Origin of the sequence: Micromonospora chaiyaphumensis, assembly GCF_900091435.1 — a bacterium.
In the GTDB taxonomy this organism is placed as follows: Bacteria; Actinomycetota; Actinomycetes; order Mycobacteriales; family Micromonosporaceae; genus Micromonospora; species Micromonospora chaiyaphumensis.
Genome location: NZ_FMCS01000001.1, coordinates 827,936 through 885,606, shown reverse-complemented (window position 1 = coordinate 885,606; position 57,671 = coordinate 827,936). Strand labels below are relative to the sequence as shown.

The following is a 57,671-nucleotide window of genomic DNA, read 5'->3' as shown; positions in this document are numbered from 1 at the left end:
ATCGAGTCCCGGTTCTGGTCGACGTGATCCCACGAGTCGTCGACCATCTCCTGGAGCTGATCGGCGATCTGCTTGCGCGCCTTGGCGATCTCCTCCAGGCTCTTCGGGTCGTGCTTGTCCAGCTCCGGGTCGTTCTGGGGGCGCTGCGCGTCGGCGTCGCCCTCGGTGGGCTTGCCGTCGGTGGACCTCGGCCCGCCGGGCCGGCCGCTCTCCGCCGCCTCGGTGACGGCCCGGTGGGTCTCGGCGACGGTGGTCGGCCGGCTGTGCTGCCCGCCGCCCCGCTGCCGGGGCACACCGCCGTCGCCGACCTCCCCGCCGTCACCGGCATGCCCGCCGTCGCCGACGTTCCCGCCGTCGCCGGTGCTGCCGTGCGGTCCCTTGGGCTTCGCCACGATCCCCCCGGTCAGCCGTTGACGAGCTTGGACAGGTTGGTGAGGCTGGTGACGAGCGCCGTGGTGTAGCTCAGGATGCGGCCCGCCCACTTCAGCACGGCGGCGGTGATCTGGGCGGCGATCACCGGGATGGTCACCACGAAGATCGCCTCGACCGCCCAGACGATGACCCGCGCGACGAGGTCCGCGATGAGGTCCCGCACGATGTCGCGGGTGAACGAGACGAGGTTCCCGGCGGCCTGCGTGGCGGCCGCCATCGCGGCGGACGCGCCGCCCAGACCGGCGATGGCGTCCACGTTGTTCTTCATGAGCGACTGGTACGCCTCGGCGGCGTGCCCCCGCCAGTCGGGCAGGTCGCCGGCCAGGTGGGCCTGGAGGTCGGCCGCCATCCGCTGGAGGTGGCCGGCCATGTTGTCCCAGGTCGCCGCGTGCGAGGCGACCACGTCGGGCATGCCGGTGAGCCAGTCGAGCATCTCCCGCAGCGGCTCGAAGTATTCCATCGCCCAGCCGATGCCGTTGGCCAGCAACGCGCTGAACGGGTCCAGCACCGTGGCGGCGACATCCAGCCCGAAGGCCGCCCCGGCGAGCAGGTCGTCGACCCAGCCCTCGCTGCGGATCGCGTCGACCAGGCCCTCGACGCCGTCGGCCAGCGACGAGCCCGTCCACACCTCCCGGGTGGACCGGACCTCCGCGACCAGCGACTCGTCGGTCATGCCCGCAACCGCCGGCTGATCGCGTCCAGCGAACTCGCCGCCTCGCCGTCGACACCGTCATAGCCGTCGGCGGTGCGCCGCAGGCCGTCGGCCACCAGCTTGAGGTTCTCGTCGACGTACGCGACCAGCTCGTCCTGGCGGGTGTGCCGGTCCTCCAGGATCGCCGAGATCCATCCGCACAGCAGCCCGTACGCCTGGTCGTCCCGCGCGATGTGCGCACTCGCGCCGCGCACCGCCTCGAACCGGGCGCGCAGCCCCTCGACGTACGCGGCGTGTGCCCGGATCTGCTCGGTGTCGGCCGCCCAGCCGGCCGGGCCGCTCATCGCTGCCAGCCGGAGGAGCCGGGTCCGCCCCAGCCGGGCTCCGGGTCGGGGCGCAACTGCCGGCCCACCCGCTCGGCGATGGCCCGCGCCGCCGCGGACTCGGTGCCGACGGTCTCCGCGATGATCTCCTGCGACCGCTCGGCCAGCTGCTCCTTCGCCCGCCGGATCGCGTTCATGACCGCCTGCGCCACCACCTCGGGGGAGACCCGCTGGATCTGGCGGCTCAGGCGCAGGTCCAGCAGGGCGCCGGCGGAGTCGACCGTCACCTCGGCCAGCCCGTGGTCCTCCTCGACCGTGACCCGCAGCTCCTGGAGGCGGTCACTCATCACCTTCGTGTCCGCGGCGAGCTTGTCGATGCGGCCCTTCCAGGCCCGCATCCGGTCCATGGCGCCGTCCGGATCCAGCACGCCGCCGTCCAGAGCCCCGCTCACCATGCGCCTCCCCCGAGTAGGCCCGGAGCCCGGGAGGACCGCTGATGGGCGGCACCTCGCAGGGCGGCGTCGATTGTAGAACACACCGTCACGTCCGGGGAGCACGCCGAAACCACTGTGGACCGGCCGGGCCGTCAGCCGGCCGGGCGGGTGCTCTCCCGCGGCAGGATCGCGTGCGGCGCGGTGATCCGGGTGGGCGGTGCGTCCGGGCGATCCAGCCGTGCCGTGACCAGGGTGACCGCCTCCCGGGCGAGGAGCGCGGGGTCGGCGGAGACGGAGGTGAGCGTGGGTCGCGAGTAGCCGCCCTCGGCGCTGTCGCCGAACCCGATCACCGCCACATCCCCGGGCACCCGCAGCCCGGCGTCGGCGGCGGCCCGCAGTGCACCGACGGCGAGCCGGTCGGAGTGGCAGACGACGCCGTCCGGGCGGTCCTCGCGCGCGAAGAGCCAGCGGGCGGCCCGGTAGCCGTCCTCGTGCCGGTCCTCGGCGATGGGCCGCACGTAGCCGGTGGGTGGATCGAGTCCGGCCCGCCGGAGCGCCCGCCGGTAGCCGAGGATGCGGGGCTGCGCCGGCGCGGAGGCCAGGCCCGGCCGGGCGCCGATGGCGGCGATCCGCCGTCGTCCCGTGCGCACCAGGTGCTCGACGGCGTCCGCCGCGGCACGGGTGCCGTCGACGCAGACCTGGTCGCAGCGTGGATCCCCACTCTCGCCGAGCAGGACGAGCGGGGTGCCGGTGCGGAGGTGCGCGTCGACCAGCCCCGGCGGCACCGGGTCCGCGCCGAGCAGGACGGCGTCGACGCCCGGCGGGGCGCCGGACCGCGATGGCGCGGGACGCCCGGTGCCGGCGCCGAGATGCTCGACGACGACCCGGAAGCCCTGGCTCGTCGCCGCGCGGACGACCTCCCGCACCAACCCGTGCAGGCCGGGCGCCTCGACGTCGGGAACGACCAGCGCGAGCAGGCCGGTGCGGCCGGTGCGCAGGGTCCGGGCCGCGAGGTTGGGCCGGTAGCCGAGCGCCCCGAGGGCCTCCCGGACGCGGCGGCGCATCTCGTCGCTGACGTGCGGATGGTCGTTGACGACGTTCGAGACCGTCTTCACCGACACGCCGGCGTGCCGCGCCACGTCCCTGAGCGTGGTGGTCACGATCCGTCCTCTCGCCGCGGCGCACGCCGGCCGGGACCGCCCTTTCACACCGGCCATCCGCTTTCGCTGGTGTACACACCGGACGATCCCAGAGACGGCTACACCGGTCAAGGCCTTACGCTGGTGTGGACGGGAGGAGGACGCCGGTGAGTGACGAGCGACCGGTACCGGCCGCCGTGGGCCTGGTGCGCGACTTCGTCAACACCTTCGAGCCGCAGGTCGACGAGGAGTCGCTGGCCACGCCGGACGCGCTGCGCGACTGGTTCACCGAGCGCGGGGTGCTGCCCGCCGGTGCGCGGCTGGGCCCGGCGGACCTCGCGGCGGCCCGCACGGTCCGCGAGGGCCTGCGGGCGGTGCTGCTCGGCCACGCCGGCCACCCCGCCGACCCCGACGCGCTACGGCGCCTCGACGACGCCCTGGCCGCGGTGCCCGTGCGGCTGACCCTCGCGGACGGCGGACCGCGCCTCGTCGCCGCCGGGACCCGTCCGCTCGACGTGGCGCTGGCCGCCCTGGTCGACGCGATCCGCCGGTGCGCGCAGGACCAGGTGTGGACCCGGCTCAAGGTGTGCGACCGGGACACCTGCCGGTGGGCCTACTACGACGCCTCCCGCAACCAGGCGCGCCGCTGGTGCTCCATGGCCGGCTGCGGCAACTACGTCAAGATGCGCCGCGCCTACGCCGTCCGCCGGTCCCGGACGCCGGGCGCCGGCCGGGACCGCTGACCCGGCAGCCGCTCGACCGGCCCGGCCGGACGCATGTGCCCCGCCGTCCCGGGAATGTCTCCCGCATGGCCAGGTACACGAAGCCCGAACTCCGGGAGCAGCTCAAGGAGGAGATCCAGGCGTCCGACAAGGGCGGCCGGCCGGGGCAGTGGTCGGCGCGCAAGTCGCAACTGCTCACGAACGAGTACAAGAAGCGCGGTGGCGGCTTCGAGGGCCCCCGGGACCAGCGGCAGCGGTCGCTGCAGCGGTGGGGCGCCGAGGAGTGGCAGACCCGGTCCGGCTCCACGCGGGCGCGCCGGAACGGCGAGACGGCTCGCTACCTGCCGAAACGGGCGTGGCAGCAGCTTTCGGACGAGCAGAAGCGCGACACCGACACGAAGAAGCGGCAGGCGTCCCGGTCCGGGCGGCAGTTCGTGTCCAACACGGGGCCGGCGAAGCAGGCCCGCCGGGCGGCCAGTGCGGCCGGGCCGTTGTCGGACCTGCCGGTCACCGAGGCGATCAAGCTGGTCCGCGGCCTCGACGCGCGCCAGCTGCGGACCGCGCTGCGCCGTGAGCGCGACGGCAAGGCCCGCAAGACCCTCCTCCAGCGGCTGGAGTCGGAGCTGGCCCGGCGCTGACGAGCCGGCGGTCCGTCAGCCGTCGCGCCGGAGCCGCCCCGTCTCCGTTCCCCGGGCGTTCACGAGCACCAGCACGTCGCCGTCCAGCCCCGCCCGGGACGCCGCGGACAGCCACCCCGCCACCGGGATGTTCGCGCAGCCGATCAGCGTGCAGGGTCCGGCCGTGGCGAGCAGGGCGCCCTCCGCCCCGGAGACCCGCCGTCCACCCTGGCCGTTCGCTGAGGGTGCCCGCGCTCGTGGCCGGCGGGCCGGTGGGAGCGGCCACCTCCGGGCCGGCCGTCCCGGCGCAGCCGGTCAGCAGGGCGCCCACCGCCACGGCCGCCACCAGGTGTCTGCTGCGCCGCATCGTCCCGCCCCCTCCGCCGGCCCGATCGTTCCGCACGTCGGTTCTTGGACGAGGCGGCGGGACCGCCGGTTCCGCCGGCGGGACGGCCCTCGGGGCGCGCCGCCTCCGCCGCCGGCCGGGAGGGGCGGCCTGGCGGCGGAGGCGGCGAGCTGCGCTACGGCGTCGTGAGACCCAGGCTGATCGTCCTGGTCAGGGTGGCGTTGTCGTCGTCGCCGTCGAGCGACCAGACCATCGCCCCGGCCAGGCCGGCCCGCCGGATGTAGAGCGTCTTCTGGAGCACGACCAGCGGATCGTCGTACGTCCAGAGGGTCGTGCCGTCGAACAGCCAGGCGTGTCCGGCGCGCAGGTCGCGGTGGACGGTGAAGCCCTTGCCGGGCAGGGTCTTGAGCTGCTTGTAGTCCTCGGAGCCGGCCTCGAAGGTGGCCGGCGCGGGACCGGCCGCGGGCTGGAACAGCCCGTCGCCGCCCCCGGTCACGCCGGTCCAGCCGCGGCCGTAGTACGGGATGCCCAGGACCAGCTTCCCGCGCGGCGCGCCGCGGGCCAGCCAGCCGTCGATGGCCACCTCGGCGGAGAAGTCCGGGTCGTCCGGCGCCCCCGCCGGCACGCGCAGCGCCGACTGCTGGTTGGTCACCGCATCCCAGGAACCGTGGAAGTCGTAGCCCTGCACGGTGGCGAAGTCGAGGTACCGGAAGATCTTCCGGCCCTCGTACCCGGCGTCCATGGCGGCCGGGTTGGCCGGCAGGAACGCGGTCAGCGCGTAGTGCCGGTGGGCCTGCCGGCCGTAGGCGTCGAGCTGCCGGCGGAACTCGGCGAGCAGCTTGGTGAAGTTCTCCCGGTCCTCGGTGCGGATCACGTTGCCCGGTTCGCCGGGCCAGTTCGGCCACTCCCAGTCCAGGTCGATGCCGTCGAAGACGCCGGCGGCGGAGCCGGGGCCGCCGCTGCCGCCGTCCAGGACCGGCAGGTTGCCCTTGAGGTAGAGGTCGATGCAGGAGGCCACGAACGCCCGGCGGGACGCGTCGGTGCGGGCGGCGTCGGAGAAGTACGTCGACCAGCTCCAGCCGCCCAGCGAGATGAGCACCTTGAGGTCGGGGTGCTCGGCCTTGAGCTTGGCCAACTGGCCGAAGTTGCCGTTGAGCGGCTCCCCCCAGGCGTCGGCGACTCCGTCGACGCTCTCCTCGGCCGGGACGGGCCGCTGGTAGTCGGCCCAGGCGTCGCCCTCGCCGGGCCCGCCGTCCACGTAGCAGCGTCCGTCCTGGCTGACGTTGCCGAAGGCGTAGTTGACGTGGGTGAGGCGGCTGGCCGCCCCGGAGGTGTCGAGCTTCTTGACCGGGAAGGCCCGGCCGTAGATGCCCCACTGGGTGAAGTAGCCGACCCGGTGGTACCCGTCCCGGCGGGCCGAGTTGTCCGCCGCGCTCGCGGCGCTCGGTGGGGCGGCGGTGACCAGCAGGGTCGACAGTGCGACGAGGGCGGTGAGGCGGCGGTGGCGGAACGGTCGCATCGGCACTCCCACGGAGCCGGATTAGTTAAGAGACCTTTCTGATCGATGAAGCTAAGCCGGTCGTGATTCGCGGTCAAGTGCGCCCGGCGGAGTTGCTAGGCTGGTGGGTGCGCGCGCCGAGAGACCGCGTGCCGACTCGAAGGAGACAGACATGACGGGCGACGACGACATCTCCGGGTGATCCCGGCCCACCTCGTCGCATCCCCGTCTCGTCATCCGGGCGGCCGTGCCCTGCCCGGCTCACACCCCGAGGGTCTCTTCGATGTCCGACACCTGTGTCGTGTGCACCAACCTCTCCTTCTCCTGGCCGGACGACACCCCGGTCTTCCAGGACCTGTCCTTCACCGTGCCGCCCGGCCGCACCGGCCTGGTCGCGCCGAACGGCGCGGGCAAGACCACCCTGCTGCGGCTCATCGCCGGTGACCTCACCCCGACCGGCGGCGCCGTGACGGTGGACGGCGTGCTCGGGTACCTGCCGCAGAACCTGCCGCTGGCCGGCGACCTGACCGTGGCCCAGGTGCTGGGCGTCGACGCGGTGCTGCGGGCGCTGCACGCCATCGAGGCCGGCGACGCCGCCGAGGAGCACTTCACCACCGTGGGCGACGACTGGGACGTGGAGGAGCGCAGCCGCGCCGAACTCGACCGGCTCGGTCTGGGCGACGTCGCGCTCGACCGGCGGCTGGCCACCCTCAGCGGCGGTCAGGTGGTCTCCCTCGGCCTGGCCGCGCAACTGCTCCGCCGCCCCGACGTGCTGCTGCTCGACGAGCCGACGAACAACCTCGACCTCGACGCGCGGCAGCGCCTCTACACGGTGCTCCAGGAGTGGTCCGGCTGCCTGCTGCTGGTCAGCCACGACCGGGCCCTGCTGGACCGGATGGACCGCATCGCCGAACTGGACCGCGGGGAGCTGCGCCTGTTCGGCGGCAACTTCACCGCCTACGAGGAGGCCTCCCGGGCGGCCCGGGAGGCGGCCGAGCGCACCGTGCGCGGCGCCGAGCAGGAGGTGAAGCGGGAGAAGCGGGAGATGCAGCAGGCCCGGGAGCGGGCCGAACGGCGGGCCGGCAACGCGGCGCGCAACCTCGACAGTGCCGGCCTGGCCCGGATCGTCGCGGGCGGGCTCAAGCGCAGCGCCCAGGAGTCGGCCGGCCGGTCCCGGCAGCTGCACGCCAACCGGGTGAGCGAGGCCCAGTCCCGGCTCGACGAGGCCAGCCGGGCGCTGCGCGAGGACCAGACCCTGACCCTCGACCTGCCGGAGACCACGGTCCCCGCCGGACGGACGGTCGTGGCGGGGGAGCGGATGCAGGTCCACCACGACGGCCGGGCCGTCTTCGCCACGGCCGGGGTGGACCTGACCATCCGGGGCCCCGAGCGGATCGCCCTGACCGGCCCCAACGGCGCCGGCAAGTCCACGCTGCTGCGGCTGCTGCAGGGGGACCTCGACGCCGACGGCGGCGAGGTGCGCCGGGGCGAGGGCCGGGTCGCGTACCTGTCGCAGCGGCTGGACCTGCTCGACCCGGAGCGCACCGTGGCGGAGAACTTCGCCGCCTACGCGCCGGACCGGCCGCAGGCCGAGCGGATGAACCTGCTGGCCCGGTTCCTCTTCCGCGGTGCGCGGGCGCACCTGCCGGTCGGCGTGCTGTCCGGCGGCGAGCGGCTGCGGGCCACCCTCGCCTGTGTCCTGTACGCGCAGCCGGCCCCGCACCTGCTGCTGCTGGACGAGCCGACGAACAACCTCGACCTGGTCAGCGCGGGGCAGTTGGAGAACGCCCTGAGCGCGTACCGCGGAGCGTTCGTGGTGGTGAGCCACGACGAGCGGTTCCTCGCCGAGATCGGCGTCCAGCGGTGGCTCCGCCTGGACGGCGGCCTGCTCCGCGAGGTGCCCGCGCCCGACCCCGCGTGAGGCTGACCGTTCCCTGACGTCCACTTTGTCCCCGAGAACCTGCTCGGGTCGACGGCATCGAAGGAGGTATTGCGCCAGCCTTCGTATACAACATACGCTCCCCGAGTCGCCGACCCGAGGAGCTACCAATGACGTACCTCTCCTTCAGCGGAACGAGCCCCCGAAGGCGCCGCCTGCTCCGGGCAGCGGTGGCGGCGGTCGCTGTCGCCTGCACCGTCGCAGCCTGTTCACCGGTGTCGGACAGCGGGGACGACAGCAAGACCGACGAGAACCAGGCGGCAGGTCAGGACTCCTTCGGTACGCCGGCGGACCCCGCCGCGGTGAAGAACGGCGGCAAGCTGGTCATCGCCCTCTCCGCGGAGCCCGACGCGCTGGACCCGACCCTGTCGCGCAGCCTCTACTCGCGCTACGTCTTCCAGGCGATCTGCCAGAAGCTCTACGACGTGGACGAGAAGGCGCAGGTCGTGCCGCAGCTGGCAACCGCCCTCCCCACCACCAACAGCGACGGTAGGACGGTCACCATCCCGCTGCGCCAGGGCGCGCGCTTCGCCGACGGAACGCCGTTCGACTCCGCCGCGGTCAAGACCACTCTGCAACGGCACCTCACCAACGCGCGGTCCGGACGCAAGAGTGAGCTCGGCCCGGTCGAGAGCGTCGACACGCCCGACGCGCAGACCGTCGTCGTCCACCTGAAGCAGCCGTTCGCGCCGCTGGTCGGGGCGCTGGCCGACCGGGCCGGCATGATCATGAGCCCGAAGGCGCTGCAGAGCCTGGGCGACAACTTCGCCTCGGCGCCGGTCTGCGTCGGGCCCTTCAAGTTCGCCAAGCGGGTGCCGCAGAACTCCATCGACGTCGTCAAGGACCCGAACTTCTACGACGCCGACAAGGTCCACCTCGACGCCATCTCGTGGCACATCCTCAGCGACGCGAGCATCCGTGCCGCCAACCTGCGCTCCGGCGACGCCCAGGTCGCCGACAGCATCTCCACCCAGGACGTCGCCGCGCTGCGCTCGGACGCCTCGGTCGCCGTCCTGCAGTCCCAGTCTCTGGGATACCAGGGGCTCACGTTCAACATCGGCAACGTCGACGGCGTCGGCGCCACGCCGAAGCCCATCAACCGCCCCATCGCCCAGAACGCCAAGATCCGGCAGGCCTTCGAGTACGCGATCGACCGGAAGGCACTGGTCCAGGCCGTCTTCAACGGGATCCACGCCGTCGCCTGCTCGCCGGTCTCGCCCGCGAGCCCGTTCTCGTCCCCGGAAGCGCAGGCGTGCCCGGCGCACGATCCGGCCAAGGCCAAGCAGCTGCTGGCCGAAGCGGGCGTGCAGACTCCGTACCCGGTGACGATGCTCGCGTCGAACACGCCCGACACGCTGCGCCTCGCGCAGGCGCTGCAGGCCATGGTCAAGGACGGCGGATTCGACCTCAAGATCAACCCGGTGGAGTACTCCTCGCTCCTCGACGAGCAGGACCGCGGCAACTTCGAACTCCTGCAGCTGGGCTGGAGCGGGCGGATCGACCCGGACGCCAACATCACGAACTTCGTCGGCAGCGGCGGAAGCCAGAACGTCGCCGGTTACAGCAACCCGCAGCTCGACGCCGTACTGACCCAGGCCCGCCAGTCGAACGACGTCGAGGAGCGCAAGAAGCTGTACGGGCAGGCGGTGACGATCCTCCAGCAGGACGACGCGCTGATCTACCTCTACCGGCAGCGGAACCTGACCGCCGTCTCCACGAAGATCCAGGGCCTGCAGGTCTTCCCGGACGGCGTGCTCCGCGCGGCGTTCGCCGGCTTCACCAAGTAGCCGCTCATGGCCCGGTATCTGCTCACGCGCGCCTGGCACTCAGCGCTGACGCTGCTGTTGTCGACGGTCGTGGTGTTCCTCGGGGTGCGGGCGCTCCCCGGGGACCCGGCGCTCGCCCTGGCCGGGGAGGACCGGTCCCCGGAGGCGCTGGAGGCCATCCGGCACCACTACGGCCTGGACCAACCGCTGCCGCTGCAGTTCGCGCAGTACGTGGAACGCGTGGCGCAGGGCGACTTCGGCGAGTCCATCCGCACCGGGGTGCCGGTCTCGTCCATGCTCACCACCGCCCTGCCCGTGACGGTCGAGCTCGCCCTCCTGGCGATCCTCATCGCCGCGGCGCTGGGCGTCGGCGCCGGGGTGCTCGCGGCAGTGCGCCGCGGGCACCCGGCGGAGTGGCTGGCCAACGGACTGGCCCTGGTGGGCCTGTCGGTGCCGCACTTCTGGCTCGGACTGCTCGCGATCCTCTACCTCTCCGTGGCGACGGGACTCTTCCCGGCCTCCGGATTCGTGCCGCTGCTGGAGGACCCGGTGGACAACCTGCACCACATCGTCCTGCCGGCGGTGATCCTCGGCACGGGCCTCGCCGCCATCATCATGCGGCAGACCCGTTCCGCCATGCTGGACTCGCTCTCCTCCGACCACGTCCGTACGGCGAAGGCGAAGGGCCTGCGGCCCCGCGCCGTCATCACCCGGCACGCGCTGCGCAACAGCCTCATCGTGGTGGTGACGATCGTGGGCCTCCAGCTCGGTGGGCTGATCTCGGGAGCGGTCGTCACCGAGCAGATCTTCGGACTTCCGGGCTTCGGCAAGATGACCATCGACGCGGTGTTCCAGCGCGACTACCCGGTCATCCAGGCGGTCGTCCTGCTCACCGCGACGGCGTACATCGTGATCAATCTGCTGGTGGACCTGCTCTACTCGGTCATCGACCCACGCATCCGAGTGACGGGGGACCCGGCATGACCGTCCTCACCGTGCCGCCGGCGGACGTGGCCGGCACCCCGGGCATCAGCCGGCGCAGCCGGGTCCTCAGACGACTGAGGCGGAACCCGCTCGCCGTCGTGAGCTTCGTCGTGCTCGCGCTCGTGGCGGTCGCCGCTCTGCTGTCGCCCTGGATCGCCCCCTACTCGGTGGACCAGCCCGACTTCGCCCACACCTTCGGGCCCCCGGGCACCCCCGGCCACGTGCTGGGGACCGACGACCTGGGCCGCGACGTCCTGTCCCGCATCATGCTGGGGGCACGGGCCTCCCTGCAGGTGGCACTCCTCGCGGTGGCCACCTCCCTGGTCGTCGGCGTGCCGCTCGGACTGGCGGCCGGCTACTTCCGGGCCTGGGACGCCGTGATCTCACGCTTCACCGACCTGCTGCTCGCGTTCCCGTTTCTGATCATGGCCGTGGGGCTGGCCGCCATCCGGGGCGCCAGCCTCGCCAACGCCGCCGTGGCCATCGGCATCGCGCAGATCCCGGGCGTGATCCGCGTGGTGCGCTCGGACACCCTGCGGCTCAAGTCGCTGGACTTCGTCGCCGCCGCGGTGGTGGACGGCGCGAGCGACCTGTGGGTGCTCTCGCGGCACGTCCTGCCCAACGCGACGTCGGTGATCCTGGTGCAGGCCACGGTGGCGATCCCGGCCGCGATCCTGGGCGAGGCGGTGCTCTCGTTCCTGGGCCTCGGCATTCAGCCCCCGGCCCCCAGCCTCGGCACCATGCTCGCCACCGCGCAGCAGTTCGCCGCCCGCGCGCCGTGGGCGGCGGTCCTGCCCGGTCTCGTGATCATGGGCCTGGCGTTGGCGTTCAACGTCTTCGGCGACGCCCTCCGGGACGCCCTCGACCCGAAGGGAGACCGGCGATGACCACTGTCGAACGGGCGGACACCGCATCCTCCGCGGTCGGCACACCCGTCCTGGCGGTACGCGACCTCTCCGTCTCGTTCACCACCGAGGGCGGAACCGTCTCGGCGGTCGACCGGGTGAGTCTCGAGCTGGCCCCCGGTGAGATCGTCGGGATGGTGGGCGAGTCCGGTTGCGGCAAGAGCGTCACGGCGATGAGCATCGCGGGCCTGCTGCCCGACAGCGCCCGGATCTCCGGCTCGGTGCGGCTGGAGGGAACCGAGCTGGTCGGCACCCGCGAGCCGGTGCTCCGCCGGGTGCGCGGCAAGGAGATCGCCTACATCTTCCAGGAACCGATGACGTCGTTGAACCCGGTGCTCACCGTCGGGCGACAGATCGGCGAGGTCCTGCGGGTGCACGAGCGGATGTCCCGCCGGGCCGCCCGGGCCCGCGCCGTGGAGCTGCTGTCGCTGGTCGGGATCCCGTCCGCCGGGAAGCGGGTCGACAACTACCCGCACCAGCTCTCCGGGGGCATGCGCCAGCGCGTGATGATCGCGATGGCGGTGGCCTGCGGCCCGAAGGTGCTCGTGGCCGACGAACCCACCACCGCCCTGGACGTCACGGTCCAGGCGGGCATCCTCCAGGTGCTCCGGGACCTGCGGGACCGGCTCGGCACGGCGATCCTCATCATCACCCACGATCTCGGCGTGATCGCCGACATCGCGGACCGCGTCGTCGTCATGTACGCCGGGCGGGTGGTGGAGCGGGCACCGGTCACCGACCTGTTCGCGCATCCCCACCACCGGTACACGGCCGGACTCCTGTCGGCGTCACCCACCCCCGGCGTGCACGCCGGCACCCAGCGGCTGCAGGAGATCCCCGGCCTCGTGCCGGTCCTGTCGACCCAACCCGACGCCTGCACCTTCGCCGACCGCTGCCCGGCCGCCGACGCGACGTGCCGGGAATCCGCCCCGCCGCTGGCGGCGGTCGGGGCGGCGGTGACACATCACCTCGCGGCCTGTTGGCATCCCTGCCCGGCACCTCGGACGGAGTCCCCGGAGGCGACCCCATGACGCCGCAACCGAACGCCCTCGAACTCGAGGACCTCGTGATGCACTTCGGCCCGGTCCGAGCCGTGGACGGGGTGTCCCTCACGATCCCCAGGGGCCGCGTCACGGCGCTGGTGGGGGAGAGCGGCTCGGGGAAGTCGACCGTGGGCCGCTGCGTGGTGCGGCTCGAGAAGCCCACGGCCGGCGCGGTCAGGATCGCGGGGACGGATGTCACCCACCTGTCCCGCCGACAGCTGCGCCGGCACCGCAGCGACGTCTCGATCGTCTTCCAGGACCCCGCCGGCTCGCTGGACCCGCGCATGCTGGTGGGCGAGATCGTGGCCGAGCCGTTGCGGCTGTCCGGTCGGCGGATGTCCCGGCGCGACCGGGAGGCCCGCATCGCCACGGAACTCGGCAAGGTGGGCCTGCGAGCCGAGGTGGCGCGTCGCTATCCGCACGAGCTCTCCGGAGGGCAACGCCAGCGGGTGAGCATCGCCCGGGCGCTGATCTCCGGGCCCAAGCTGCTCATCGCGGACGAACCCACGAGCGCGCTCGACGTGTCCGTGCAGGCGTCGGTGCTCAACCTCCTCGCCGACCTGCAGCGGGACATCGGGTTCGCCTGCCTCTTCATCACCCACGACCTGTCCGCGGTCGAGTACCTGGCGGACGACATCGCCGTCATGTACCTCGGCCAGCTCGTGGAGAAGGGGTCGCGCGAGCAGATCTTCACGCGCCCGGCCCACCCCTACACGCAGGCGCTGCTGGCGGCCGCGCCGGTGGCCGACCCGATCCGCCAACGGCAGCGTCAACCGGTCCTGCTCGGCGACGACCTGCCGTCCGCGCTGGACCCGCCGTCCGGCTGCCGCTTCCGCACCCGGTGCCCGCTCGCGTTCGACCGGTGCGCGGCGGAGGTGCCGGCGCAGGTGGCGGTCGGCGGCGGCATGGCCGCATGCCACCTGGTCCAGCCCGACGGAACACGGCCCGACGTCCGGGCCGCCGGCACAAGTGAGGTGTTGTCATGACGTTCACCACCAGGCCGACCCTGCAGGGGACCTTCGGGATGGTCTCCTCGACGCACTGGCTCGCGAGCCAGGCGGCCATGGGCATCCTCGAACGCGGTGGGAACGCCTTCGACGCCGCGACCACCGCCGGGTTCGTCCTGCACGTCGTCGAACCACACCTCAACGGGCCGGGCGGTGAGGTGCCCGCCATCGTGGCGACCGCACAGGACCGGAGCCCGAAGGTGCTCTGCGGGCAGGGGCCGGCACCCGCGGGCGCGACCATCGCGCACTTCCGGTCCCTCGGGATGGAACTCATCCCCGGATCCGGCCCGCTCGCGGCGGCCGTGCCCGGCGCCGTGGACGCCTGGCTCCTCCTGCTGCGGGACCACGGCACGCTCCCTCTCGAGGAGGTGCTGGCGCCGGCGATCGGATACGCCGGAGCCGGCCACCCGCTGGTCGGCAGGGTCGGTGACACGGTGGCCGCGGTGCGGTCGCTGTTCGAGGAACACTGGCACACCTCCGCGCAGCTCTGGTTGCGCGACGGCAGGCCGCCGGCGGCGGGCGACCTGTTCACCAACCCGGCGTACGCGCGGACCCTGCAGAAACTCGTCGACGCCGGTCGGGCCGCCGGCTCCGACCGTGAGGCGCAGATCGAGGCCGCGCGCCGCGCCTGGAGCGAGGGTTTCGTCGCCGAGGCGATCGACCGGTTCAGCCGGCAGCCGTTCCAGGACTCCAGCGGACGACCCCATGCCGGCCTGGTCACCGGCGCGGACATGGCCGCCTACACGGCGACCTGGGAGGAGCCGGTCACCCTCGACTGGCACGGCTACTCGGTGGCGAAGACCGGTTTCTGGGGCCAGGGCCCGGTGCTGCTGGAGACCCTGTCGGTCCTCGACGCGCTCGACGACCCCGGGGTGTACGACCCGTCGACCGCCGCCGGCATCCACGCCCAGGCCGAGGCGCTCAAACTCGCCTTCGCCGACCGGGAGGCCTGGTACGGCGACGGCGACGTGCCCGCGAAGGCGCTCCTTTCCCGGGAGTACGCGCGGGAGCGGGCGGGTCTCATCGGTGGACGGGCGTCGGCGGAGCTGCGACCCGGCCGCCCCGACGGTGCGGAACCCCGTCTCCCCGCCTACGTGCGACGCAGTGCCGGGCGCCGTGCCGACCTCGCGGATCCCACGACGGGCGAGCCGACGGTCAAGTCGGACGGGGTGACGCGTGGCGACACCTGTCACGTCGACGTGGTCGACCGCTGGGGCAACATGATCTCCGCGACGCCGAGCGGTGGCTGGCTGCAGAGCTCGCCCACCGTTCCGGAGCTCGGTTTCCCCCTCGGCAGCCGGCTCCAGATGTTCTGGCTGGAGGAGGGCCTCGCCTCGTCGCTGGCCCCGGGACGGCGGCCGCGTACCACGTTGAGCCCGACGATGGTGCACCGCGACGGGGAGCCCGTCCTGGCGTTCGGCACTCCCGGTGGCGACCAGCAGGACCAGTGGCAGCTGCTGTTCCTGTTGCGCCACCTCGTCGGCGGCCGGTCGCTGCAGGAGGCCATCGACGCGCCGGCGTGGCACACGGTCAGCCTGCCGGCGTCGTTCTACCCGCGCGACATCGAACCCGGCGTCCTCGTGGTGGAGGACCGGCTCGACGAGGATGTGCTGGCGGCACTGCGGGCGTACGGCCACGAGGTGCGGCTGTCCGGCTCGTGGACCCTCGGCCGTCTCTGCGCGGTGACCCGCGACCCGGCAACGGGCCTGCTCGCGGCCGGAGCCAACCCGCGTGGCATGCAGGGCTACGCCTGCGGCCGGTGAATGTCAGCGGGGGCGGTACCCGCCCTCGGCGTTCTCGTACGCGGCGGCGGAGGCGGCGTCGAGGTGGGCCAGTGCGGCTCGCTCGGCCCGCTCGCCGTCACCCGACTCGATGGCGTCGACCAGCTGGATGTGTTCGGCCCACGAGTGTGGTGCCCGTTCCGCCGCGCCCAGCCGGAAGACCCACTGCACGTGGAGGTACAGCGCCTTGGCGATCGACGACAGCCAGGGGTTTCCGCTGATCTCGAGGATCCGCAGGTGGAGGACACTGTTCAGCTCGGCGACCCGGCGCAGGTCCTGCTGCTCCGTCGCCGCGTGGCCCTGGTCGAGCAGTGCCCGCAGGGCGGCCACGTCGGCCGCCGTCGCCCGCTCGGCCGCCAGCCGGGCGGCCAGCGACTCCAGGCGCTGGCGGACGGCGAACATGTCCGCGAGGGCCTCGCTGCTCGGCGAGGCGACCACCGCACCGCGGCGGGGCAGGATCACCACGAAACCCTCCGCCTCCGCGACGCGCAGCGCCTCCCGGACGGGGTTACGGGAGACGCCGAAGTCCTCGGCCAGCCGGTCCTCGGTCAGCCGCTCCCCAGGAAGGTAGTCGCCGTCGATGATGGCGGTCCGTAGTGCGGCGAGGACCTGGTCGCGTAGCGGCAGGTGTTGAGCGCCGAGTTTGCCCCGCAGGTCTTCAGCCAATCTGATCGCCTTCCCGTGAACCAGCTCCGACGAAGCGTATACGAAGAACAATTTGCGAAGGATAGCCGACAGTGCTGAGAACACTTCCGAACGTCGTACGTTTTCGCGTCGCGGCGAAGGGCGACCAGGACCTCCTCCGACGCAGGCACGCCCTCGTCGTCGTCCTCACCTTCCTGACCGGGAGCGCCGACGCCGTCGGCTTCCTCGCCCTCGGCGGAGCGTTCTCGAGCGTCATGACGGGCAACATGGTCCTGCTCGGGCTCTCGGCGGGCAGCGGCCATGCCGAACTCGCCGTGACCTCGGGCTGCGCCATCGTCAGTTTCATCGCCGGCGTCCTCGCCGGCGCCCGCCTCGTCGGCTCGGCGCAACCGGACGACCCGGTCTGGCCGCGCCGGGTCACGCGGGCGCTCGTCCTGGAACTCCTGGTGTTCCTCGTCTTTCTCGTCGTCTGGGAGGTCAACCCGCCCAGTCGTTCACCGCACGTCGGTCTCGGGCTCCTGATGCTGTCGGCAGCGGCGCTGGGCGTGCAGAGCAGCGCCATCCAACGGTTCGGCGTACCCGGCCTCTCCTCGACCTACCTGACCGGCACCCTGACGAGTCTGATCGCCGGTGTCGCCGCGCGGAGCCCGTGGCACACCCTGCGGCCCAAGGCGCACGTCCTGCTGGCCCTGATGAGCGGCGCCGGCGTCGGCGCCCTGACGGCCATCCACCTGACCGCATGGTCGCCGGTGCTGTTGCTCGTGCCACTCGTGCTCGTCATCGCCGTGTCCGCGCGGATGGCGGAATAGCCGCACGGCGGGCCGCTCACCCGTGTCGGGGGCTCACAGCGGCCGGTTCAGTCCGACGTGGAGGTGACCGGCCCACCGCGTCGGCGTCGCCGGGAACTCGTCGCGGACGGCCCGTACCGTCTCGGTGAGCACCCGGGCCGCCGCCGCGGTGTCCGGCGGGCGGGTCCCGCCGTCGGTCAGCGCGGCGTAGAACGCCGCGGCGACCCGCGCGCTGTCCGGGGTCCGCCAGGTCGTGCCGATCACCCCCCGGAAGCCCGCGAGCTGGAACGCCGCGGCCAGGTGCAGCGGTTCGTCGGTCAACCGCGGGTGCGTCGCGGCGGAGCCGCACGCGGACAGGAACGCCAGTTCGGCCCGCTCCAGGTGGTAGGCGCCCACCATGTGCGGGCTGAGCGAGCGCCCGCCGCCGATGCGCAGCCCGCCGGTCAGCATCGAGGCGATGCGCGTGTCGGCCTCGGCGTGGCAGGCGAAGTGCGCGATCGGGTGCTCCCGGAGCGCGTCCTCGACCGCGTCCGGCGCCACCTCGGTCCCCGCCAGCACGGTGGAGCCCGGCATGAACCGGGCGACCTGCTCGACCTCGGCGCGTACCTGGGACAGCGCCGGCAGGTCCCGCGCGGTCGGCACGCCCACGACGGCGGCCGTGGCGGCCGTCGGCCGCGGCGGCCGGTCGGCCCCCGCGTGGGCCAGGGCCGTGAGCGTCGGCGTCCAGGACGACACGGCGCGGTCGAGGACGGTGTCCCGGCCGCCCGGCTCGCGGTGGTGACCGGCCGCGTGCAGCGGGAGGCGGGCCAGCGCGCCGACCGGGCACCACCAGATCCGCGGCGGCGGCTCGTCCGCCGGGGCCAGCACGTCGAGCACCGGCCCGGCGACGGCGTCCCACAGCCAGGCCAGGATGCCGTGCAGGTCCTCCTGGGCGGCGGCGCGCCGGTCGAACGGCACCGTCGGGTCGGTCGCGTCGGCCACCGCCGCGTACCAGCGCACGACGTGCCGCTGCACCGTGGCCGCGCGCAGGTCGGGCAGCCGCACCGGCCGCACGGGCCGCTCGGGGTCCGCCGGGACGAGCAGCGCGTCGCCCCGGTCGCCGTGCGCGGTGACGACGGCGACCGGCATCCCGGCCAGGCGGCGGCGCAGCAGCGGCATCGACGGCGGCCGGAGGAAGTCGGTGAACCCCGGTAGCCGCCGGATCCGCTCGACAACGCGGTCCCGTTCGGCGGCGAGCTGCCGGGTCTGGGCGAGCCAGACCGGTCGGGGATCCCAGTCCCGGGTGGAGCTGGCCAGGACCTCACCGGAGTCCGTCCGGCGTTCCACCTGGACGGTGAACTTCCGGACCTGCGTGTAGGCGTCCGCCTCGGCCAGCTTCCGGTCGATCCGGTCGAGTTCCGCGGCGAGCCGGGCGTCGACGGCGCGCAGCTCCACCCGGCCACCGCGGATACCCAGCGCCTCGTGGAACAGCAGGCCCCGGCCGCGTTCCAGGAGTTCGACCGCCCCGTCGGCGTCGCCCGCCGCGATCGCCGCGGCGGCCGCCTCGGTCGCCACCCCGCCCAGCGCGCCGACCGCGCCGAGCCGGCGGTGCCCGGACGACGACCGGTCGACCGAGGCCGGGAGCTGCCGCACGGCCCGCTCCAGGGCGGCCAGCCGGGCCGCGGGATCGCCGGCCTCCCGGGCCAGCTCGGCCTGCTGGCGTTCCGCGTCGATCGCGTTCGCCGGCTCCACCCCGGGCGACGCGGCGATGGCGGCGTACGTCGCGATGGCCTCGCTCCGCGCCGCTTCGGCGTCCGGGCCGCCCGCCCGGGCCAGCGTGGCCGCGGCCCGGGCGAGCAGCCGGGCCCGCAGCGGCCACCAGTGGTGCCCGGTCGGGGTCTGCGCCACCGCCTCGCGGGCCAGCCGCACGGCGTCGGCCAGCACATCGAGGTCACCGCCCAGCAGATACCGCTGGTAGCGGGTGTCCGCGATCGAGCTGCCGATCCGGGGGTGGTCCGGGTGCCCCGGCGGCAGCAGGGCGAGCGCGGCACGGAAGGTGTCCTCGGCCGCCAGCAGGCCGGCCTCGTCGGCCCGGCGCACCGACAGGAGAGCCAGGCTGCTCGCCTGGTTGTGCAGGAAACCGACCCGGCGGGAGTCGCCGGCGGGCAGCGCCTCGACGGCACGGCGACTGGTCTCCACCGCCTCGGCGAGCAGCGTGTCGTCGGGCGCCAGCACGACCCGGCGGGACAGCATCCCGGCGAGCTTCATGAGCCGCAGCGGGTACGCCTGGTGCCGCGCGGGCGTCTGCTCCAGCGCCTCCCGCTGGTGGCGCAGCGCCTCGTCCAGCAGTTCCGGGTCGTCGGCCAGCCAACCGGCGTCGGCCAGGGTGCTGGCCAGGACCACGAGCTGCTGCGGGCGTGCGTCCGGCTGCTCGTCGGCGAGGTTTAGCGCCGCGCGCGCCGCGGAGACGGCGACCTCGACCAGGTGCTCGACCTGCCCGTGCACCCCCGCCTGGGTGGCGGCGCCCGCCAGCAGGTTGAGCGCCTCCCGCCGCAGCGGGTGCCCCGGCTCGGCGACGTCCAGGGCCAGTTGCGCCCAGGACGCCGCCCGCGCCGCGCCCTCCAGTTCGCCGCCGTGCTCCCAGCGGGCCAGCTCCGCCTCGCCGAGCAGGAGCAGGGCCCGCGCCCGCCCCGGATGGAAGCCCGGCACCGCGGCGGCCAGCACGGCGGCCGACTCGTACCGCTCCGCCAGGGCCGGCGGTGTGGCGTCCACCGCGACCCGTCCGGCCAGTTCCTCGGCCCGCCGCAGCAGCCGGTCGAGCACGGCCGGCTGGTCGGACGCGGTCACGATCGTGCCGGCCGGATCCGCGCCGAGCTCCTGGACCAGCAGGTTGACGACGGTGTTCAGCCGCTCGAGGGCCGGTGCCGCCGCCGGGTGGTCGGGTGGCATGGTGAGGACCGCGTCGCGCCAGGCGGCCGTCGCCTCGAGCAGGAGCGCCACCGACCCCTGCTCCGGGACGTCGTGCAGCCGGCACAGCGCCGCGCCGAGCCACGTCGCCACCCGCGGGTCGATGGGGTGTCGTCCCCAGGCGAGCTGCGCGGCCCGGCGGTAGTCGCCGACGGCCAGCACCAGGGCCCGCGGCCCGGCGCCCCGGTCGAAGTAGAGCTCGAACAGGCGGCCGCGGCGGACCAGCCGCTGCAGCCGGTGGGGGTCCCGCGCCGAGGTGGCGGCCACGGCCTGCGACACGGCGTCCAGGGCCTCGTCGTAGGTCCGGCCGTCGCCGCCGTCCTCGGCGAGGGCCGTCAGCGCCTCGGCGAGGTCGGTCAGTAGCGCGGCGCGGAGCCGGTCCGCCGCCTCGTCGCGCTCGCGGCCCAGGTAGGGCAACCACTCCCGGTAGAGCGTGACGAGCATCCGCAGGGCCTTCCCGGAACCCGCCCGGTGCCGCTCCCGGAGCGCCGCGATCCGGTCGGCCTGCTGCTGGCTGAGCAGGACCTCGGACAGCCGTGGCGCATCGGGTCGGCCGGCCTCCGGCTGCTCGTCGCGGATCAGCTCCGGCACCGCGTCCGGGTCGTCGCGGCACCCCTGCCGGAACAGCGTGACGGCTGCCGCACGTTCCCGCAGGCCGTCCAGCCCGGGCCGGTCGAGGTAGCGGTACCAGTGCAGCCGGGCCAGTGCGCGCGCCGCCGCCCGGCCGGCGCTCCGGTCGCCGGCCGCCGCGGCGAGCAGGTGCGCGTCCGCCCACAGCTCCGGTCCCGTGAGGACGGACGGGTCACCGGTGCGCTCGTACTCCTCGGTCACCGCCGTGACGCGCCGGACCGCGGCGGTGGTGGTCCGTCTCGACATCGCCACTCGACCCCCGTGTCGGCCTGCGATCTCCACCGCCCATCCTGCCCGCCCCGGCCGTTCGGCGGAAGCGGCGCGTGACCCACCCTTGGGGACGGTCGCCGGGCGCCCCGGTCGATAGGGTGGCAGTGGAAGCCAACCGGTGCCCGGGGAGCCGCCTTGGAACTCGTCGCGGAACGCGTCGGCCGGCTGTGCCGTCAGGCCGACGGTGAGCAGGTGCGCCGGCATGCCGAGCGCTACGGCGTCGCCGACGTGCTCGACCGGATCGCCGAGGCCGTGGCCCAGGGCCGGCTGGACCACCACCTGGAGGAGGACCTCGACCGGCTCGACGACGCCTTCGCCCGGCACGGCGTCGACGGGCTGACCACCGGCGTACGCGGCTTCGAGCCCTGGCTCGGCGGGGGCGGGCATCCCACGGTCGTCGCCTGGGGCTGCCCGAGCCCGCTGCCGTGCCCCCGGGCGGTGCCCGAAGGCGACGGTGACCGGCCGGTGTGCGGGCTGACCGGTACGCCGTTCGGGCAGCGCCGGATCGTGTTGTGAACGCCTTCCTCGCCGAGCTGGGCAAGCAACTGGTGACCCGCTGGACGGCGGCACTGCTGCTGCCGGGCGCCCTGTTCGCCGCCGCGGTGGTCCTGGCCCGGGTCCTCGGCCAGCGGCACGCCGTCGACCAGCGGGCCCTGGCGGCCTGGTGGGAGGGGCTGGCCGTCGGGCCGGCCGGCGGATCGGGAGCGGGCCTGCTGATCGGCGCGGCCGCGTTCCTGCTCGGCGCGGCGGCGGCCGGGCTCGTCGCGCAGTCGGTGGGCGTGCTCGTCTCCTGGACGTGGAGCCTGGCCGGGTCCGGGCCGGTGCTGGGCCGGCTCGCCGCCGGGCGGCGCCGCCGGTGGGAGCGGGCCGACGCCGCCGTGCGGGCCGCCGAACGCGCGCTGCTCGCGGACCCCGGCGACCCCGCGCTGCGCGACCGGACGCGCCGGGCCATCGCCCGCCGGGCGGCCGTCTGCCTCGTGGAGCCGGCGCGGCCCACCTGGGTGGGCGACCGGCTGCACGCGACCGACGTCCGGGTGCACCGCGGCTACGGGCTCGACCTGGCGAGCGGGTGGCCGCGGCTGTGGTTGCTGCTGCCCGACGAGGCGCGGGGCGAGCTGGCGGCCGCGCAGGAGCGGTGCGGGGCGGCGGCCCGGCTGGTCGGTTGGGGCCTGCTGTACGCCGCCCTCGGGGCGTTGTGGTGGCCGGCCCTCGTGGTCGGCCTCGTGGCGTTGCCCACCGCGCGCTACCGCGCCCGCCTGGCCGTCGCGGTCTACGCCGACCTGGCCGAGGCCGCCGTCGACCTCTACGGCCGGGAACTGGCCCTCCAGCTCGGACTGCCCTGTCCGGATCGGCTCACCCGCGAGATCGGCGAGCAGATCACGGCCATCGTCCGCAAGGACGACGTGGTGCCGCGCGCCCGCCGGGCGGAGCCCTCGTCGCCCCGGCCCTGACCGGTCACGGCCGCCAGGTCGGGTTGTGCAGGATGGCCAGGTTCTGGCGGGCGGTGACCGCCAGGCTGTCGTCGTGGGCCGGCAGCGCGTCGAGCACCTCCCAGTAGAGGGCGATGGCCCGCCGCCGGTAGCCGGCCAGCGCCAGCGTGGCGGCCAGGTTGTTGCGCCGGCCGACCGTCTGCCGGCTCTGCCGCCCGTGCCGGCGCTCGCTGTGCCGGATGTTCTGCTCGTGCAGCTCGACGGCCTGCGCGTACTGGCCGGCCTGCTGGTAGCCGACCGCCAGGTTGTTGCGGATGACGAGGGTCAGGTCGCCGTCGGCGCCCTGACCGTGCTCGGCGGCGGTCAGCACCTCCCGCAGCACGTCCAGCCCGTCGTCGACCTGACCGGCGGCCAGGTAGGCCTGGCCGAGCTCGTTGCGGACGGCGAGGGTGCCGTCGTCGAGCGGACCGAACGCCGCGGCCGCCCCGGCGGCAAGGGGTTCGAGCAGGGCGACGGCCTCGGCGAACCGGCCACAGTGGCGGTGGTCCTCGGCCAGGCTGAGCCGGTAGGCCAGGGTGTTGCGGTCGGGCACCCCCTCCCGCCCGACGCCGGCGGCCCGCCAGATGTCGAGGGACATCCGGACCACGTCGGCCGGACCGCGCGCCTGACGGGGCGGCGGCGGGGGCGTGGCGGGCAGCGGCGCGGGCGGACCCGCCTCGTCGGCCGCCCACGCGGCGAGCCGTTCCCGCAGCTCCGGCGCCGGCGTGCCCGGAACGTGCAGCCGGCAGACCCCCTCGTCCAGGTGCAGGTCGAGGTGCGCGCCGCCGGAGCGCAGGCCGGAACCGGCGAGCGCCATGGAGAGGAGGCTCGGGGTGCGGATGTCCAGCCCGCGCAGGGTGGGCCAGGGCAGGCGCAGGAACCGCCGGAACGGCCGGCGCAGGTCGATGCCGGAGCGGTCGAGGACGGCCGTCAGCCCCGTCGTCTCGCCGGTGCCACGCGGATGCCCGCCGAGGAAGGTCACGTGCGGTAACGCGAGGGATGACACCGGGTCATCCTTCCATCCGGCGCGGGTCCGCGCAGCCCCGGAACCGCGGCTGCGCGAACCCGCGCAAGGACCGCGTCAGTGGCCGACCGCCGCGGCCTGCGCCGCCTCCTCCTGCGCCCGCCGCTCGTCACCGCTCAGCGTGTGCAGGGGCTTCTCCTTGATGAAGAGCACCACCACCATGGCGAGCAGGGCCAGCGGCGCGCCGACCAGGAACAGCTCGGCCGTGGCGGTGCCGTAGACGTCCTGCACGATGCGCAGCAGCGGCTCGGGCAGCGTGGACAGGTCCGGCACGGCGGCGGAGCCGCCCCCGCCGGTCGCGGCCGGGCCGAGCCGCTCGGTCATCAGGTCGGTGACCCGGTTGGCCAGGACGGCGCCCAGGGCGCTGACACCGATGGCGCCGCCCATGCTGCGGAAGAAGGTCAGCACGGAGGTGGCCGCGCCGAGTTCCTGGGCGGGCACGTCGTTCTGGGCGGCCAGCACCAGGTTCTGCATGAGCATGCCGACGCCGATGCCGAGCACCGCCATGTAGATCGAGAGGACGACGACGCTGGTGCCGGCTCCGATGGTGCCGAGCAGCACCATCCCGGCCGTCATGACGGCGCCACCGGCGACCAGGAAGATCTTCCAGCGGCCGTACCGGGTGATGAGCTGGCCGGCGACGGTCGAGGACACCAGCAGCCCGAAGATCATCGGCAGGCTCATGAGGCCGGCCACGGTCGGCGACTTGCCCAGCGAGATCTGGAAGTACTGGGACAGGAAGACGGTGCCGCCGAACATCGCCACGCCGACCAGGACGCTGGCCACGGTGGCCAGCGAGACGGTCCGGTTGCGGAAGATGTCCAGCGGAACGATCGGCTCGGCGGCCCGGGACTCCACGAACACCGCCACGGCCAGCACCGCGACACCGCCGGCGACCATGAGCGCCGTCCAGCCGGAGGCCCAGGCGAACTTGTGCCCGGCCAGCGACGACCAGACCAGCAGCAGCGATACGCCCGTGGTGATGAGGGCCGCGCCGAGCCAGTCGATCCGCACCTCGCGGCGGACGACCGGCAGGTGCAGCGTCCGCTGGAGCAGGAAGATCGACAGGAGGGTGAACGGAACGCCGATCAGGAAGCACCAGCGCCAGCCCAGCCACGAGGTGTCGACCAGGACCCCGCCGATGAGTGGGCCGGCGATCGTGCCGACGCCGAATACGGCGCCGAAGATGCCCGCGTACCGGCCGAGTTCGCGCGGCGGGATCATGGCGGCCATCACGATGGTGGCCAGCGCCGTCATGCCGCCCGCCCCGACGCCCTGCACGATCCGGCTCACCAGCAGCACCTCGACGTTCGGGGTGAAGCCGGCGATCAGCGAGCCGATCACGAACAGGCCGAGGGACGACTGGATGAGCAGCTTCTTGCTGTAGAGGTCGGCCAGCTTGCCCCAGAGCGGCACGGTCGCCGTCATGGCCAGCAGCTCGGTGGTCACGATCCACGTGTAGACGGTCTGGCTGCCGTTCAGGTCGGCGATGATGCGCGGCAGCGCGTTGGCCACCACGGTCGACGCGAGGATCGACACGAACATGCCCACCATGAGGCCGGAGAGGGCCTGGAGGACTTCGCGGCGGGACATGCGTGCCGGGGCGACCTCGGCGGCGTCGGCGGGCACGGTGGGTACGGACATGCGGTTCCTCAACTCGGGGTGCGGGACGGGCGGGACGGTCGGGCCGGACCGGGATCGGGCAGCCCGGCGGCGAGGGCGTCGAACGCCTCGTCGACCAGGTCGGCGAGAGACCGGGCGCCGGCGGTGGCGGCCCAGCGGAGCGCGGCGAGGCGGAACGCGGCGCCGGTGACGGTGGTGAGCAGGGCCGGGAACCCGTGGTCCGCGGGTACGCCCACCCGGGCGGCGACGACGTCGGTCAGCGCCCGCTCCGCCTCGGCGCCCGCGCTGACCAGCCGCGGCAGCAGGACGGGATTGCGCGTGACCACGTCCATCCGGAGCAGCCACAGCTCGCGGTCCTCCTGCAACTCCTCGATCACCTCGCCGAGCGCCGCGCGGACGGCCGCGAGGGCGGGCACCTCCGGAGGCACCTCGGCGAGCCGCGCCACGAACCGGGCGTTGAGCGCGGCCTGGTCCCCGATGAGCGCGTCGTCCTTGCTCGGGAAGTAGTTGAAGAAGGTGCGGGAGGAGACGTCGGCCGCCGCGCTGATCTCCTCGACGGTCACCTGGTCGAGCCCGTGCTCGGCGACCAGGCGCAGCGCCGCGGTGGCCAGCGCCGTGCGGGTCCGCCGCTTCTTGCGGTCGCGGAGGCCGCCGTCGGCGGGAGGGCTGTCCGGGGTCACCGCGCGACCCTACAGGCGATCTTGCAGGCTGTGCAAAGTTTCGTGCACTGAAGTGACCTGGCCGACAGGGTCGGCCGTGACGGCGCCACGGCCGGCTCCGTCGAAGCACGTACTGGGCGTGGCCGCCGGCGAAGCCGCCGGGGGCGTGCGGGTGGCCGTAGCAGCGCTCTTGCGCACCCGGACGATCATGTCCTGCTCGTTGCGCAGCTCCGGGTCCGGGACCTGGGTCACGGCCGGCCGGTGCACGCCCCGCCGGACCAGTGCCTCACCCGTCGGCCCCCCGCGTGCTGGCACGTGGCCCCTCGGAGCGGCGGGGTGGTCGCCGTGGCCCGGCCGGACCGATGCTCGCATGAAAACCGCCGTCCGGCGGCGGTTCGGAGCAGCTCCAACCGTCGAGTGTCGGGGCGCGGAGGACGCCGCTTCGGTGGCCTCCCCCGTCCGGGGTAACGGCTCGTCCGGTTCGTCTTATATGAGCGTTATGCCGGAATGAATCATTAAGCTCCACGGTGTCACCCAGTCCTCGACCCGGGACTCCCGGTGCCGGCCGCGCAGGCGGTTCGCACCGTCGCGAGCACGCCGATCCGGCGTCGCCCCGGGGCGGCTGGAACCAGGTCGCCGGCACCCACAGGGATGCGTGAGTCACGATGATGGACGCGGACACCATGGTCCTTCCCCGGCTCGGCTCGGGAGAGATCCGGGTCGAGGACCCGTGGGGCGAGGACCGTGCGGTCGGTTCCCGGGCCGGCGGGCACCGTCCGCCGGCCGACGCCCCCCGATGGCGGCTCGCCGCATGGCTGCTGCCGGCGCTGCTGGCCGGCGCGCTCGGCGCCGTGGGAGCCGGCACTCCCGGCCTGCGCCTGGCGGAACTGGCGACCTGGCGGGCCGCCACCTCGCCCTGGCCGGACGGGCTGCCCGACGGCGACGTCGCGCTCGTGCCCTACCACCTGCTGATGCGCGCCTGGGCGGCGGCGTTCGGCACCTCCGACCTCGCGCTGCGCGTGCCGTCCCTGCTCGCCGTGGCGGCGGCCGCCGCACTCGTCGGCGGGCTGGCCGCCCGCATGTTCGCGCCGCGCACGGGTCTCCTGGCCGGCGTGATCTTCGCGCTGCTGCCGAGCGTCACCCGGCACGCCCAGGAGGCCCAGCCGTACGCCCCGGCGCTGTTCGCCGCGGTGCTCGCCACCTGGTTCCTGCTGCCCGCCCTGGACCGACCGAGCCTGCGCCGCCTCGCCCCCTACGCCGCCGCGGTGGCCCTGCTGGGCCTGTGTCACGCGGTGGCACTCCTGCTGCTCGTCGGGCACGGCTGGGTCGTGCTCGCCTTCCGGCGTGGGGTGGCCGGTCGGTGGCTGGCCGCCGCCTTCCTCGGCGCGCTCCCCGCGGCCGCGCTGCTCTGGTCCGGGGTACGCGCCGGCGGGCAGGTCGCGCCGGCGGCCCGGCCCGACCTGGCGGCCCTCGCCGCGACGCCCCGGGAGTTGTTCGGCGTCGCCGCGCTGGGTGCCGTGCTGCTCGGGCTGGCGCTGTTCAGCCTTCCGCTGCGGCGCGCCGCGGCGGTCTGCACGGCGTGGGCGGTGCTGCCGCCGCTCGGCCTGCTGGCCCTCGCGCAGGCGACGCCGGTCTGGTCACCGTCGGGCCTGCTGTTCACGCTGCCGGCGTGGGCGACGCTGGCCGCGGCCGCCCTGTCCCGGGTGCGCGCCCGCTGGTGGGTGCTGGCGCTGGCGGCGCTGGCCCTGATCGCCGCGCCGGCCCAGGCGGCCGTCCGCGCGCCCGACGGGCACGGGCAGGCCACCCGCGAGGTCGCCGAGATCGTCGGCGCGCGGCGGCTGCCCGACGACGGCGTGGTCTACGGCGACGCGGACGCGCGGACCCTGGTGGCCCGCTACCTTCCCGCCGACCGGCGGCCGACGGACCTGTTCGCCGCGGCGCCCCCGCAGGGCTGCGCCGGTTGCCTGTGGGGCGTCCGGCGGCTGTGGGTGATCCGCCCCGGCGAACGCACGGATCCCGTGCCGCCCGTCGGCGGCCCGACGGAGCGGCTGCTCCGCAGCGGATACCAGGTGGCGCAGGTCTGGCACCCGGCCGGGTTCACGCTGGCCCTCCTGGTGGACGACCGCGCCGCCCGCTGACCGATCACGACCTTTCCAATTCCACTGCCCGCTCAGGGTTCGTGGCGAGTACACCATGGGGGAAAACGTGGCCATCGCCGCCGACACACGCCCGTCCCGGGCCGGCACGCCGGGCGCCTCGGGCAACCGTCCGCCGGTGCTCGCCCCGGCCGGGCCGCCCGCCCGGAAGGGACCGGACCGCCGGCAGTTGAACATCCGGGCCCGCCTGGCGTACGCCAGGTGCGGCGCCACCGCCGGGCCGCTGGCCGCGCCGTCGCGCCCGGACGCGGCGGTGGAGTTCCGGCACGCCGCCTCGCCCGCGGCGCGGCTGGTGCTGACCCTGCTCGTACTGGTCAACAGCGCGGCCGGGCTGCTGTTCGTCGGCTGGCTGCTGCTGCCCCAGCACGTGCCCGGCTCCGGCCTGTTCGGCGCCGGCGGCTGGGAGACGATCGCGGCCCGGCTGGGCTTCTGCGTGGTCGTCGGCGTCGAGCTGATCCGCCTGGCGCAGAACGTGGTGGTGTGGGTGTTCGCGTTCCACGCCCGGGATCCGGTGCCGGTCGACCCGCCGGTCGGCCTCCGGGTGGCCCTGCTCACGACGATCGTGCCCAGCAAGGAGCCGCTCGACGTGGCGGAGCGCACGCTGCGGCGCCTGCGGCAGATCGTCTACTGCGGACAGGTCGACGTCTGGATCCTCGACGAGGGCGACGACCCGGCGGTCAAGGAGATGGCCGCACGGCTCGGCGTCCACCACTTCAGCCGCAGGGGCCGGCCGGAGTACAACCAGCCCGGCGGGGAGTTCCGGGCCCGGACCAAGTCCGGCAACCACAACGCCTGGCGGGCCGAGAACGAGGACCGGTACGACGTGGTGGCCAACGTCGACCCGGACCACGTGCCGCTGCCCAACTTCCTCGAACGGACCCTCGGCTACTTCCGCGACCCGGACGTCGCGTTCGTGGTGACCCCCCAGGTGTACGGCAACATGCACCAGAACTTCGTGGCGCACGGCGCCTCGGTGCAGCAGTACCTCTACAACGGCCTCATCGCCCGCGGCGGCAACGGGCTGGACGCGCCGCTGCTCACCGGCACCGGCCACCTCTACCGGCCGGCGGCCTGGCGGACCATCGGCGGCTACCAGGACTCCATCATCGAGGACCACCTGACCAGCATCCGCGTCCACGCCGCGACCAATCCGGAGACGGGCAACAAGTGGAAGGGCGTCTACACGCCCGACGTGGTGGCCATCGGCGAGGGCCCGACCTCGTGGGCGGACTACTTCAACCAGCAGAAGCGCTGGGCGGCCGGGATCTGCGAGATCCTCGTCCGGCGCGAACTGCGCGCGCCGCGCGAGCTGCCGTCCCGGCGCCGCTGGCAGTACCGCCTGCTCCAGTTCTACTACCCGAGCGTCGCGGTCAGCCTCCTGCTGGGCAACCTCGCCACCGCCCTGTACCTGCTCACCGGGGTCGGTTCGGCGCAGCTCGACGTGACCGTGTGGTCGGTGCTCTGGGGCTCGACCTTCGGCACCTGGTTCGTGCTGTGGCTCTGGCTGCGTCGCTTCAACATCGCCCCGCACGAACGGGAAGAGATCGGCATGGTCGGCATGGCGCTGGCGCTGTTCGCAGGTCCCGTCTACGTGGCCGCCGGGTTCACCGCCCTGCTGCGCCGCAAGCTCGGGTTCGTGGTGACGGCCAAGGGGAAGCTGCGCACCGTCGAGTCGTTCCGCACGTTCCGGCTGCACTTCTGCTGGGCGGCCGTCTCCGCCGCGCTGCTCGGCGCGAGCTTCGTGCTGGACAACAGCTCGCCCCTGCTACGGGTGTGGCCCGTTCTGACCATCCTGACCGGTCTCGGTCCGCCACTGATCGCGCTCGCGTCGAACCTGCGGGCCACCGGCCGGCAGGAGGACGAGGTGGCCGTGCCCGCCCCCGCCCCCGCCCCCGCTCGCGGGAAGGCCGAGGTCCATCCGCCGCGGTCCCGGGTCGCGGCCGAGGAGGCGCTGCGATGATCAGGTTCACCTTCCCGCGGATCGTGCTGGTGCTGACGGGCGCGCTGCTGCTGACCTACGCCTTCGCCGTGGCGCCCACCGTCGGCGCCGGGGGCCGGGGCGGAGCGGTGACGGCGGAAGCGAAGGCCCCCCGGCCGCGAGGTCCCTTCCCGCCGGCGGGGAAGACGTTCATCGGGGTCATGACCGACAAGGGTCCCCACGACTTCGCCCCGGTGGACCGGTTCGCGGCGGCCGCCCGGCACCAGCCGCAGGTCATGCTCTTCAGCGAGGGGTGGGCGTCCGCCACGTTCGACCGGACGCTCTTCGACCGGATCCGCGACCGCGGCATGATGCCGATGCTGGGCTGGGAACCCTGGGACTACCGGCTGGACGAGCGGGCCCGGCAGCAGAAGCTGACCGCCCAGCAGATCGACGCGGTCCGCTCGGACCAACCCGGCTACCGGTTGTCCCGGATAGCGGGGGGAGAGTTCGACACCTACGTGCGGTCCTGGGCCGAAGGGGTCAGGTCACTCGGCTACCCGGTGGCCATCCGCTTCGCCCACGAGATGAACGGCTACTGGTACCCGTGGTGCGAGCTGGTCAACGGCAACCAGCCGGGTGACTTCGTGAAGGCCTGGCGCCACGTGCACGACGTGTTCCGGGCGGCCGGGGCCACGAACGTCACCTGGGTGTGGAGCGCGAACGTCCGATACACGGATCTGACGCCCCCGATCGCCACCTACTATCCGGGCGACGACTACGTGGACTGGGTGGGCGTCACGGGCTACTACGGCAAGTACGACTTCGCGCCGTACCTCTCCTTCGACGGGGTCTTCAAGAAGACCATCACCGAGATCCGAACCTTCAGCACGAAGCCGATGGTCGTCACCGAGACCGGGGCGTCCGACCACATCGGGCGCAAGGCGGAATGGATCAAGGAGGCCTTCCAGACCCTGCCCAGGTATCCGTTCATCATCGGGCTGATCTGGTTCGAGGTGAACAAGGAACTCGACTGGCGCATCGTCAGCTCCCCGGCCGTGGGCACGGCCTTCGCCGACGCCGTCGCCGCCCCTCGCTACCAGGTCACCTGGTCGCCGGCCATGATCCCACGCACGGAGGACTAGCGGTGAAGAGGTTGACCGCCGGGCGCGCCCTGCTGGTGCTGACCGGAGCCCTGCTGCTGACCTACGCGGTCGCCGTGGCGCCGACCGCCGTGGTCGGCGGCCGGGAGGACCGCCGCCCCGATCCGCCCGCGACGGCCGAGCCGGCCGCCCGGCCCGGACCGGCGCCGGAACTCTTCCCACCGGCCGGCAAGGCGTTCATCGGGGTCATGACCGACAAGGGCCCCCACGACTTCGCGGTGCTGGACTCGTTCACGGCGGCCGCGAAACAGCAGCCGCAGGTGATGTTGTTCAGCGCGTCGTGGAACGTGGACGCGTTCGACCGGACGCTGTTCGACCGGATCAGCAACCGGGGCATGCTGCCGATGCTGGGCTGGGAACCGTGGGACTACCGGGTGGACAAGGCGGCCCGGGAGAAGAACCTGCCGGTCCGGCAGATCGACGAGATCAGGTCCGACCAACCCGCCTACCGGCTGTCCCGCATCACGGCCGGGGACTTCGACCCCTACCTGCGGTCCTGGGCCGAGGGGATCAGGTCCCTGGGCTACCCCGTGGCCATCCGCCTGGCCCACGAGATGAACGGCGACTGGTACCCGTGGTCCGAGGCGAGCAACGGCAACCGGCCCGGCGAGTACGTCGAGGCGTGGCGGCACGTGCATGACCTCTTCCGCGCGGCAGGTGTCACCAACGTGACATGGGTGTGGAGCCCGAACGCCCGATGGGACGAGTCGCTGCCGAAGCTGTCCGGGTTGTACCCGGGCGACCACTACGTCGACTGGGTGGGCGTCACGGGTTACTACGGCATCGGCGCCTACACGGACTACCGGTCCTTCGATTCGATCTTCGGCCCCACCATCACCGAGATCCGCGCGTTCAGCCCGAAACCGTTGGTCATCACCGAGACCGGCGCCACCGACGCCACCGGGCGCAAGGCCGAATGGATCACGGAGGCCTTCCGGGCCCTGCCGCGCCACCCGGACGTCATCGGCCTCATCTGGTTCGAGGTGGACAAGGAACTGGACTGGCGCATCGTCAGTTCGCCGGCCGTGGCGCAGGCCTTCGCCACGGCGGTCGCCGACCCCCGCTACCGGTTCAGGTGGTCGCCCGACATGGTCCTGCGCACGAAGCTGGAGGACTAATCACCGGACATAAGGAGTGGACCGGCATAAACTCACCCGGAGTCGGAGCGGGTGCCGAGAAGGTGGTGACGTGGTACGGGTGACCAGGCCGCGCGTCCTCATGGCGGTGATCGCCGCGCTGCTGCTCGCCTACGCCTTCGCCCCCGCGCCCGTCACCACGACCGGGAGCGGGACCGGGGCCGCGTCCGGCCCGCCGACGGAAGCCGAACCGGGCACGGTGCTGTCGGTCGGCGTCGACGGCCCCCCACTCCAACTGGCCGCGGACCTCTTCCCGCCGGCCGGCAAGGCCTTCGTCGGCGTGATGACCGACAAGGGCCCGTACGACTTCACGGCGGTGGACCGCTTCGCCACGGCCGCCCGGCACGAGCCGCAGGTGCTGCTCTTCGGCGTGGGGTGGGAGTCCGGCACGTTCGACCGGACGCTCTTCGACCGGATCCGGGACCGCGGCATGCTGCCCATGGTGGGCTGGGAACCCTGGGACTACCACGTGGACACGGCTGCCCGGAAACAGAAGAAGCTGACCGACCGCCAGATCGACCGGCTCCGGTCCACCCAGCCGACCTACCGGCTGTCGCGGATCGCGGGCGGCGGGTTCGACAGCTACCTGCGCTCGTGGGCCGAGGGCGTGAAGTCGCTCGGCTACCCGGTCGCCATCCGGTTCGCCCACGAGATGAACGGCAGCTGGTACCCGTGGTGCGAGACGGTCAACGGCAACCGGCCCGGCGAGTACGTCGAGGCCTGGCGCCACGTGCACGACGTCTTCGAGCGGGCGGGGGCCACCAACGTCATCTGGGTGTGGAGCCCGAACGCCCGGTGGAGCAAGACGACCGCGAACCTCGCCCAGCTCTATCCCGGCGACGACTACGTCGACTGGGTGGGCGCCACCGGCTACTACGGCACCGGCGCCTGGTCGCGGTACTGGAACTTCGACGCCATCTTCGGTCCCACCATCGCGGAGATCCGCACCTTCAGCCGGCGGCCGCTGGTCGTCACCGAGACCGGTGCCTCGGACGCCGGGGGGCGCAAGGCCGAGTGGATCCGGGAGACGTTCCGGTCGCTGCCGAAGCACCGGGACGTCATCGGCCTCATCTGGTTCGAGGTGGACAAGGAGGTGGACTGGCGGATCGTCAGCTCACGCGCCGTGTCGACCGCCTTCGCCCAGTCCGTCGCCGCGCCGCGCTACGACGTCCGCTGGTCACCTGACCTGCTGCCGCGCACCGACCTGGACGGGTAGCCCGGCCGGTCATCCGTCGCGTCGCGGCTCCGGTCCCGTGCCGGGAAGCAGCCGGGCCGCGGCCCGCCGCAATGGCCGGCCGTCCTTGGCGATCTTCTTCATCCGCCGCCAGGCGGTACGCCCGGCCGAGCCGGTCGCCCCGCCCGCGGTGTCGGCCGGCTCCCGGGGTGGCGGACCCGGCGCCGGCGGCGTGGTCCGGCCCACCCGGCCGGCCGTGGTACCGGCGGTCCGGACCGCCGCCTCGACGATCTGCGGGTTGCGGTCGACGGTGCTGAACGCGCGGTCGAGGATGCCGTTCAGCTCGTCGAGCCGGACCTCCAGCATCGCCTCGGTCGTGACGCCGCGGATGTCGATCCGGACCGTGCCCAGCCGGGCCTGCGCGCCGACGTCGAGCTGGAGCAGGCCGCCCAGCCGGGCGCGCAGGGACACGTGGGCATCCAGGTCGTCGACCTCGGCGCAGATGTCGTCCACCCGGAGGTGGGGGATCTGGAGGACGACGTCCGGGTCGGCCATCGTCGGGCCGCTGTGGTGCTGGTCGTCCTCCGCGCCCGGGCGCGGCAGGTCGGCCGCTGCGGCCCGCGGCGCCCCCGGATCCTGCCTCCCGTTCCCCACCTGAGCTCTCCTCGCGCCGCCGGCCAGTCGGCGTGCCATTCCCCGAATACACCGGGGCACACCTGCGGGTCGCGGAGCGCGGGCTCACACCAGGCCGCGTACCGCCTTCACGGCGGCGTCGACGTCCGCCTCGCTGTTCGCCATCGTGGCGCCGAACCGCAGGTAGGACGGGTTGTACGGGGTGCTGCTGGCGATCACGCCGGCGGCGTAGGTCCGGCCCACCGCCTCGCCCACCGGGATGTCGGGCACGTGGCAGCAGACCACCCCGGCGGAGAGGTCGGCCGCGCGCGGGGTGACCAGCCGGATCCCCCGGATGCCGGCCAGGCCCTCCTTGAGCCGGCCGGCCAGCTCCCGGACCCGCTCGGCGACCCGCGCCGGCCCGATCCGGTGGTGGAACTCGAACGCGTCGGCGAGCGCCCACCGGTGCTCGAAGCTGTGGTAGCCGCCGGGCGTGTGCGCCGGCCCCGGCGGTGTCGGCTGCCCGCCCGTGCCGGCGTACAGCCAGCGGCCGATGCTGCGCCGGTCGAAGGTGGGGATGACCGGCGTCAGCCGGCTCCACGCCCGGGTGCTGCCCCAGACCAGCCCGGTGCCCCGCGGCCCGAGCAGCCACTTGTGGCAGCCCGAGACCAGCACGTCGCAGCCGAGCTGCTCGGGGGTGGCCGCCTCGGCGCCGAAACCGTGGACCCCGTCGACGCAGACCAGCGCCTCGGGGCTGCGCGCGCGGACCGCCTCGGCGAGCTGCCGGATCGGCAGCTTCACGCCGGTGCTGGAGTGCACCCAGGTCAGGGCCACGACCCGGGTGCGGGGGGAGACCGCCGCCGTGAGGCTGCCGACCATCTCGTCGACAGTGGTCACCGCCGGGTCCCGGTAGAGGCGCACCCGGCGTACGGTCACCCCGTCCCGCTCGGCCCGCAGCCGCAACGACTCGTGGGTGGCGTAGAAGTCGTGCTCGGTGGTGAGCACCTCGTCGCCCGGCCGCAGCCGCACCGCCGTGTAGACCAGCCCGAGGCCCATGGTGGTCGAGTCGGTCAGCGCGATCTGGTCGGGGCGGGTGTCGAGGTGGCGGGCCGCCGCCCCGAGCACCGCCCCGTCGAGGCGTTCCTCGTTGGCGCCCAGGTAGCCCACGGCGTCGCGGTCGAGCCCGTCCCGGTGGGCGGCGATGGCGGCGCGGACCGGGGCGGGGTGCGGCGAGAAGGCGAAGGTGGCCAGGTGCGCCCGGCTGCGGTCGAGCGCGAACTGCGCCCGTACGCTGTCCCAGCTCGCCGGGTCCAGGGACGGAGCGTCGCTCGCCGCCGGCCCCGCCGCCTCCTGCCGCTCCGGCTCGCAGCCGGTGGCCAGGCCGGTCACGCCGGCCGCCGCGGTCACGCCGAGCAGGTTCCGTCGGGTGAGCTGCATCCGTCCATCGTCCACTGTCCACGTCACGGGCAGGTCACCGACCGGTGAGACGACCGGTGATTTCGCCGATGCGGTGGCGGGGCGGCCACTTCAATACTGACGTATGTCGATGGATCTCCCTACCCGACAAGGAGCGACCGACGTGCGATCAGCCACCACCACCCGTCCCCGTACCCGTCTCCGGGCACTGGCCCGACTCGCCGCGGCGGCCGTCCTGGCCGTCGGCGGCGCCCTGGCCGTCCCCACCGGCGCGCAGGCCGCCGCCAACCCCTACGAGCGCGGCCCCGCGCCGACCGACGCCGTCCTGGAGGCCAGCCGGGGCCCCTTCGCCACCACCTCCTACAGCGTCTCCGGCCTGAGCGTCACCGGCTTCGGCGGCGGGGTCGTCTACTACCCGACCAGCACGAGCGAGGGCACCTTCGGCGCCATCGCCATCTCGCCCGGCTACACGGCCACCTGGTCCAGCCTCAGCTGGCTGGGGCCGCGCATCGCCTCGCACGGCTTCGTGGTCATCGGCATCGAGACCAACACCCTCCTCGACCAGCCGGACAGCCGGGGTCGCCAGCTCCTGGCCGCGCTGGACTACCTGGTTCAGCGCAGCTCCGTCCGGGGCCGGATCGACGCCGGCCGGCTCGCCGTGGCCGGGCACTCGATGGGCGGTGGCGGCACCCTGGAGGCCGCGGCCGCCCGGCCGTCGCTCCAGGCCGCCGTGCCGCTCGCACCGTGGAACCTGGACAAGACGTGGTCGGGCGTGACCGTGCCGACGCTCATCGTCGGTGGGGAGAGCGACAGCGTCGCCCCGGTCGCCAGCCACTCGGTGCCCTTCTACAACAGCATCCCGGCGTCGTCGGAGAAGGCGTACCTGGAGTTGAACGGGGCGAGCCACTTCTTCCCGCAGTCGGTGAACACGCCGACGGCCAAGCAGATGGTGGCCTGGCTGAAGCGCTTCGTGGACAACGACACCCGCTACGAGCAGTTCCTCTGCCCGGGCCCGAGCGGGCTGGCCATCGAGGAGTACCGCAACACCTGCCCCAGCTCCTGAGCCTCACCCTCCCCGGGGCGGCCGCCACGGCGGCCGCCCCGGTCGTGCGGGGATCCCGGGGGCAAAGTCTTTTCCGACGGGTTACCGATAGGTGAAACTGGATGCATGGTTACTGCATTCACAGTGCAAATAACCTTGCGGGGCCGGGACGACGAGTGCCGGGCGATCCGCGACCTGCTCGCCGGGACGGCCGGTGGCGCGCTGCTGTTCCACGGCGAGCCCGGCTCCGGCCGCAGCGCTCTCCTGGCGTACGCCCGGCGGCACGCCGGTGAGCGGGCGGTCCTCGCCGGCGCCGGGCTCGCCGACGAGGCGACGCTGCCGTACGCGGGCCTGCAACGCCTCCTCGACCCGGTGCTCGACCGGGCCGGCGCGCTGCCCGACCGGCAACGACGGGTGCTGCGGCGCGTACTGACCGGCGGCGGCTGCCCGGACGCCCAGCGGCTGACGCTGGCCACCGCCGTGCTCGGCCTGCTCGCCGTCGTGGCCCGCGACCGGCCGCTGCTGTGCACGATGGACGACGTCGACGCCGGCGACCCGCAGACCGCCGCGACGCTCGCCGTCGTGGCCCGCCGGCTGACCCGGCTGCCGGTCGCCCTCCTGCTCACCACGGCCGGCGCGGCGGCGGCCGGCGACCTGCCCGCCCGCCGGCTCCGCCCACTGGACCAGGGGCAGTGCCGTGCCCTGCTCGCCGACCGCCGGCCCGGCCCACCGCCGCCCGTGGTGGCCGCCGGGCTGGCGGCGGTCAGCGGCGGCAACCCGCGGGCGCTCGTCGACCTCGCCGAGGCGCTCACCCCCGGCCAGTGGCACGGTGCCGAGCCGCTGCCCGCCGCCCCGCCGGCCGGCGGCACGCTGGGCGCCGCCTACCGCGCCCGCCTCGACCGGCTGCCGCCGGACACCCGGCGGGTGCTGCTGCTGGCCGCGCTCGACCCGGACGGGGACCCGGCCACCCTGGACCGTGCCGCGCGCGCCGCCGGCCTCGGCGTCGAGGCGCTCGCACCGGCCGGGGCCGCCGGCCTGCTGCACGCCGGCCCGGCGGGCGTGACCTTCCCGCACCCGCTGGCCCGGACGATGATCGAGGTCGTCGCGCCGCTGGCCGACCGGCGGGCGGCCCACCTGCTGCTGGCCCGGGCGCTGGACGGCCGGCCGCTGCGCGCGGCCCTGCACCGGGCCGCCGCCACCGACGGTCCCGACCGGGCCCTGGCGGCGGAGCTGGAGGCGGCCGCGGCCGGCGCGGACGACCGGACCGAGGCCGTCGCCGCGCTGCGCCGCGCCGCCGCACTCAGCGACGACCCCGCCCGCGCCGCCGCGCGGACGGTCGCCGCCGCCCGCTGCGCCTGGACGGCCGGCGACCCCGACCAGGCCCGGCGCCTGCTCGCCGCGCTGCCCGGAGACCCGGCCGCGGCCGGCGCGGCCGACCTGCTGCGCGGCGAGATGCAGCTGCGCTGCGACGCGCCGTCCACCGCGGTCGCCACCCTGCTCGCCGCCGCCGAGGCCGTCGCACCGGCCGACCGGGGGGCGGCCCTGCTCGGCCTGGCCCGGGCCGGCGAGGCCATCTGTCTCACCGGTGACCACTACCGGTACGCGGAGGTGGCGCGGCGGGCGCGGGCGCTGCGCCGGCCCGGGGACCCGCCCGACGCCGAACTGCTGACCACGTTCGCGGCCGGTGTCGGGGCGACCCTGCGCGGCGACCACGAGCAGGGCGGGCCGGCGCTGCGGCGGGTCGTCGTCCTGGGCGGCCGGCTGACCGGGCCGGCGCTCACCCCGGCCGCGCTCATCTGCGCCGCCGTGGCCGGACTGCTCGTGGCCGTCGACGGCGCGGCGCACCGGCTCGCCGACCGCGCCGTCGAGCTGGCCCGGGCCCGCGGCGAGCGGTCCGCGCTGCCCCGCGCGCTGGAACTGCGGGCGGTCGCCGAGTACTGGCTGGGCCGGCACGCCACGGCGGCGGAGACGGCCCACGAGGGGCTGGGGATCGCCCGCGCCACCGGCCAGCGCACCTGCGCCCGGGTGCACCTCGGCATCCTCGCCGTGCTGGCCGCCGTGCGGGCCGACCGGGCCACCAGCCTCGCCCGGATCGCCGAGATCGGTGACGGCGCGACCCCGGGCAGCCGCCCCTACGCGTACGCGCAGTGGGCGCTCGGCGTGCTCGACCTGGTCGACGGCCGGCACGCCGACGCGGCCGCCCGGCTGGCCTCGCTGGCCCGCACCGGCACCGGCCGCGGCCAGGTCCTCGTGCAGGTGATGGCCACGCCGCACCTCGTGGAGGCGGCCGCCCAGGACGGCCGGCGGCCCACGGCCGCGCTCGCCGTCTTCGACCGCTGGGCCAGCAGCACGGCGAGCCCGTCGCGCCGCGCGCTGTCCGCCCGCTGCCACGCGCTGCTCGCCCCGCGCGGCAGCGCCGAGGCCGAGCGCGAGTTCCGCACGGCGCTGCGGCTGCATCCCACCGACACGGACCGGTTCGAGCGGGCCCGGACCGAGCTGCTGTTCGGCCGTGAGCTGCGCCGGGCCCGCCGGCCGCGGGACGCCCGGGCGTACCTGCACCGGGCGCGGGAGACGTTCACCCTGCTCGGCGCGACGGTCTGGGCCGAGCGCGCCGGAGCGGAGCTGCGCGCGGCGGGGGAGTCCGTCGGGTCACCGCAACGGCCGGCGGCGCAGCTGCTGACCGGCCAGCAGCTGCACATCGCCCAGCTGGTCGCCGAGGGGGCCACCAACCGGGAGATCGCCACCCGGCTGTCGCTCTCCACCCGGACGATCGACCACCACCTGCGCAACATCTTCCACCGGCTCGGCGTCCGCTCCCGCACCGAACTGGCCCGCCTCTTCGCCTGATCGCGGGCCGGCGCGCGCCGGCCCGTCGCGGGGTAGGGTGCTGGTCGAGCCCGGGTTCCCGCCGCCGAGCCGGTCGTCCAGGGGGTCACGTGAGCGCACGAGACGTCGAGGCGCACCGCGACGAGCCCGTCCACGGTGCACACGACTACGACGAGGTCTACCGCGACACCGCCGACTCGGGCGGGCCGCCCTGGGACATCGGCGGTCCGCAGCCGGCCCTCGCCGACGTGCTCGACCACGGGGTCCGGGGCCCGAAGGTGCTCGACATCGGCTGCGGCACCGGCGATCTCGCGATCGCCCTCGCCCGGCGCGGCCACCAGGTGACGGCGGTCGACATCTCCCGGGTGGCGATCGGTCTGGCCCGCGCCAAGGCCGCCCGCGAGGGCCTGCCCGTGCACTTCGAGGTCCAGGACGCCACGAACCTGTCGCTGCCGTCCGCGCCGTTCGACTCGGTGTTCGACTCCGGCCTGCTGCACAGCATCCACCGGAACGGCGGCGCCGTGGACCGGTACCTCGCGTCGCTGCCGGGCCTCGCCGCGCCGGGCGCGGCCGTCTTCGTGCTGGCCGTGTCACCGGCGGCGGGCCACGGCTGGGGCATGACCGAGCAGGAGCTACGGGCGGGCTTCGCGGGTCCGGCGTGGACCGACACGGAGGTCAGGGCGATCGACGTGGTCGCGGAGACCGGCGGCGGCACACTCCACCTGGCCGGTCACCTCCTCCGTACGGTCCGGACACCCGGCGCCTGACCCCCCCCGGGCGGCCACCCCGGCCGTTCGGCACCAGCGCCGCAGCGCGACCACGCGATCCACCGACGACGGTCCGGGTCGCGTGCCGTCCTAGCGGCGTCCCCGTCCCGGCGGCGTCACCGGGCGGGGACGTCGCGGGGGCGGCCGGTGACGGCCGGTTGACGCGACCTCCGGCAGGGTCGCAGCGCGACGACGTGGCGGCTCGGCCCACCGGCCGCGACCGCTCCACCGTCTCCCGCAGGCCGTCGAAGGGGACCTCATGATCAGGACGATGCTCCGGCTGCGCGCGCGTCCGGGCTGCGAGCCCGCCGTGCGGTCCGCGTGGCGGACGGTCGCGGGGCAGGTCGGTGGGTCGGCCGGCAACCTCCGGCACGAGCTGCTGCTCGACGCCCTGGACCCGCGCGGGTTCGTCGTCGTCACGGAGTGGGCCGACGAGGCGGCGCTCCACGCGTACCGGGACGGGCCGGTGGCCGCGCGGTTGGCCGAGCTGGTCCGGCCACTGACCGAGGCGGCGGGCGCGATCGACTACCCGGTGCTGCGGGAGCACGGGACGGGTGACGCGACCGTCTACGTGGACGTGGAGCTGACCGTGCCGGCGCCCCGGCTCGCCGAGTTCCACCGCGGCTACCCGGAGGTCCGGGCGCGGATGTCCGGGATACCCGGGTACCGGCGCGAGCAGTTGCTGCGCGAACCCGGGTCGGACGTGCACCACATCTTCGCCGAGTGGAACAGCGCGGAGGAGTTCCTCCGCTGGATCGCCGATCCCGCCCACGCCTCCGCGCAGGCCGGGCCGATCGCGCCGTTCCTCCTCGACATCCGGCGCCGCCTGTTCCACGTCGTGCCCGACGTGGACGGCGGGAGACAACCCACCACGGGCAGGGAGGCCGACGTGCACAGGACAACGGACGTACTCGTCGTCGGGGCGGGGCCCGCCGGGCTGACCGCCGCCGTCGAACTGGCCCGGCGGGGCGTCGACTGCCGGGTGATCGACAAGCTGGCCACCCCGGCCGGCCAGGCCGACAAGGCGATCGGCGTGCACTGCCGCACCATGGAGATCTGGGAGGAGCAGGGCGTCGTCCGGGAGGCCATGGACGCCGGCATCTGGCTCACCGGCAACATGGTCTTCGTCAACGGGGTGGAGACCCACCGGATGAGCTGGGAGCTGCCCGGCCTGCCGTACGCGCACCTCGGCCTGCCCCAGTACGAGACCGAGCGCATCCTCACCGCCCGACTGGCCACCCTCGGGGTACGCCCCCAGCGCGGCGCCGAGCTGGTCGACTTCGCCCAGGACGACGACGGCGTGACGGCCACCGTCACCACCGCCGACGGCGGCACCGAGACGGTCCGCGCGAAGTACCTGGTCGGCTGCGACGGAGCGCACAGCCGCGTCCGGGAGCTGCTCGGGCTCACCTTCACCGGCGGGCTGGGCCGGTTCCCCCAGTTGTTCATGCTCGGCGACGTCGACGTGGACTGGGACATGCCCGACGGCCACCTGCTGCGGTTCCTGCACGAGACCGACGGCCGGATGGACGGCATGCTGGTCTGCGTCCCGCTGCGCGGCGAGCGCCGCTACCGGATCGCCACGCTGGCCCCGCCCCGCTTCTTCGCGCAGACCGGCGGGCAGGACGCCCCGCCCGGGTTCAGCGCGGAGCTGGGCGCGCCGACCCTGGCCGACGTCCAGGCCGCCCTCGACCACCTCGCCCCGCCCGGCACCCGCGCCGCGAACCTGCGCTGGTCGTCGGTGTTCCGGATCAGCCACGGCATCGTGGACCGCTACCGCGACGGCCGCGTGTTCGTGGTCGGCGACGCGGCCCACCTGCACCCGCCGGCGGGCGGGCAGGGCATGAACACCGGGATCCAGGACGCCTGGAACCTGGCCTGGAAGCTGGCCCTGGCGGTCCGCGGGATCGCCGCGCCCGGACTGCTGGACAGCTACGAGACCGAGCGGCGTCCGGAGGGCGAGGAGATCGTCGGCCGCGCCGTGCGGATGGCGTTCACCGACGAGCTGGACCGCGAGGACCTGAAGCGGCAGTTCCTCCAGGAGATGTCCATGCTGCTCAGCTACGCGGACAGCCCCCTGGTCGGCGAAACCGTGTCCGATCCGGACGCGCTGGGCGAGGCCCCCCGCCCCGGCGACCGCGCCCCCGACGTGCACGGGCTGCTGCGGCGCGGCGTCGGTCACCCCCTGCGCCTGCGCGACCTGACCCGCGGCACCGGGCACACCCTGCTGCTCTACGCCGACGCGTCGGCCGACGAGGCGGCGCTGCGCGCGATGGCCGATCTCTGCGCCGACGTGCGGCGGCAGACGGCCGGGGAGGTCGACGCGTACCTGCTGCTCAGCCCGGACGCCGCCGAGCCGCGGCTGCTCGACCCGCCGGTGCTGTGCGACGCCGACGGCCGGTTCCGCGCCACGTACGGGCTGACCGGCACCGGGTTGTACCTGGTCCGCCCGGACGGGCACGTCGGCTTCCGCAGCCAGCCGGTCGACGCCGACGCGCTGCGCAAGCACCTGCACCTGGTGTTCGGCGGTGCCCGGTGACCCGGGTACGCACCGTGCTCGCGATGCGGACCCGGGAGGGCTGCGAGGAGCGCTTCGAGGCCGAGTGGCGCACCGCGGCCGAGGAGATCCGCACGCTGGACGGCTGCCTGCACCAGGACCTGGTCCGCGACGCCGACGACCCGCGCAGCTATCTGATCATCAGCGACTGGGCGGACCGCGAGCGGCTGGACGCCTTCGGCCGCAGCGAGCACCGGGACCGGCTGCTGGCCATCATCCGCGAGCTGCGCGAGTCCGCGCAGCGGCACACCTACCAGGTACTGCACAGCGTGGGCAGCGCACCGGAGGAGGACCGATGACCGAGGACGCCGTGCCGGCGAACGAGCTCTACACCGACGGGTTCGCCGCCGACCCCTACCCGACCTTCGCCCGGCTGCGGAACGACCGGCCGGTGTGCCCGGTCAGCTCCCCGCGCTTCGACTCCTGGCTCATCACCCGCTTCGACGACGCCCGGGCGGCGCTGACCGACCCGCGCCTGTCCAAGGACCTCTACGGCCCCGGCCAGCACTACCTGCGGATCTTCGGCCCGAACTCGGAGGGCTTGAACCGCAACATGCTCAACTCCGACCCGCCCGAACACACCCGGCTGCGCCGGGTGGTGTCCCAGGCGTTCGCGCCGCGGCGGATCGAGGCGCTGCGGCCGCGGGTGGCGCAGGTCGTCGACCACCTCATCGACAAGATGCTCCCGCACGGCGAGGCCGAGCTGATGCACGACTTCGCCATCCCGCTGCCCATGACGGTCATCTGCGAGCTGCTCGGGGTGCCGCCGGAGGACCACGACCGGGTGCTCGACTGGACCCAGGTGATCCGCACCTCCGGTTCGACCCGCCGGCCTCCGCAGGAGGAGCGGGCGGCCGTGCAGGAGGCCCAGCTGCGCCTGCACCACTACTTCGCCGACCTGGTGCGGGCCAAGCGCGGCGACCCGGCCGACGACATCATCGGCGCGCTCATCGACGCGGTCGACCGCGACGGGACGCTCTCCGAGGCGGAGCTGGTCACCACCACCTTCCTGCTGGTGTTCGCCGGGCACCAGACCACCGCGGACTTCCTCGGCAACGCGGTGCTCGCCCTGCTCACCCATCCCGAACAGCTGGAGCTGCTGCGCGCCACGCCCCAACTGCTGCCGGCCGCTATCGAGGAGCTGCTGCGGTTCGACGGCCCGCTGCCGGTGGCCAGCCCGCGGATCGCCACCGAGGACATCGAGTACGAGGGGGTGTGCATCCCGCGCGGCTCGATCGTCGGTGTGGCCATCAACGCGGCGAACCACGACCCCGCGCACTTCACCGACCCCGACCGGCTGGACCTGCGCCGGGTCCGCGGTCCGCACCTGGGCTTCGGGCACGGCCTGCACTACTGCCTCGGCGTCTCGCTGGCCCGGATGGAGGCGCAGATCGCACTCGCCGCGCTGCTGCGCCGGCTGCCCGGGCTGCGGCTCGGCGTGCCCACCGACGAGGTCCGCCGGCTGCCGGCCGCGTCGCCGTTCCGCGGCCTGCTGGAGCTGCCGGTCACCTTCGCCGCCTGAGCCTTTCCGCCCGCCCACCCGAACCCAGTCAAGGAGCAGTCATGGTCTTCCGGAACGTGATCGTCTGCCACATGGTCCCCGGCAGCGACAAGATCGTCGGTGACGTCTTCGGCCACTACGACAAGGCCACCCGGCCTCAGGACCTCGGGGTCATCGGGCGCATCCTGCTGTCTCACCACGACCTCTACATCCACGTCATCGAGCGCGAGCAGGACCCGAGGATCTCGGGCCAGACCCGGGGCCTGCCCGCGTTCCAGAAGATCGCCGAGGCCATCGGCCCGTACGTGACGCCGTACCCGAGGTACTGGAAGAACCCGTCCGACTCGGTGGCCAAGGAGTTCTACCACTGGGCCCCGGAGGGGGAGCCGCCCGCGGAGACCACGCTGACCGTGATCGTCGGGCGGATCAAGCCCGGCGCCGAACCGGACGTGGCCCGGGTCTTCGCCGAGTCCGACGCCGGCCCGCTGCCGACCGAGCTGGGCGTCACCGGGCGCTGGCTCTACTCGATCGACGACGTCTACGTCCACCTGCTCGAACAGGAGGCGTCGGCCGCCGAGGCGACCCGGAGCAACCACGACGCGAAGCCGGTCTTCGCGAAGGTGATGCAGGACCTGGCGCCGTACGTGAGCCCGTACCGGCCGGAGGAATGGCACGGGCCGCAGGACTCGGTGGCCACCGTGTTCTACCGCTGGCAGGCCGAGGACTGACCCGGGCGGCGGGGGCGTCGGAGGGCGCCCCCGCCGCCCGCTATCGTCGGCCTCTCCGGACGGCGCCGGGCCGCACCGGGTGAGACGTGAACAGGCGGTCGCCGGTGTCCCGAGCACGCAGACTCGTCCCACCGGCGCTGCTGGTCCTGGTCCTCGCCGCCCTGGTGGCCTCCGGCATCCGGCCGTACGACCGGCTGACCTGGCTGCTGGAGACGGTCTGGGTGCTCGTCGGCATCCCGCTGGTGCTGGTCACCTGGCGCCGGTTCCCACTGACCACGCTGCTCTGCTGCCTGCTCGCCGTGCACGCGCTGATCCTCGTGGTCGGCGGCCACTACAGCTACGCGCGCACGCCGGTCGGCGACTGGGCGCGGGAGGCGTTCCACCTGTCCCGCAATCCCTACGACCGGCTCGGCCACTTCATCCAGGGCTTCGTGCCGGCGATCCTGGTCCGCGAGATCCTGGTCCGCCGGTCGCCGCTGCGCGGCAGCCGCTGGCTCGCCCCGCTGGTGGTCTGCGCCTGCCTGGCGTTCAGCGCCCTCTTCGAGATGATCGAGTGGTGGGCGGCGCTGGCCGGCGGGGCGGCGGCCGACGACTTCCTCGCCACCCAGGGAGACGTCTGGGACACCCAGTGGGACATGTTCCTGGCGCTGGTCGGCGCGATCACCTCGCTGGCGCTGCTCAGCCGCCTGCACGACCGCCAGATGCCGGCCGGCGCCCCGCCGGGCGCCGCCGTCGACGCCGTGGCGGCCCGGACCGACCTGTCGCCGGAGCCCTGAGCGGAGGGCTCACTCCTCGCCGACGGGCTCCGTCTCGCCGTCGTGCTCGTAGCGGGGCGTCAGGTGCTCGTCGGGCTGCGGCGCCTGGGCCAGGTTGTGGTGCGGGTCCCCGTCCGCGGAGTACAGGACGTCGTCGGTCTTCTTGCTCTTCTCCTGGTCCTCTTCCGGCTGCGTCACGTCCGCTCCTCGCCAGGTGCCGTCGGTGACCGCCCGCCGGGGCGGCGGGACGGTCCGGTCCGATTCCCACCCTAGGCGCGGCGGCGGGCGGTGGTAGGCGAATGCCGGCGAGCCCACCGCCCGGGCGGGCTCGGGTGAAAAGCCGCCCGCCGGCGGCGGCGATGCGACAGGGTGATGCTGCGGACGGCACGCGCGGGGGCCGCCGGCGGTACGGGGGTGTCGGGTGCCGACCAGGGAGATCATCCAGCACGTCGGCACGCTCCTGGACCTGGCCGGCGTGGTGGTCATCGCGGTCGGCGTCGCCATCGCCACGGTCGTCTTCGGACTGCGCTGGTGGCGCACCCGGCAGGTCGTCGACCACTACCGGTCGTACCGGCAGGGGGTAGGACGGGCCATCCTGCTCGGCCTGGAACTCCTGGTCGCCGGGGACATCATCCGGACCGTGGCGGTGTCGCCCACCTTCACCAGCGTCGGGGTGCTGGCGCTGATCGTGCTGGTCCGGACGTTCCTCAGCGTCTCGCTGCAGGTGGAGCTGGACGGCCGCTGGCCGTGGCAGGGCAAGGTGCCGATCGGCGGCTCCGGCGTGGGGTCCCGACCGGAGCGTTGAGGTGTGTGAGCGGGCTCAGATGTTGGCGGAGTCCGCGGGCACGCCGGCCGGCAGCGACGGCGCGCCGCCCGGTGGCTGAGCGCCCCGGCAGCGCAGCCCGAGGGTGTACGCGGTCATCGACAGCGACCCGTAGGCGTACCCGTCGACCAGCACCTCGGGGCGGTCCCCGGCGGCGCCGGCCAGCCCGGCCAGGTAGAGCAGCGGGATGAAGTGGTCCGGGGTCGGCACCGCGAGGTCGAAGTCCCGGTGCCCGTCCAGCCGGGCCACCTCGGTCGGCGCGTCCCGGACCGTCTCGCGGGCGGCGTCGTCGAAGCGGCGCGCCCAGTCGAAGCCCTCGTCGGCCAGCCGCGGGTCGACGCCGCCCAGGTTGTGCACCACGTTGCCGCTGGCCACCACGAGCACGCCGCGCTCGCGCAGCGGGGCGAGCCGGGCGCCGAGGTCGAGGTGGTAGTCGAGGGGCTTGAACGCGTTGATGCTGAGCTGCACCACGGGGATGTCGGCGTCGGGGAACGCGTGGGTCAGCACCGACCAGGTGCCGTGGTCGATGCCCCAGGAGTCCACGTCGGCGCCCACCCAGGTGGGGTGCACCACGTCGCTGATCTCCTCGGCCAGCTCCGGCAGCCCGGGCGCGGGATAGCGCACGTCGAAGAGCTGCTGCGGGAAGCCGTAGAAGTCGTGGATCGTGCGCGGCCGGGGCATCGCGGTGACCGCGGTGGCGCCGATGTACCAGTGCGCGGAGACCACCAGGATGGCCCGGGGCCGGGGCACCGAGCGGCCGAACTCCCGCCAGGCTGCGGTGTAGCGGTTGACCTCCAGCGCGTTCATCGGGTTGCCGTGCCCGAAGAACGCCGCCGGCTGCACCGTCTGGGTGTTCTGCTCGCTCATCTCGCTCCCGGGGCCGGCCCTGCCCCGAGGCTAACCCGCGGGCCCCTCGCGTGTCCGGCCACCGGTCGCGACGGGACCGGCGGGTTGGCGGATACCCCCTAGGGGTATATGGTGGGGCGCGGAGGTGGAGTTCGATGCAACACGAACACGGGCACCACGGCGCGGGCCACGACGCGCACGCGGGGCACGACAAGCACGCGGGGCACGACCCCGAGCAGTTCCGCCGCAAGTTCTGGCTGAGCCTGGCGCTGACCGTGCCGATCGTGCTGACCAGCCACATGGTCATGGACTGGCTCGGCTACTCGCTGGAGTTCCCGGGTGTCCGCTGGGTCGGCCCGATCCTCGGCACGATCGTCTTCTTCTACGGCGGCTGGCCGTTCCTGGTCGGCGGCGTCCGGGAGGTCCGCGACCGGGCACCGGGCATGATGCTGCTGATCTCGATGGCCATCACGGTCGCGTACCTGGCGTCGGCGGCCACCAGCCTCGGCCTGTTCGACCTGGACTTCTGGTGGGAGCTGGCGGCCCTGGTCACCATCATGCTGCTGGGTCACTGGCAGGAGATGAAGGCGATCGGGCAGGCCCAGGGCGCCCTCGCCGCGCTCGCCGCGCTGCTGCCCGACGACGCCGAACGCCTCGACGACTCCGGCGCCGCGCACCGCGTGCCGGTGGCCGACCTCGGGGTCGGCGACCTGGTACTGGTCCGCTCCGGCGGCCGGGTGCCCGCCGACGGTCGCATCGTCGACGGGGCCGCCGAGCTGGACGAGTCGATGATCACCGGGGAGTCCCGGCCGGTGCCGCGCGGCGTCGGGGACCGGGTGGTCGCCGGCACCGTGGCCACCGACTCGGCCCTGCGGGTACGCGTCGAGGCCGTCGGCGAGGACACCGCGCTCGCCGGGATCGGCCGCCTCGTCGCCCAGGCGCAGTCCTCCGGCGGGCGCGCCCAGGTGCTCGCCGACCGGTTCGCCGCGCTGCTGTTCTACGTCGCCGCCGTCGCCGGCCTCGCCACCTTCGCGGCCTGGCTGCTGCTCGGCAACACCGACCAGGCCGTGGTGCGGACCGTGACGGTGCTGGTGATCGCCTGCCCGCACGCCCTCGGGCTGGCCATCCCGCTGGTCGTGGCGCTCTCCACGGCGCTCTCCGCCCGCGCCGGCATCCTCGTGAAGGACCGGCTCGCCCTGGAACGCATGCGCACCGTCGACGCGGTGCTGTTCGACAAGACCGGCACCCTCACCAAGGGGCGGCACACCCTCACCGGGGTGGCCGCCACCGGCGGGCTGGACGACGACGCGGCGTTGCGCCTTGCCGGCGCGGTCGAGGCCGACAGCGAGCACCCGCTCGCCCGGGCCCTGGTCGGCGCCGCGCAGGACCGAGGGCTGCGGGCGGTGGCCCGGGACTTCCGCTCGCTGACCGGCCGGGGCGTACGCGCCACGGTGGACGGCGCCGACTGGGCGGTGGGCGGCCCGGCCCTGCTGCGCGAACTGGGAGCCGACGTTCCCGGCGAGCTGGCCCGGACGGCGCAGGGCTGGTCGCGGCGGGGCGCCGCGGTGCTGCACCTGGTCCGGCTGTCCGAGAACGGGCGCCCCGAGGTGGTCGGTGCGTTCGCCCTGGAGGACGAGGTCCGTCCCGAGGCCCGGGCGGCCATCGCCGAACTGCGCGAGCAGGGGGTGAAGAAGATCGTGATGATCACCGGGGACGCCCGGCCGGTCGCCGAGGCGGTCGCCGCCGACCTGGGCTTCCGCCCCGGCGTGGACGAGGTCTTCGCAGAGGTGCTGCCGGCCGACAAGGACAAGGCGGTCACCGAACTCCAGTCCCGCGGGCTGACCGTCGCCATGGTCGGCGACGGGGTGAACGACGCTCCGGCCCTGGCCCGCGCCGACGTGGGCGTGGCCATCGGCGCCGGCACCGACGTGGCCATCGAGTCCGCCGGGGTGGTGCTGGCCTCCTCCGACCCGCGCGGGGTGACCGGCGTGATCCGGCTGTCCCGGGCGTCGTACCGGAAGATGCGGCAGAACCTGGCCTGGGCGGCCGGCTACAACGTGGTGGCCATCCCGCTCGCCGCCGGCGTGCTGGCCTGGGCGGGTGTCGCGCTCAGCCCGGCGGTGGGCGCGGTGCTCATGTCCGCCTCCACCATCGTGGTGGCGCTCAACGCCCAGCTGCTCCGCCGGGTCCGGCTCACCCCGGCCGACGGCTGACGGACCGCAGTTACGGCCGATGCGGCCCCTCGCTCCTGGTGGATGCGAGGGGCCGCGCGGCTTCACACCCGCACCTGCGAACCGCTAGGGTGGCCGCGTGACGGTGTTCCGGATCGGCGAGGCCGCCGAACTGCTCGGGGTCAGCGCGGACACGGTCCGCCGCTGGATCGACGCCGGGCGCCTGCCGGCCACCCGCGACGAGCACGGCCACCGGGTGCTCGACGGCGCCGACCTGGCCGCGTTCGTCCGCGCCCCGGGGCACCCCGAACTCTCCTCGGCCCGCAACCGGCTGCGCGGCATCGTGACGGCCGTCGTGAAGGACACCGTGATGGCCCAGGTCGACATCCAGGCCGGGCCGTTCCGGATCGTGTCCCTGATGAGCCGCGAGGCGGTCGACGACCTCGACCTCCAGGTCGGCTCCGTGGCCGTCGCCGTCATCAAGTCGACCACCGTCGTGGTGGAGCGCGCGCCCGCGCCGAAGGGGAGGACCAACCCATGACCGCACGGTGGATCCGCGCCGCCCTGGCCGGGGTGGCCGCGCTGAGCCTGGCCCTGACCGGGTGCGGCGGCGCCGACGACGAGCCGAGCGCCGGCACGGGCGGCAGGGTGACCGTGTTCGCCGCCGCCTCCCTCACCGAGACCTTCACGAAGCTCGGCAAGGACTACGAGGCCGCCCACCCCGGCACCAAGGTCGTCCTCAACTTCGCCGGCAGCTCAGCGCTCGCCACCCAGATCACCCAGGGCGCGCCGGCCGACGTGTTCGCGGCCGCCTCGCCGGCCACCATGACGACCGTCACCGACGCGGGCGACGCCGCCGGGACACCGGCCGTCCTGGTCCGCAACCAGCTCGTCATCGCCGTACCCAAGGGCAACCCGGACCGGGTCGCGGGCCTGGCCGACCTGGCCCGGCCCGGCGTGAAGGTGGCGCTCTGCGCCGAGCAGGTGCCGTGCGGTACGGCGGCGAGGACCGCCCTCGCCGCCGCCGGCGTGCGGCTCACCCCGGCGACCCTGGAGCAGGACGTCAAGGGCGCACTCGCGAAGGTGAAGCTGGGCGAGGTCGACGCGGCGCTGGTCTACCGCACCGACGTGCGCGCCGCCGCCGAGCTGGACGCCGTCGAGTTCCCCGAGTCCGCCCGGGCGGTCAACGACTACCCGATCGTGGTCCTGAAGCACGCCGGCAACCCGGCCGGGGCCCGCGCGTTCGTCGACCACGTCCGCTCCGACGCCGGCCTGGCCGTGCTCACCGCCGCCGGGTTCCAGGCCCCGCCGAACCGGTGACCCGACCCGCGCGCCGCCGGCAGCGGGTGCCGCTGGCCCTGCTGCTCCCCGCCGGGCTCGGCCTGCTCTTCCTCGTCCTGCCGCTGGCCGGGCTGCTGGTCCGGGCACCGTGGACCACGCTGCCCCGGCGGCTGGCCCAGCCCGGCGTGCTCACCGCGCTGCGGCTGTCCCTGGAGACCGCCACGGCCGCCACGCTGCTCTGCGTCGCGCTCGGCGTACCCCTGGCCTGGCTGCTGGCCCGGGTCGAGTTCCCCGGCCGGCGGCTGGTCCGCGCGCTGGTCACCGTGCCGCTGGTCCTGCCGCCGGTGGTCGGCGGCGTGGCGCTGCTGCTGGTCTTCGGCCGGCGCGGGCTGCTCGGGTCCTGGCTGGACACCACCTTCGGAGTGAGCCTGCCGTTCACGACCGCCGGGGTGGTGCTGGCCGAGGCGTTCGTGGCCATGCCGTTCCTCGTCATCGCCGTCGAGGGCGCGCTGCGCGGCGCCGACCCGCGCTACGAGGAGGCGGCGGCCACGCTCGGCGCCGGGCGCTGGACCACCTTCACCCGGGTCACCCTGCCGCTGGTCGCCCCCGGGGTGGCGGCCGGCGCGGTGCTCTGCTGGGCCCGCGCGCTCGGCGAGTTCGGCGCCACCATCACCTTCGCCGGCAACTATCCGGGGCGGACGCAGACCATGCCGCTCGCCGTCTACCTGGCACTGGAGACCGACGTGCAGGCCGCCATCGTGCTGAGCCTCATCCTGCTCACCGTCTCCGTGGCCATCCTGGCCGGGCTGCGCGACCGCTGGGTCGGCACGGCGTGACGGCACCGCTGCTCGACGCGCACCTGGTCGCCGACCGGGGCGCCTTCCACCTCGACGTGCGGCTGCGCATCGCCGCCGGGGAGACGGTGGCCCTGCTCGGCCCCAACGGGGCCGGCAAGACCACCGCCCTGCGGGCCCTCGCCGGGCTGCACCCGCTCAGCGCCGGGCACCTCACCCTCGGCGGCGTCGACCTCGACCGCCCCGGCCGGCGGGTGTGGACCCCGCCCGAGCGGCGCCCCGTCGGCGTGGTGTTCCAGGACTACCTGCTCTTCCCGCACCTCAGTGCGCGCGACAACGTGGCGTTCGGGCCCCGCCGGCGCGGCGCCGACCGGCGGACCGCGCGGGCCCGGGCCGACGGCTGGCTGGACCGGGTCGGCCTGGCCGGGCAGGCCCGCCACAAGCCGCGCCAGCTCTCCGGCGGCCAGGCCCAGCGGGTCGCCCTCGCCCGCGCCCTCGCCGTCGAGCCCACCCTCCTGCTGCTCGACGAGCCGCTCGCCGCGCTCGACGCCCGGACCCGGCTCGACACGCGCGCCGAACTCCAGCGGCACCTCGGCGCGCACCCCGGCGCCACCCTGCTGGTCACCCACGACCCCCTGGACGCCCTGGTGCTCGCCGACCGGCTGGTCATCGTCGAGCACGGACGGGTGGTCCAGGAGGGTGACGCGGCGACCGTCACGGCCCGCCCCCGCACCGACTACGTGGCCCGCCTGGTCGGGCTCAACCTGCACCGCGGGCACGCCGACGGGCACGCCGTCACGGTCGGCGGCCTCACCCTCACCACGGCCGACACCGTGCACGGGGACGCGTTCGTCGCGTTCCCGCCGGCCGCCGTCGCGCTGCACCGGGGCCGCCCGGACGGCAGCCCCCGCAACGTCTGGCCGGCCACCGTGACCGGCGTGCAGCGGCACGGCGACAACCTCCGGGTCCAGCTCGCCGGCCCGGTCGACGTGGCCGCCGACGTCACCCCCGCCGCGGCCGCCCAGCTGGGACTGCGCCCCGGCCAGCCGGTCTGGGCGGCGGTCAAGGCCGCGGAGACCCGCGCGTACCCGGCGTGACGCACGCCGCTGGTCGGTCCACGCGGGCCGGTGGGAGGTTTGATCCCGGCCCGCCCGGTCACTGAACAGGGGGAGCGATCACGAAGAGGGGGAACGGGGTGCTTGAGCCGACACGGTTCCGATCCAGTCAGGATGCCGTCCTGCCGGACGACGTCACCGACCCGCTGCTGTGGCGCGCCGCGTACGACGTGGCCGTCGCGCACCAGCCCGACGCGACGGGACGCTGCCCCAGCCTGCTGTGCGCCGGGCGGAACGCGCCCTGCGAGCCGATGGTCAACGCCCGCCGGGCCATGCGGCTGGCCCGGGGCGGCGCGCGGCGCGCCGAGTTCCGGGAGACTCCCGGCCGGAGCGCCCGGGACCGGCGCCGGGCGGCCTGATCCCGAGCGGGCGCGGTGGCGCGGTCAGTGCGCGGGGGAGAACGCGGTGAGGAAGCGGTCCCGGAAGGTGTCCATCCGCCACACCGGCGCCTGCGGGCCGGGCCGCAGCCCGTCCTGCCAGCCCCAGTCGGCGACCCGGTCCAGCACGGCCGGGTCCTTCGCCACGATCGTGACGGGCACGTCCCGGCTCGCGCCCGCGCCGGTGACCGAGGCCGTCGGCTGGTGGTCGCCGAGCACGACCAGCACCAGGTCGTCCCCGCCGTGGGTCAGCACGTACGACACCAGGGTGCCGAGGCTGTACTCGATGGAGTGGGCGTAGTCGGCGCGGATCTGGGCGGCGTCCCGCTGCACCACGTCCCGGCTGCCACCGGTGCTCGTGGACGCCGTGTGGAAGATGGTGCCGTCGCCGACCGCAGCCCAGGGCACCGGCTTCGGGATGGCCGACCAGGGGGAGTGGCTGGACACGAGCGGGATCTCCGCCATCAGCGGGGCGTGCGGGCGGTCCCGCTCCAGCCGCTGGAAGGTGGCCAGCGTGTACTGGTCGGGCATCGGCGCGTAGCTGAACTTCGGGCCCCGGTAGGCCAGCTTCTCGGCGTCGTAGTAGCGGTCGTAGCCGAAGAACCTCCCCTCCGGCCACGGTTGCGTGGCGGCGGGGAACACGCCGACGGTCTGCCACCCGGCCCGGTGGAACGCGCCGTTCAGGGTGAGCCGGTTTCCGGCCAGCAGGTCCCGGTGCCGCTGGTCGTTGTCGATCCACAGCCCGGAGAGCAGGGTGGCGTGGGCCAGCCAACTGCCGCCACCGAACGTGGGCGAGGTGAGGAAGCCGCTGCGGGCGTCGTAGCCGGCCGTCCGCAGCCGGCGGTAGCCGTCGTCGAGCACCGCGGTCACGCCCGGCGCGAGCGCGGGGTCCTCCACGGCGTCGCGGCCGTAGCTCTCCACGAACGTGACCAGCACGTCCTTGCCGCGCAGCCCGGTCAGCAGCCGGTCGCCGGGCACGTCCCGCCAGGCGTCGGCCGTCATCTCCCCGGCGAACGCCGCGCGGTCGCGCAGGCCGGCCCGCACCTGGCCGACGTGCGACGCGACGAGGGTCGTCGCCGTCCGGTCGGCGACCGGCACGCCGGCGGCGAGGCGTACCCCGAACAGGGCGCAGCCCAGCCAGAGCACGGCCAGCGCGGCGACCACCCGCGCCGCGCCGGTGCGGTGCCGCGCCACGAGCCGGGCCAGCCGCCGCGCCGCGAGCGCCACGACCACCGGCAGGCCCGCCACCAGCAGCACCGCCCCGACCGCCGCGGCGACGGCACCCGCCCGGCCGACCGAGTCGGTCAGGTAGCCGTAGCCGTCGTCGAACAGCCCCCAGTCGAGCAGCACGTCGAACGGCCGGTCCCGGGCCACGAAGAAGCCGGCGTCCAGCAGCTTGACCACGGTCAGCAGGCCCAGCACGAGACCGAGCGCCACGGCGGCCGGCCGGCGGGCCCGGTCCGGCAGGACGAGCAGCAGCGCCACCGCGACCAGGGCCTCCACCGGAATCCGCAGCACCGCTCCCGGCCCGGCCCCGGCCAGCCGGTCCGGCGCTACCAGCGCCGCCACCACCAGCAGCGCGGCCAGCCCGGTGAGGACCGCTCCGGCCACCCGGCGGGTACGCGAGGCGGCCCGCGCCGGAGCGGCGGTGCCCCCGCCGGACGCGTCGCCCGGCGGCGGGGACGCCCCGGTGTCCGGGGCGGGGGTGGCCGGACCGGCCGGCCGGCGGAGTCGGATACGCAGTGCCACGAGGGGTCCTTCGGCGAGGGGGAGGGGGTCAGGCCGGCTGGTGGGCGACGATCCGGACGGCCACCGGCACCGGAGGAGCGGGCGGGGCGGTCGCGGCGGGCCGGAGGCCGAGCGCGGGGAGCGCGGTCGCGGCGGGCGGGGCGGCGGCCGCCGGGACCACTTCGACGGCCGGGACGGGCCGGGTCGCCGGGGCAGCCGGGCGGTGCCGCCACAGCCAGGCCACGTCACGGCCGAACGACTCGACCAGCAGGGCCAGCGCGCCGGCGACCAGCGACGCGGTCGCCACCGGTGGCAGCAGCCCGCTCGCCGCGACCGCGAGCACCACACCCTGCGCCGCCGCGACCACCTTGCGCCAGAACCGGGGCGGCAGCGTCCCGCCCATCCAGGGCAGCGGCCAGCTCGCCGCAACGAAGGCGTACCGCATCCCGCCGATGACCAGCACCCAGACGCCGACCGAGGGAGCCAGGTGGACGCTGAGCACTAGGAGCAGGAACGAGTCGACCTCCATGTCGAAGCGCGCCCCCAGCGCGCTCACCGTGCCGGTGCGCCGGGCCACCTGTCCGTCCACCGCGTCGAGCGCCAGCGCCACGGCGGTCAGCGGGACCAGCACGGCCACCGGCGCCGGGCCGCCGTCGACGACCAGGGCGAGCACCCCGCCGACCAGCAGCGCCCGGGCCAGCGTCACCCGGTCGGCCGGGCCGAGCCGGTCCGCGCCGGCCGCCCGCAGGCCACGCCGGAGGAGCCCGCAGAGCACCCCGGCGTACGCGAGGCCGGCCAGCCAGCCCGCCACGCCGAGGCCCACCGTGCCGGCGAGCCCGGCCAGCAGGAGGAACTGCACGATCAACCCGACCAACGGGCCATTTCGAACCGTGGACACCCTGCCTCCGTGTCTATGATCGACAACCCTGCCAGTCATCACGGGAAAATCGGCCGTCCGGTTCGGTCCGGATGCGGAAAAGAGGAGAATTCGTGACCGGTGAGGCCCGCGCCTTCTGGCTCCGCGCCCCCGGCGAGGGTGAAATCCGCACGGTCGCGCTCGACTCGCCCGGCCCCGGCGAGGTGCTGGTCCGTGCCCGCTACTCCGGCGTCAGCCGGGGCACCGAGACCCTGGTCTTCACCGGCCGGGTCCCCGCCGACCAGCACGCCACCATGCGCGCCCCGTTCCAGGAGGGCGACTTCCCGGCCCCGGTGAAGTACGGCTACCTGAGCGTCGGCATTGTCGAGGCGGGCCCGGCGGAGCTGCGCGGCCGTACCGTCTTCTGCCTGCACCCCCACCAGACCGCGTACGTGGTGCCGGCCGATGCCGTGGTGGTCGTACCCGATGAGGTGCCCGCGTCCCGCGCGGTGCTGGCCGGCACCGTGGAGACCGCGGTGAACGCGCTGTGGGACGCCGCGCCGCTGGTCGGCGACCGGATCACCGTGGTCGGCGGCGGCATGGTCGGCTGCAGCGTGGCCGCCCTGCTGGCCCGCTTCCCGGGGGTGCGCGTCGAGCTGGTCGACGCCGACCCGGCCCGCGCGTCGGTGGCCGCGGCGCTCGGCGTCGACTTCGCGCTGCCCGCCGACGCGGCCGGCGACCGGGACCTGGTGGTGCACGCCAGCGCCACCGCCGAGGGGCTGCAACGCGCCCTGGAGCTGCTCCGGCCCGACCGCACGGTGCTGGAGCTGAGCTGGTACGGCGACCGCCCGGTCACCCTCGCCCTGGGCGGTGCCTTCCACTCGAAGCGGCTCGGCATCCGCAGCAGCCAGGTCGGCACCGTGTCGCCGCGGCGCGCCGACCGCAGCTACGCCGACCGGCTGGCGGTGGCCCTGGACCTGCTCGCCGACCCGGCGTTCGACGCCCTGCTCACCGGCCGGTCCCGCTTCGCCGACCTGCCCGACGTGCTGGACCGGCTCGCCACGGGCCGGCTACCCGCGCTCTGCCACCTCATCACCTACGACGAGGAGTGATCTCTTGTTCAGCGTCACCGTCCGGGACCACATGATGGTCGCCCACAGCTTCCGCGGCGAGGTGTTCGGCCCGGCCCAGCGGCTGCACGGCGCCACCTTCGTGGTCGACGCCACCTTCCGCCGCCCGGAGCTGGACGCCGACGGGATCGTGGTCGACATCGGCCTGGCCACCGAGCAGCTCAAGGCCGTGCTCGGCGCGCTCACCTACCGCAACCTGGACGACGAGCCGGACTTCGCCGGGGTGAACACCACCACCGAGGTGCTGGCCCGGACGGTGGCCGACCGGCTGGCCGAGGCGGTGCACGACGGGCGGCTCGGCGAGGGGGCACGCGGCCTGGCCGGGATCACCGTCACCCTGCACGAGTCGCACGTCGCGTGGGCCAGCTACGAGCGGTCGCTGTGACCGGATGACGGTCGTGCACGTGGTGCTGCCGGGCGACATCGACGACCCGGCGAGCCCGAGCGGCGGCAACGGGTACGACCGCCGGGTGTGCCGGGAGCTGGCCGCCCTGGGCTGGTCGGTGCGGGAGCACCCGGTGCCCGGCGGCTGGCCGCACCCGGCGGCGGCCGACCGGGCGGCGCTGGCCGGGGTGCTGGCCGGGCTGCCCGACGGCGCGGCCGTGCTGCTCGACGGGCTGGTCGCGTCGACCGTGCCGGAGGTGCTGACCCCGGAGGCCCGGCGGCTGCGCCTCGTGGTGCTCGTGCACCTGCCGCTGGAGGACGAGGTCGAGGCTCGCGCCCTCCAGGCGGCGACGGCCGTGGTCACCACCAGCGACTGGACCCGCCGCCGGCTGCTCGACCGCTACCGGCTGCCCGCCGACCGGGTTCGGGTCGCCGCGCCCGGGGCGGACCCGGCGCCGGTCGCGCCGGGCTCGCCGGCCGGCGACCGGCTGCTCTGCGTCGCGGCGCTCACCCCGCTCAAGGGCCAGGACGTGCTCGCCGCCGCCCTCACCCGGCTCGCCGGCCTGCCCTGGACCTGTGACTGGGTCGGCCCGCTCACCCGCGACCCGGACTTCGTGGCGGTGCTGCGCCGCCGGCTCGCCGACAGCGGCCTCGCCGGCCGGGTGCGGCTGGCCGGCCCGCTGACCGGCGACGACCTGGCCGGCGTGTACGCCGCCGCGGACCTGCTGGTGCTGCCGTCCCGCCGGGAGACCTACGGGATGGTGGTCACCGAG

51 protein-coding genes and 1 pseudogene (2 of these 52 running past the window's edge) are annotated in these 57,671 nt (G+C 74.7%); 35 read left to right on the top strand and 17 right to left on the bottom strand.

Going from position 1 to position 57,671, the window contains the following annotated elements; all coding sequences use genetic code 11:
• The 5 genes from GA0070214_RS04210 to GA0070214_RS04190 form a co-directional block, all read right to left on the bottom strand.
• Window positions 1-392 carry the 5' end (the start) of a hypothetical protein gene (locus GA0070214_RS04210; protein ID WP_091259152.1) on the bottom strand. It extends 448 nt beyond the left edge of the window, so only the first 392 of its 840 coding nucleotides appear in the window; its start codon is at window positions 390-392; its stop codon lies off the left edge, out of view.
• Between the two features lie 11 nt (window positions 393-403).
• Window positions 404-1,105, bottom strand: coding sequence for a WXG100 family type VII secretion target (locus tag GA0070214_RS04205; RefSeq protein WP_091259150.1), 702 nt, complete (start codon window positions 1,103-1,105; stop codon window positions 404-406).
• Window positions 1,102-1,428: a type VII secretion target gene (locus GA0070214_RS04200; RefSeq protein WP_091259148.1), complete on the bottom strand. Its 327-nt coding sequence runs from the start codon at window positions 1,426-1,428 to the stop codon at window positions 1,102-1,104. The genes GA0070214_RS04205 and GA0070214_RS04200 overlap by 4 nt, the downstream gene beginning before the upstream one ends.
• Window positions 1,425-1,859 (bottom strand): YbaB/EbfC family nucleoid-associated protein, encoded by a 435-nt coding sequence (locus tag GA0070214_RS04195; protein WP_208602630.1) that lies wholly within the window; start codon window positions 1,857-1,859, stop codon window positions 1,425-1,427. Before GA0070214_RS04195 ends, GA0070214_RS04200 begins: the two co-directional genes overlap by 4 nt.
• Before the next feature lie 134 nt (window positions 1,860-1,993).
• Window positions 1,994-3,001 carry a LacI family DNA-binding transcriptional regulator gene (locus tag GA0070214_RS04190; RefSeq protein ID WP_167364188.1) on the bottom strand — a complete coding sequence of 336 codons (1,008 nt, stop codon included), beginning with the start codon at window positions 2,999-3,001 and terminating at the stop codon, window positions 1,994-1,996.
• 146 nt (window positions 3,002-3,147) lie between these two features.
• Between GA0070214_RS04190 and GA0070214_RS04185 the strand changes: the two genes are divergently transcribed.
• Together GA0070214_RS04185 and GA0070214_RS04180 are read left to right on the top strand one after the other, a co-directional pair.
• Window positions 3,148-3,723, top strand: coding sequence for a CGNR zinc finger domain-containing protein (locus GA0070214_RS04185; protein WP_091259143.1), 576 nt, complete (start codon window positions 3,148-3,150; stop codon window positions 3,721-3,723).
• A gap of 65 nt (window positions 3,724-3,788) precedes the next feature.
• Entirely contained in the window at window positions 3,789-4,340 is a 552-nt protein-coding gene (locus tag GA0070214_RS04180) for a DUF5872 domain-containing protein (RefSeq protein ID WP_091259142.1), read from the top strand.
• Between the two features lie 500 nt (window positions 4,341-4,840).
• On the opposite strand, the gene GA0070214_RS04175 is transcribed toward GA0070214_RS04180, so the two are convergent.
• Entirely contained in the window at window positions 4,841-6,184 is a 1,344-nt protein-coding gene (locus GA0070214_RS04175) for a glycoside hydrolase family 18 protein (RefSeq protein WP_091259140.1), read from the bottom strand.
• Window positions 6,185-6,446: 262 nt separating this feature from the next.
• Here GA0070214_RS04175 and abc-f point away from each other — a divergent pair, with 262 nt between their 5' ends.
• The 7 genes from abc-f to GA0070214_RS04140 all read left to right on the top strand — a co-directional run bounded on the left by abc-f (window position 6,447) and on the right by GA0070214_RS04140 (window position 15,570).
• Window positions 6,447-8,084 (top strand): ribosomal protection-like ABC-F family protein, encoded by a 1,638-nt coding sequence (abc-f, locus tag GA0070214_RS04170; RefSeq protein WP_091259138.1) that lies wholly within the window; start codon window positions 6,447-6,449, stop codon window positions 8,082-8,084.
• A 233-nt stretch (window positions 8,085-8,317) separates the two neighbouring features.
• Window positions 8,318-9,889, top strand: a complete 1,572-nt coding sequence (locus GA0070214_RS04165; protein ID WP_208602629.1) for an ABC transporter substrate-binding protein — start codon at window positions 8,318-8,320, stop codon at window positions 9,887-9,889.
• A gap of 6 nt (window positions 9,890-9,895) precedes the next feature.
• On the top strand, window positions 9,896-10,852 hold the full coding sequence (locus tag GA0070214_RS04160) for an ABC transporter permease (protein WP_091259133.1): 957 nt from the start codon (window positions 9,896-9,898) through the stop codon (window positions 10,850-10,852).
• Window positions 10,849-11,739 (top strand): ABC transporter permease, encoded by an 891-nt coding sequence (locus GA0070214_RS04155; protein WP_091259131.1) that lies wholly within the window; start codon window positions 10,849-10,851, stop codon window positions 11,737-11,739. Before GA0070214_RS04160 ends, GA0070214_RS04155 begins: the two co-directional genes overlap by 4 nt.
• Window positions 11,736-12,788, top strand: a complete 1,053-nt coding sequence (locus GA0070214_RS04150; protein ID WP_091259129.1) for an ABC transporter ATP-binding protein — start codon at window positions 11,736-11,738, stop codon at window positions 12,786-12,788. Before GA0070214_RS04155 ends, GA0070214_RS04150 begins: the two co-directional genes overlap by 4 nt.
• Window positions 12,785-13,786 (top strand): ABC transporter ATP-binding protein, encoded by a 1,002-nt coding sequence (locus tag GA0070214_RS04145; RefSeq protein ID WP_091259127.1) that lies wholly within the window; start codon window positions 12,785-12,787, stop codon window positions 13,784-13,786. The genes GA0070214_RS04150 and GA0070214_RS04145 overlap by 4 nt, the downstream gene beginning before the upstream one ends.
• Window positions 13,783-15,570 carry a gamma-glutamyltransferase family protein gene (locus GA0070214_RS04140; RefSeq protein WP_091259125.1) on the top strand — a complete coding sequence of 596 codons (1,788 nt, stop codon included), beginning with the start codon at window positions 13,783-13,785 and terminating at the stop codon, window positions 15,568-15,570. The genes GA0070214_RS04145 and GA0070214_RS04140 overlap by 4 nt, the downstream gene beginning before the upstream one ends.
• Window positions 15,571-15,573: 3 nt before the next feature.
• Here the strand turns inward: GA0070214_RS04140 and GA0070214_RS04135 are convergent, their stop codons facing one another.
• Window positions 15,574-16,254, bottom strand: coding sequence for a GntR family transcriptional regulator (locus GA0070214_RS04135; protein WP_167364187.1), 681 nt, complete (start codon window positions 16,252-16,254; stop codon window positions 15,574-15,576).
• A gap of 71 nt (window positions 16,255-16,325) precedes the next feature.
• Between GA0070214_RS04135 and GA0070214_RS04130 the strand changes: the two genes are divergently transcribed.
• Complete coding sequence (locus GA0070214_RS04130) at window positions 16,326-17,042, top strand: YoaK family protein (protein WP_091259121.1); 717 nt, start codon at window positions 16,326-16,328, stop codon at window positions 17,040-17,042.
• Window positions 17,043-17,075: 33 nt separating this feature from the next.
• Here the strand turns inward: GA0070214_RS04130 and GA0070214_RS04125 are convergent, their stop codons facing one another.
• A complete protein-coding gene (locus GA0070214_RS04125; RefSeq protein WP_091259119.1) occupies window positions 17,076-20,843 on the bottom strand; it encodes a CHAT domain-containing protein in 3,768 nt (1,255 codons plus the stop codon).
• Window positions 20,844-21,002: 159 nt separating this feature from the next.
• On the opposite strand from GA0070214_RS04125, the gene GA0070214_RS04120 reads away from it, so the two are divergent.
• Complete coding sequence (locus tag GA0070214_RS04120; RefSeq protein ID WP_091259116.1) at window positions 21,003-21,383, top strand: hypothetical protein; 381 nt, start codon at window positions 21,003-21,005, stop codon at window positions 21,381-21,383.
• Complete coding sequence (locus GA0070214_RS04115; protein WP_091259114.1) at window positions 21,380-22,318, top strand: hypothetical protein; 939 nt, start codon at window positions 21,380-21,382, stop codon at window positions 22,316-22,318. Before GA0070214_RS04120 ends, GA0070214_RS04115 begins: the two co-directional genes overlap by 4 nt.
• A gap of 4 nt (window positions 22,319-22,322) precedes the next feature.
• Here GA0070214_RS04115 and GA0070214_RS04110 read toward each other — a convergent pair whose 3' ends face one another.
• From GA0070214_RS04110 to GA0070214_RS04100, 3 genes are all read right to left on the bottom strand, one after another.
• A complete protein-coding gene (locus tag GA0070214_RS04110) occupies window positions 22,323-23,342 on the bottom strand; it encodes a tetratricopeptide repeat protein (RefSeq protein ID WP_139141741.1) in 1,020 nt (339 codons plus the stop codon).
• A gap of 75 nt (window positions 23,343-23,417) precedes the next feature.
• Entirely contained in the window at window positions 23,418-25,004 is a 1,587-nt protein-coding gene (locus GA0070214_RS04105) for an MDR family MFS transporter (protein WP_091259110.1), read from the bottom strand.
• A gap of 8 nt (window positions 25,005-25,012) precedes the next feature.
• Window positions 25,013-25,663 (bottom strand): acyl-CoA-like ligand-binding transcription factor, encoded by a 651-nt coding sequence (locus tag GA0070214_RS04100; RefSeq protein ID WP_091259108.1) that lies wholly within the window; start codon window positions 25,661-25,663, stop codon window positions 25,013-25,015.
• Between the two features lie 644 nt (window positions 25,664-26,307).
• Here GA0070214_RS04100 and GA0070214_RS04090 point away from each other — a divergent pair.
• The 5 genes from GA0070214_RS04090 (at window position 26,308) to GA0070214_RS04070 (ending at window position 33,231) form a co-directional block, all read left to right on the top strand.
• Entirely contained in the window at window positions 26,308-27,780 is a 1,473-nt protein-coding gene (locus GA0070214_RS04090) for a glycosyltransferase family 39 protein (RefSeq protein WP_091259104.1), read from the top strand.
• Window positions 27,781-27,835: 55 nt separating this feature from the next.
• Entirely contained in the window at window positions 27,836-29,758 is a 1,923-nt protein-coding gene (locus GA0070214_RS04085; RefSeq protein ID WP_244167539.1) for a glycosyltransferase family 2 protein, read from the top strand.
• Window positions 29,755-30,861: a glycoside hydrolase family 26 protein gene (locus GA0070214_RS04080; protein WP_091259100.1), complete on the top strand. Its 1,107-nt coding sequence runs from the start codon at window positions 29,755-29,757 to the stop codon at window positions 30,859-30,861. The genes GA0070214_RS04085 and GA0070214_RS04080 overlap by 4 nt, the downstream gene beginning before the upstream one ends.
• A gap of 2 nt (window positions 30,862-30,863) precedes the next feature.
• The gene (locus GA0070214_RS04075; protein ID WP_091259098.1) at window positions 30,864-31,997 is read left to right on the top strand and encodes a glycoside hydrolase family 26 protein; all 1,134 of its coding nucleotides are present in this window, start codon (window positions 30,864-30,866) and stop codon (window positions 31,995-31,997) included.
• Window positions 31,998-32,076: 79 nt separating this feature from the next.
• A complete protein-coding gene (locus GA0070214_RS04070) occupies window positions 32,077-33,231 on the top strand; it encodes a glycoside hydrolase family 26 protein (protein WP_244167538.1) in 1,155 nt (384 codons plus the stop codon).
• Window positions 33,232-33,240: 9 nt separating this feature from the next.
• Here the strand turns inward: GA0070214_RS04070 and GA0070214_RS04065 are convergent, their stop codons facing one another.
• Window positions 33,241-33,843, bottom strand: a complete 603-nt coding sequence (locus GA0070214_RS04065) for a hypothetical protein (RefSeq protein ID WP_091259094.1) — start codon at window positions 33,841-33,843, stop codon at window positions 33,241-33,243.
• Between the two features lie 84 nt (window positions 33,844-33,927).
• A complete protein-coding gene (locus tag GA0070214_RS04060; RefSeq protein WP_244167537.1) occupies window positions 33,928-35,238 on the bottom strand; it encodes an aminotransferase class V-fold PLP-dependent enzyme in 1,311 nt (436 codons plus the stop codon).
• 109 nt (window positions 35,239-35,347) lie between these two features.
• Here GA0070214_RS04060 and GA0070214_RS04055 point away from each other — a divergent pair, with 109 nt between their 5' ends.
• From GA0070214_RS04055 to GA0070214_RS04020, 8 genes are all read left to right on the top strand, one after another.
• Window positions 35,348-36,280, top strand: coding sequence for an alpha/beta hydrolase family protein (locus GA0070214_RS04055; protein ID WP_091259881.1), 933 nt, complete (start codon window positions 35,348-35,350; stop codon window positions 36,278-36,280).
• Between the two features lie 135 nt (window positions 36,281-36,415).
• Window positions 36,416-39,106 (top strand): helix-turn-helix transcriptional regulator, encoded by a 2,691-nt coding sequence (locus tag GA0070214_RS04050; protein WP_244167536.1) that lies wholly within the window; start codon window positions 36,416-36,418, stop codon window positions 39,104-39,106.
• Between the two features lie 89 nt (window positions 39,107-39,195).
• The gene (locus GA0070214_RS04045) at window positions 39,196-39,852 is read left to right on the top strand and encodes a class I SAM-dependent methyltransferase (protein ID WP_091259088.1); all 657 of its coding nucleotides are present in this window, start codon (window positions 39,196-39,198) and stop codon (window positions 39,850-39,852) included.
• Between the two features lie 259 nt (window positions 39,853-40,111).
• The gene (locus GA0070214_RS04040; protein WP_091259086.1) at window positions 40,112-42,391 is read left to right on the top strand and encodes an FAD-dependent monooxygenase; all 2,280 of its coding nucleotides are present in this window, start codon (window positions 40,112-40,114) and stop codon (window positions 42,389-42,391) included.
• A complete protein-coding gene (locus tag GA0070214_RS04035; protein ID WP_091259085.1) occupies window positions 42,388-42,708 on the top strand; it encodes a putative quinol monooxygenase in 321 nt (106 codons plus the stop codon). Before GA0070214_RS04040 ends, GA0070214_RS04035 begins: the two co-directional genes overlap by 4 nt.
• Window positions 42,705-43,931, top strand: a complete 1,227-nt coding sequence (locus GA0070214_RS04030; protein ID WP_091259084.1) for a cytochrome P450 family protein — start codon at window positions 42,705-42,707, stop codon at window positions 43,929-43,931. The genes GA0070214_RS04035 and GA0070214_RS04030 overlap by 4 nt, the downstream gene beginning before the upstream one ends.
• A 41-nt stretch (window positions 43,932-43,972) precedes the next feature.
• Entirely contained in the window at window positions 43,973-44,638 is a 666-nt protein-coding gene (locus tag GA0070214_RS04025) for a TcmI family type II polyketide cyclase (RefSeq protein ID WP_091259082.1), read from the top strand.
• 104 nt (window positions 44,639-44,742) lie between these two features.
• Entirely contained in the window at window positions 44,743-45,414 is a 672-nt protein-coding gene (locus GA0070214_RS04020) for a DUF2238 domain-containing protein (protein ID WP_091259080.1), read from the top strand.
• Between the two features lie 9 nt (window positions 45,415-45,423).
• Here GA0070214_RS04020 and GA0070214_RS31710 read toward each other — a convergent pair whose 3' ends face one another.
• Window positions 45,424-45,591, bottom strand: a complete 168-nt coding sequence (locus GA0070214_RS31710) for a hypothetical protein (protein ID WP_167364185.1) — start codon at window positions 45,589-45,591, stop codon at window positions 45,424-45,426.
• Window positions 45,592-45,814: 223 nt separating this feature from the next.
• Between GA0070214_RS31710 and GA0070214_RS04015 the strand changes: the two genes are divergently transcribed.
• Entirely contained in the window at window positions 45,815-46,198 is a 384-nt protein-coding gene (locus GA0070214_RS04015; RefSeq protein ID WP_091259078.1) for a DUF1622 domain-containing protein, read from the top strand.
• A 15-nt stretch (window positions 46,199-46,213) separates the two neighbouring features.
• Here the strand turns inward: GA0070214_RS04015 and ygiD are convergent, their stop codons facing one another.
• Window positions 46,214-47,083: a 4,5-DOPA-extradiol-dioxygenase gene (gene ygiD, locus GA0070214_RS04010; RefSeq protein ID WP_091259076.1), complete on the bottom strand. Its 870-nt coding sequence runs from the start codon at window positions 47,081-47,083 to the stop codon at window positions 46,214-46,216.
• Between the two features lie 134 nt (window positions 47,084-47,217).
• On the opposite strand from ygiD, the gene GA0070214_RS04005 reads away from it, so the two are divergent.
• The 6 genes from GA0070214_RS04005 to GA0070214_RS03980 all read left to right on the top strand — a co-directional run bounded on the left by GA0070214_RS04005 (window position 47,218) and on the right by GA0070214_RS03980 (window position 52,782).
• On the top strand, window positions 47,218-49,275 hold the full coding sequence (locus GA0070214_RS04005; RefSeq protein ID WP_091259073.1) for a heavy metal translocating P-type ATPase: 2,058 nt from the start codon (window positions 47,218-47,220) through the stop codon (window positions 49,273-49,275).
• A gap of 97 nt (window positions 49,276-49,372) precedes the next feature.
• A complete protein-coding gene (locus GA0070214_RS04000; RefSeq protein ID WP_091259071.1) occupies window positions 49,373-49,774 on the top strand; it encodes a TOBE domain-containing protein in 402 nt (133 codons plus the stop codon).
• Window positions 49,775-49,785: 11 nt separating this feature from the next.
• Window positions 49,786-50,553: a molybdate ABC transporter substrate-binding protein gene (gene modA, locus GA0070214_RS03995; RefSeq protein ID WP_208602658.1), complete on the top strand. Its 768-nt coding sequence runs from the start codon at window positions 49,786-49,788 to the stop codon at window positions 50,551-50,553.
• A complete protein-coding gene (locus GA0070214_RS03990) occupies window positions 50,550-51,350 on the top strand; it encodes an ABC transporter permease (RefSeq protein ID WP_091259067.1) in 801 nt (266 codons plus the stop codon). The genes modA and GA0070214_RS03990 overlap by 4 nt, the downstream gene beginning before the upstream one ends.
• Window positions 51,332-52,405 carry an ABC transporter ATP-binding protein gene (locus tag GA0070214_RS03985; protein ID WP_091259879.1) on the top strand — a complete coding sequence of 358 codons (1,074 nt, stop codon included), beginning with the start codon at window positions 51,332-51,334 and terminating at the stop codon, window positions 52,403-52,405. Before GA0070214_RS03990 ends, GA0070214_RS03985 begins: the two co-directional genes overlap by 19 nt.
• A gap of 98 nt (window positions 52,406-52,503) precedes the next feature.
• Complete coding sequence (locus GA0070214_RS03980; RefSeq protein WP_091259065.1) at window positions 52,504-52,782, top strand: hypothetical protein; 279 nt, start codon at window positions 52,504-52,506, stop codon at window positions 52,780-52,782.
• 24 nt (window positions 52,783-52,806) lie between these two features.
• On the opposite strand, the gene GA0070214_RS03975 is transcribed toward GA0070214_RS03980, so the two are convergent.
• Window positions 52,807-54,549, bottom strand: a complete 1,743-nt coding sequence (locus GA0070214_RS03975; protein ID WP_208602628.1) for an alkaline phosphatase family protein — start codon at window positions 54,547-54,549, stop codon at window positions 52,807-52,809.
• 88 nt (window positions 54,550-54,637) lie between these two features.
• Window positions 54,638-55,465: pseudogene (locus GA0070214_RS03970) on the bottom strand (CDP-alcohol phosphatidyltransferase family protein); the annotation flags it as partial.
• 53 nt (window positions 55,466-55,518) lie between these two features.
• On the opposite strand from GA0070214_RS03970, the gene GA0070214_RS03965 reads away from it, so the two are divergent.
• The 3 genes in view from GA0070214_RS03965 to GA0070214_RS03955 are tightly spaced (at most 4 nt apart) and all read left to right on the top strand, a layout consistent with a single transcriptional unit that may run on beyond the window.
• Entirely contained in the window at window positions 55,519-56,496 is a 978-nt protein-coding gene (locus GA0070214_RS03965; protein ID WP_091259062.1) for a zinc-dependent alcohol dehydrogenase, read from the top strand.
• 4 nt (window positions 56,497-56,500) lie between these two features.
• Window positions 56,501-56,899: a 6-pyruvoyl trahydropterin synthase family protein gene (locus tag GA0070214_RS03960; protein WP_091259060.1), complete on the top strand. Its 399-nt coding sequence runs from the start codon at window positions 56,501-56,503 to the stop codon at window positions 56,897-56,899.
• A 4-nt stretch (window positions 56,900-56,903) separates the two neighbouring features.
• Window positions 56,904-57,671 carry the 5' portion of a glycosyltransferase family 4 protein gene (locus GA0070214_RS03955; RefSeq protein ID WP_091259058.1) on the top strand. The gene runs 270 nt beyond the window's last position, so 768 of the gene's 1,038 nt are visible here — the first part of the coding sequence; its start codon is at window positions 56,904-56,906; the stop codon falls past the right edge of the window.

Coding starts and splice junctions, on each gene's coding strand:
- GA0070214_RS04140 (WP_091259125.1), top strand. CDS start 13,783: ATGACGTTCACCACCAGGCCGACCCTGCAGGGGACCTTCGGGATGGTC.
- GA0070214_RS04040 (WP_091259086.1), top strand. CDS start 40,112: ATGATCAGGACGATGCTCCGGCTGCGCGCGCGTCCGGGCTGCGAGCCC.
- GA0070214_RS04200 (WP_091259148.1), bottom strand. CDS start 1,428: ATGAGCGGCCCGGCCGGCTGGGCGGCCGACACCGAGCAGATCCGGGCA.
- GA0070214_RS04175 (WP_091259140.1), bottom strand. CDS start 6,184: ATGCGACCGTTCCGCCACCGCCGCCTCACCGCCCTCGTCGCACTGTCG.
- GA0070214_RS04155 (WP_091259131.1), top strand. CDS start 10,849: ATGACCGTCCTCACCGTGCCGCCGGCGGACGTGGCCGGCACCCCGGGC.
- GA0070214_RS04150 (WP_091259129.1), top strand. CDS start 11,736: ATGACCACTGTCGAACGGGCGGACACCGCATCCTCCGCGGTCGGCACA.
- GA0070214_RS04145 (WP_091259127.1), top strand. CDS start 12,785: ATGACGCCGCAACCGAACGCCCTCGAACTCGAGGACCTCGTGATGCAC.
- GA0070214_RS04060 (WP_244167537.1), bottom strand. CDS start 35,238: ATGCAGCTCACCCGACGGAACCTGCTCGGCGTGACCGCGGCGGCCGGC.
- GA0070214_RS04030 (WP_091259084.1), top strand. CDS start 42,705: ATGACCGAGGACGCCGTGCCGGCGAACGAGCTCTACACCGACGGGTTC.
- ygiD (WP_091259076.1), bottom strand. CDS start 47,083: ATGAGCGAGCAGAACACCCAGACGGTGCAGCCGGCGGCGTTCTTCGGG.
- GA0070214_RS04205 (WP_091259150.1), bottom strand. CDS start 1,105: ATGACCGACGAGTCGCTGGTCGCGGAGGTCCGGTCCACCCGGGAGGTG.
- GA0070214_RS04055 (WP_091259881.1), top strand. CDS start 35,348: ATGGATCTCCCTACCCGACAAGGAGCGACCGACGTGCGATCAGCCACC.
- GA0070214_RS04180 (WP_091259142.1), top strand. CDS start 3,789: ATGGCCAGGTACACGAAGCCCGAACTCCGGGAGCAGCTCAAGGAGGAG.
- GA0070214_RS04080 (WP_091259100.1), top strand. CDS start 29,755: ATGATCAGGTTCACCTTCCCGCGGATCGTGCTGGTGCTGACGGGCGCG.
- GA0070214_RS04005 (WP_091259073.1), top strand. CDS start 47,218: ATGCAACACGAACACGGGCACCACGGCGCGGGCCACGACGCGCACGCG.
- GA0070214_RS04090 (WP_091259104.1), top strand. CDS start 26,308: ATGATGGACGCGGACACCATGGTCCTTCCCCGGCTCGGCTCGGGAGAG.
- abc-f (WP_091259138.1), top strand. CDS start 6,447: ATGTCCGACACCTGTGTCGTGTGCACCAACCTCTCCTTCTCCTGGCCG.
- GA0070214_RS04160 (WP_091259133.1), top strand. CDS start 9,896: ATGGCCCGGTATCTGCTCACGCGCGCCTGGCACTCAGCGCTGACGCTG.
- GA0070214_RS04025 (WP_091259082.1), top strand. CDS start 43,973: ATGGTCTTCCGGAACGTGATCGTCTGCCACATGGTCCCCGGCAGCGAC.
- GA0070214_RS04105 (WP_091259110.1), bottom strand. CDS start 25,004: ATGTCCGTACCCACCGTGCCCGCCGACGCCGCCGAGGTCGCCCCGGCA.
- GA0070214_RS04085 (WP_244167539.1), top strand. CDS start 27,836: ATGGGGGAAAACGTGGCCATCGCCGCCGACACACGCCCGTCCCGGGCC.
- GA0070214_RS04125 (WP_091259119.1), bottom strand. CDS start 20,843: ATGTCGAGACGGACCACCACCGCCGCGGTCCGGCGCGTCACGGCGGTG.